The organism is Pseudobutyrivibrio sp. UC1225 (assembly GCF_900115215.1).
In the GTDB taxonomy this organism is placed as follows: domain Bacteria; phylum Bacillota; class Clostridia; order Lachnospirales; family Lachnospiraceae; genus Pseudobutyrivibrio.
The window spans coordinates 230,270-287,940 of sequence record NZ_FOVQ01000003.1 but is presented as its reverse complement, the minus strand read 5'-3'; the positions used below and the strand labels follow the sequence as shown (position 1 = coordinate 287,940).

Here is a 57,671-nt window from a genome sequence, read left to right as displayed (position 1 = left end):
TGGCAATGACAATCAGATAAGAAAGGATATAATACAGGATTACCTTTGCTGGCATATTTGAGATATAGGACAGGAAATTTTCTGGTGCCATCTGTCCAAAGCGAGCCATGCCATCAGCATAAATAGTCTGTGCTCCCATAGCCAGCATATGCTTTACTGTTCCATGCAACCATCCCAATCCGCAGATGACTGGAACAAAACATACTATCCACCATGCCCAGAATTTAACCGTCTTAACGTCCCTTAAGAGCTGGCCTGATTTTGCATAGGTGTATATCTGCCATATTCCAAGTGGAAGGAAGCCAAAACATACTGCTGCACCAAATACCGGATAATAGAGGCCGTGCACAAAGCTGGTCAAAAACCATGCCTTGAGCCATAGATTCTTTTTCTGAATCAGGCTTGGCCATGCCAAAAGCAAGGTGATAGGCGCTATAAGTGCTACTCTGTTGTAATCTGTCATCGTAAATACGATAGAGATTAGAAGTACCCACTCTGCCTTTAACTGTTTTCTCAGTAAATAAACAATGGCTGTCAGAATAAGCAGATAGAATAAATTCTGTGTAAGGTAATAGAATGATGCTAATCCATGTCCAAACACCTTAAACACCCATCCCTGAAGAAGTGGATACATTCCAGATACAGGAATATATTCTGAGAAAGGCTTCTGTCCAAGTTCGAATATCTGCGAGTATCCAATAATATTTTCAAAAGGGTGATGAAGATCTGTTGGCACGATAGAGCCCGTGCCGCTAAATCTGTTGAAGGACATGATAGATGTGCACGCCCCCAGTGTAAGCACACTGCCCAATCCATCAGGGCTATTCCATTCTTTTTTAATCTTCAATACTGCCTCTGCCACGAAAGCGGCAATAATTGCTAAAACTAAAATCAGAGCCCTTTTTGGAATGTTTATCTTATAAAGCTCTGTTCCATACATATAGTTTGAGGTGATATAAATCAAAAGAGTAAAAGGAATCAAAAGCTGTCCTATTAGGATTCCTCTCATATAAACTTTTTCACTTTTCCCAAATAGGAATACCACCATAGAGATAATAAAGGCTAATAAAGCAATCTTCTTCTCTCCTGCTGGTATTGTTCCACCGAAGAACACAAAAGCTCTGTATATGCCGCATATAGCGTATACAGCTATAAACACAAAAGCCGCGCCTGATACAACCAGATCTCTGTTTTTTATTCTGGCTACGGCAGTTATAATCAACGCTCCCAGCACAATCCAGCTTATGGTCTTATATAAAACCAGATTAGTAATAAGAGAAACTGCAAGTCCTACTGTAACAAAGCTGCCCCTGTTCCAAGTCACAGCATCCTCTTTATGTTTTCCGTATTTTCCAATTAAGAAGTAGAGTCCGTAAATAAATGCACCAAAAAAAGAGAACAAATAAAACATTGTTCTCTCAGCACTTTTATTACTGCCATCCATAGCAGTAAACTCCACTACAATATCCGTAAACTTCTGATTATCATTTCCTGTCAGGGCTGAATATACCAAAATAAGTATGGCACCTAAAAACATCATGCCGGCAAAAAATGATAATCTTTTTTTACTAGTATCCTGTAATAGATTTTGATCCATATTTTCCTCGTTTAATTTTTGTTCTCAACGCTATCGTAGTTGATTATATTCTTAATGACATACTGTGGCGAATTATTAATGCTTATAAAAATTCGTCCTACGTACTCACCTATGAGACCTAATACTAATAAGATTAAACCTCCTAAAATAAGTAAAACAGCCATTGTAGAACTCCATCCAAGGTACTCAGTAGGAGCTACGATTTTACGAATTATTACATATAAAGCGTATATAAATCCTATAAATGCAATAGCACTTCCACCATAGGATGCAATTCGAAGAGGAAGTATTGAGAAGGATGTAAAACCATTCATCCATAATCCAAGAAGCTTCTTGAAATTATAGCCTGATGCTCCTTCAGTTCTTTCTCTATGATTTACCTCTACATTGCAAATATTTCTTGTAGTTCTAAGAACAAGACCGATTACGTATGGATAAGCGCCCTTATAATTAAGCATTTCATCCACAATATATCTCTTTGCAGCAAAGTAGCTAGAGATATAAAGCTCCTTTGGCTTTCCAAGCATTACCTCAGTCATCACTTTATTAACATGACTGCCCCAGTTTCTAAAACCAGAGTGCTGCTTGTGAGCATACTCGGCATAAGCCACATCATAATCTTCATCAATCACCTTTGCTAATAGCTTGTCCACTTCATTAGCAGGTGTCTGACCATCATCATCCAAGCAAATCACAATATCGCCTGAAACAAAATGGAAGCCTGCCATCAGTGCAGCATGCTGACCGAAGTTTTTCGCATGATTTATACCTATTATATTTTCATTCTTGCTGCATAGATTTCTGATAGTACCCCAGGTATTATCTGGACTGCAATCATTAATCAGTATTATTTCGTAATCCTGATGATTCATCTCAGACATCTTAGCTTGAATTTCATCAATTACTTTACCAAGTGTCTTTTCGGATCTATAGCAGGGAATTACAAATGAATATTTCATGTTATCTACTCCGCGTTCTCTACTGACATAAACAACACTTCTGTGTCTACACCATCGATTTCAATATATTTTTTTGCCCCATCTTTTTCAGGTCTGAATCCAACTTTTTCATATGTATGAATAGCCCTGTCATTAGAAGCAAGAACTCTAAGATAAATCTTCTTTAGACCAAGTTCCTCGAAACCATATCGATTGATTAATCTGGCGGCCTCACTTCCGCGTCCGCCGTTTAAATAATCAACCTCTCCAATAAGGATTCCAAATTCTCCATCCTTTTTATCCTGATCAATCTTCTGTAAATATACTGAACCTATCTTCTTATTGTCATTTTTGTCCCATATGATGAACTGAGCAACCTTACCAGTTTCAACCATATTTTTAATCCAATTTCTTTGGTCTTCAACTGTAAGGTCCTTTCTGTAAATGAAACGTGATTTTATCAAATCACTATTTCTCCATCTAATATAATCCTCACAATCATCATATGTAATAGGCGTTAAAAAAACTCTTTCACCTTCAATTTTCATTATTACTTGCCTTCATAAAACTTTCTAACAGTCTGGATTACCTTATCTCTGTCTTCCTTAGTAAAACCATAGTAAAGTGGTAATCTGACTAAACGTTCACTTTCCTTTGTAGTGTAAACATCCTCGCCACTAAATCTTCCGTACTTCTTTCCTGCTGGTGCTGAGTGAAGTGGGATGTAGTGGAATACCATGAGGATATCATTTTCCTTAGCAAAGCTGATAAGAGCTGTACGCTCCTCCAAATCCTTACACTTAAGGTAGAACATGTGAGCATTGTGCTCGCAACCTTCTGGAATAGTAGGAAGCTCAATCTTGCCTGCATCTGCTAAATCCTTGAAAGCTTTGTAATACTCGTTCCAAGAATTCATTCTGTCATCAAAAATCTTATCCGCTTCCTCAAGCTGACCGTAAAGGTATGCAGCATTAAGCTCTGAAGGAAGGTATGAAGAACCAGCCTCTACCCATGTGTACTTATCAATCTGTCCACGGAAGAATTTTGCACGGTTAGTACCCTTCTCACGAATGATTTCAGCAGGCTCTACCATATCCTGATTCTTGATAAGGATAGCTCCACCTTCACCCATTGAGTAGTTCTTTGTCTCATGAAAGCTGAAGCAACCGAAATCACCGATTGTGCCAAGAGCTTTGCCCTTATATTTACTCATAACACCCTGAGCAGCATCCTCAACCACCCAAAGGTTATGTCTGCGCGCGATATCCATAATCTTATCCATCTCGCAAGCAACACCTGCGTAGTGAACAGGCACGATAGCTTTTGTCTTTTCTGTAATAGCAGCCTCGATTTTGTTCTCATCGATATTCATAGTATCAGGACGAATGTCTACAAATACAACCTTTGCTCCTCTGAGCACGAATGCATCTGCTGTAGATACAAAGGTGAAGGATGGCATAATAACCTCATCACCTGGCTGAATATTACATAAAAGTGCAGCCATCTCTGTAGCATGTGTGCATGAAGTTGTGAGAAGAACCTTTGGTGAACCTGTCTTCTCCTCGAACCATGCATTACATTTTTTAGTATATTCGCCATCACCGCAAATCTTGTGCTTAGCAATAGCGTCCTTAATATATTTCTCCTCTGTTCCAACTAATGGTGGTACATTAAATAGAATCATAGTTATACCTCGCTTGTTTAAACGTTTGTTAATTTAACATAGTGTATACTATACGCTTTTTAATTTTAAAATCAAATATCTGAAGGAAGGTACTTTCTAATGGCACCATCCATATCACTCATAATAAAGTAGCCATATCTGGTAGAGCTATCTGTAATCTCTCCCTCTAGGCTGTCCATGATTTCATGCTCTATTACAGCTTCTGGCATTTTTCTCATGGCTTCATCCATAATATCCTTGTCTTCCTGACTAAAGACATATCTGATGATGGCATAGCCCTTTTTAGTATGAGTAACCTCTGGCTTCTGACCAAGAGCAATATCTATTACCGCCTTTACGAAGTCCACTCCTGTGGAAAGCTCTACAAGGCTGCTGCCGATACAGTCGCCACCCATTCTGCCACCGATTTCGATAATACGAATATTTCCGTCCTTATCTATCTTTAGCTCAGAGTGTGAAGCACTGTTTTTAATCTCAAGACTATCCAGTGCATGGAACACTGTATTCTTTACCTTTTCAGCCATTTCAGGTGTAAGGTTTGCTGGCTCACTGTGTGCTGTCTCAATAAAATGAGGTGCTCCTGTTGTAAACTTTCTAGTAATGGCTAATAGTGTATGCTCACCCTTGTAACTAACGCACTCGATACTGTACTCAGTGCCTGTAGCAAATTCTTCTATTAAAGCCGCCTTTTCAAAGCCCACTTCCTTTGCAGCCTCGATAGCTGCATCAAGCTCTGCAGGATTATCCACTCTTGTGATGCCTCGGCTACCTGAACGATCCAAAGGCTTTATAATTACTGGATACTGGAAATCCACTCCCTGGTAATCCTCTTTATTCTGTACCTTTACGCATTTTGGAGAAGGATCTCCATTCGCTTCGAAGGCTGCTCGCATAGCCCATTTATTTGTGGACTTTTCCGTGCACTCAAGACTGTTTCCCGCCAAGCCCATGTGGTGTGCTACATAATTCACTGGGACTGTAGCAAGGTCGGATGCGATGGTACAAATGCCATCGATACCAATCTCCTGACACTTTTCTAAAATCTGTTCTTTTTCAACAATACTTATTGGATAAAAGTAATCTGCAAGAGTCTCGCCAACATCTCCGGCAGCCCATGCAAATACATGCGTCTCATATCCAAGGTCTTTTGCTTTATTAATCAAAGGCACTTGTAAGTACGAAGCACCTATGATTGCTAATTTCTTCAATTAATTCTACCTCTCTTCGCTGTCATCATTCAGAATCTGTCTGATAACAAACTTTGGTCTGTCCTTTGTCTGGACAAATATATTGCCCACGTAGATACCAACCATTCCTATAGTCATGATAGTAAGTCCTCCAATCAGAAAATTGGAAGCAACTATACTAGACCAGCCTGGATCCACATCTGCAATAAAATACTGAATCACAATTAAAATTATAGCAATAAACGACAGTAATGTCATTCCAAAGCCTAAGCCCACAACCAGTCGTAACATTTTATCAGACTGTGAAGTAAGAAGCTCGATGGCAAGATTAACCTTTTTCTGAAAGGTGTAGGAGCTTTCGCCCTCGAATCTTGCATTGTGCTCTACATCAATAGCTGTAGTTCTAAAGCCCAGCCATTTGATATACATTACGTAATCACGATACTGCTCTGGCATAGCACAATATTCTTTGATTACCTTTTTGTTTACTACTGAGAAGTTACATAAGGCTCCATCATAGGTACCGTCAGTAGCAAAATTGTAAACCTTATAGAAACGACTAGCCCAGAAAAGCTTTATCTTTGAATCCTGTCTGTCAGCTCTTCTAGCGAAGACAACATCATAGCCTTCCTGCGCTTTTGCATATAATCTAGGGATTTCTTCTGGTCTGTCCTGCAGATCGCAGTCCATAACGATAACCCATTCACCAGTGCAGTGATTAAGTCCTGCAAGGATGGCATTCTGCTGACCAAAGTTACGCGAAAGCTCAATTCCCTTAACGTGAGAATCCTTTGCGCATAATTCCTCGATTACTTCCCATGAATTCTCTGGACAATTATCATTTACAAGAACGATCTCGTACTCAGTTGTCATGGCAGAGAAAGTCTCTGTCAATCTTCTATGTAATTCTGGAAGTGCAGCTCTACAGCCATACACCGGTATTACTGCTGAAAATAGCATTTCATTTCCTCTTTTCTATCTCAATTTGTATACTACAGTGTCATTAAACGAATATACTTTCTCACAAGATTGCTCCTGTAAAAATCTTTCAATATCGTCATCTATTCTGACTGCTACATATTTAGATGATAACTCATCAAAATTATCTTTTATATATTCATTAAGGCAAAAGTTAATTCCCATTCCTGCTGGAAGCGCCATCATATCCTGATGATTTACTGTTCTGGAATAAATCACTGTGTTATCCCATTCATCCTCAGCAATCGGCATCAAATCTGAAAGTTCCTTCTGAGCTGTGAGATATAGTGTTTCTCTTTCGCCATCAGCATCAATGGACAGTTGCTTAAAGAAGCTTTCTCCGTCCAGCCAGAATAATAATGCTATCACTATTACAAATGAAATACAAACTGGCTTTTTATCTTCATATAAAGGAATCAGCATTAATCCTGCAATAGTAAGCGACATCAACTGTCTGGAGCCTTCCTTGGCATTATAAAGGACAAACATGGATGCAAGCACGATTAATAATGCTGCTGCAACAGAAATAAACATAGCATTCTTATTCCTTATACCCTTTACCAAGGTCCATACCATAATAGCAATATAACCAATATACCAGCAGCCTCTCATGGACTGAAGCTTTACCGCCTCAACCATGTATTTCAGTGCTTCTATTACACCTAGTATACCGCTCTTTATTAATGACTTTATGCTAAATAATGCTTCGCCGCTAATATCTCCTCCAGCCATATATGGAGCCTCCAGATATTTAGCTAAAAGAATAAAGCCTATTAAAGCAACAAACATTAAGATTATCTGGACAAGCCATTTCTGCCATTCAATCCTCTTGTCAGCCTTTATAAACATGGCCACCAAAATCAACACACCAAATATTCCATAAAAGCCTCTAAGCAAGGTAAGCCATATCATCATTATATCGCAAATGACCAGCCATACTAACTTAGAATCCTTTTCAAAAAACTTAATGAATGAAATTGCAAACAGTACTACTGACACAGAAATGAATGCTTCTGGTGTTGTTGAAAAAATATATCTGCTTCCACTTAAATATGCAATAAATGAAAGTGATGTGAAAATCTGCTGATTTAAAGTCGGCTTTAAAACTATCGCAAAAAAGCCAAATACTAAAATCCATAAACAAAGATTAAATATAACTGGAGTTCCAAAGTGCCAACCAAATACTTTGCCTACCAAATAATATGGAATCAGGTTTGCTGGTGTCCATCCACCAAAATTTCCATATACTGAGTGGCTCTCGTTATATCCAAAGAAGCCCTGTGGAGTGCCAAAATGTACCATACCTTCGATTTGCTTATAGTACATTGGCTCATCATTCCAATTTGTAGTTGCCAGTGAAAAATCCCATGGTGCAATTCCCTGACTCAAAAGCAATAACAAGCATCCTACTATAGGAGTCATTACAGCAATCAGGAAAACCCATATTTTTTTCTTATCACTCATTAATTCGCTTCACCCATTTTAACAATTACTTTATTATCGATTATAGCTATGCTTCCCTCATTAGGATATGTAGGCATAGCCTGTACCTGTGGCAGGCTGGTAATCTCTTCCATATCCTCCATAACCATTTTTTCATTTCCGATACCAAGATGGTCACGGGCGAACTGAATATTCACACCGTAGTTAAGCATCTCTTCCAAGGAATTATAATACTTTTCTAACTGAATACCATCAAGCTCTTCTTTTCTTGCAACTTCATTGATAGTCTCATCAGCTATATTATTAAAGCCTACAAACACAATCTCCATATCATCAGAAAAACCATCTGTAGCTTTAATATTTGCAAGAAGTGCTGTCATATACACCACAGCCTGCTCTTGGAAAATAGCAGCCTTGTTGTAGGCAGCATTATCGAGATATACATATCCGATAGTCACAACTGATGTGCAGAAAATCAAAAGTAAAGATGTGCACTGTGCTGCTTTGTTTACTAGTGCGTTCTCAAAGCCTTCAAATCTTTCTATGAGAATCAGCGGAATAATAAATACAAACACTTCTGCATAAATCATGAGTGTAGTAACTGCAAACATATCGCTGGTAGATAAGAGATATACCACCATCATGGCTACAGGAATAAGCGCTGCGCCCACGATTGAAGAAAGCTTCACTGCAAGCTTGGCCTGTGATTTGATTAAAAGCATCACAATCATCACTACAGCTAAAATAAATATTAGTAGTGAAAGCATTCTAAGATATCTTAGAGCGTTAATTCCTTCCATTCTGAATGTAAGGAAGTTTTTAATAGCATTAACAAATACCTTTGGGAACTTTGCGATGTTATATGGCTCAGTCCATCCCTTGTAGTCGTTTGGGGTAATATTCTTTACCTTCATAAATATCTTTGAGATTACGGCCCATATACCAAGGCCTAATCCAAGCTCTACTAAAGATGATACACCTGCTATAGCATATGCTGCTACAGATTCTGTCTTACCATCGATTACATCCAGCAACATCTTTACAAGGAATAATGTTACCACCACTCCCAAATATGCCTGATAAATACTAAGTGTAAGTGCCAGCCAAAGGGAACTGATTATAAGGCTCTTTACTGATAATTCCTTTGTAAGCACCCTTGCAGCCTGGAAAGCGAAAATCAATCCAAGGAAATATGGCCAGCTTGTAAACATGAAGGAGAATACACTTGTGACCATTGGGAACACCACCATGAGACCGCCAATAATTACTGCTACAAGCTTTGACTTCACCTCGAATATATCCATGAGAAGCATGGCTGCAATTCCAATGAATACAATGGACATAAATCCATTAAACAGAGGAAGTGAAAAAGTCTTTGTGCTTAATACCATAAGTTTATAAAGAATTCCAAGCCCCCATCTGTTTACCTCGTAAGAGGCGCCAAGATCAAAAAGACAATGGCTGTTATCATGAACTGAAAGTCTGTTGGTCAATACAAAGCCATGAGCTAATAATCCAAAGATTATTGCAGAAAAGAAAGCATACTTCTGTGCCTCTGCTAATCGACCAATGAATTCCTTAATTTTTAATTCGATGGTATTTGTTACGCTCATCTTATTATCCCTTCTTACGTCTGAAAATGATAATCATTCCAATAAATGCAACCCAGCCTAATGCTGCAACAACAAGTCCCAGCTTAAGCCCTGGTGTATAGTAGCTAAACTCTACATTATGATTTCCTGATGGAACCTTTATAAGCATCATTCCACCAGACTTTATTATCTCTGTTTCCGTTCCATCTACTGTGGCTGTCCAGCCCTCATCATATGGAACGCTGAAATATACGTATGTGTCCTGCTCGTAGCCTGTGACACATTTCATTCCATGGCCGTCCTTAGTAAATCCAAGAACTGAGCCATAAGTGTTTTCTACAACATAGTCATCAATAGATTTATCAAAATCTATGTCAGTAGCTTTTGTTTCTGTTAAATCAGCCTTTATATCAGCTGTAATATCTTCCTCTGCCAGCACTGCGCTATCCATAAGCGCAATTGCACGCTGATTTACTGGAAGGCTCTTTAATTCATCTAATGTAATGTAGGAATCTACCGCAAAGCCGATAGGGCAGGCTCCTGTCTCCATAAGATATGCCTTGCCTAAATCTGTGTCGTACTCAGCCACTACTGTTCCAGCACTTTCCTCATACATCAAGTAGTACTTTCCGCCAAGTAAAGCTGCCAAACCTGGAACATCATTCTTTGGCATTCCCGCCACATTGTGATAGTAATCAAAAAGATCCTCGAACTCTATAATGCTGTTTGCATTTGTGGAAGTCTGATTGGTGAAGCCTGCTACATGAGCCTCCATACTGATCAGATTCATAGTATTGTTAAGTCGGTACTGCTGGCTAGGTAATTCCAGCTCTTTTGCAATATCATACTTTTGCTTGTAAGCCTGATAGCCCATCCAGTCGCAGGTCTTATATATGTATGTGGTGCATAGCATAAGACCAAGAGAAAACATGCAAACATTCGTAAATACGGTTTTATAATAGTCTGCTGACTTAGCTACAATCTTATAGGTTGCAACGGCACCAATTATTGCTAGCGCTACAAACGCGTAGAATCTTATTGGCAGACGAATCCATTCATTGTCCTGCACCTTCAAAGCATTAAGAATATTTATTAATACTACATATGCCGCGATAGCGATAATATAAATCCTTGTTCCTAGCTTCGTAGCCTGAACATCAGGATCCTCAAGCATTCTTATAGATGCAAGTGCCACCATAAGGCTGAACATATACCACCATCTCATCTGTGCTGCACTGTACAGATAAAATAAATCACTGAGAAGTGGAATAAAGCTGGCTATAGTGCAGAATACAATTATTCTTGAAAGCCAGTCTCTCTTTCTAATAACATAAACTATCACAAGCACAAGTCCAAGAAGTGGCATGTACATTCCATGGCTGGAGAAATTCTGTTCAGAGATGACGCTGACAGAAGTCATAGTCTCCACTGGAAGCAGTAAGCTCTTTAGGATATACATGTAATCTGCAAGAGTGGTATGGAGCATGTCGATAATGCCTTTAAACTGTCCTGTTCTTGGATTACCTTTAACATATATGATGTTTGGAATAAACATAAAGGCAGCCATGGCCACACCCAGTATGCCACAGCCAACGCATTTAATTATGTCTGTTATAAGTGTCTTAATATCCTTGCTAGCAAATCTAAAGAGATAATAAATAACAAGGAACACTACCTCTCCTATAAAGAAGAAATAGTTGATAAAGCAATTTAAAAATATCGTAAATACGAAGAGTCTACAGTCGTTCTTTTCCTTAAAGATTTCCAAGCCAATCAGCATCAATGGGAAGAAGATGATGGCGTCATGGAAATGATAGAACAACATGTTAATTAAAGAGAAGCCTGAAAATGCATAAAGCACTGAGCCAAGTACTGCCCACTTGCTATCGTTAACAAATCTTCTCAGATACAAGCATGAGGTCACACCTGCAAAGGCGAACTTGAGCATGAATAACCAGCCTACGATGTATGGGAATACATTTGCTGGAAACAGCATGCTAAACCAAAAGAAAGGACCACCAAGCTCATAGAAGCTGTAGGCCTGGATGGTAGAGGTACCTAAATCCACATCCCAACTAAAGCCTCTAAAGCCACCGTCTAACAAGGCGTTATGTAATCCGATTGTAAATGGAATCTGCTGATCATTAAAATCATTTGTTAACACAAAAAAACCCTTGCCCTTTATTACCAGTGGTAATAAAGCAAGGCAAGCTATTATAAAACATATGATAAATGATTGGACGTAATCTCGCTTAATCCATTCTTTTGCTCTAGTCTTCATTATTTATTCCTTATATTAATCCCATGCTCTGCTTAGCAATCTGACTGTAAGAGAAGGCTTTCATTCCCTTAGTTTCTGCTATCTGCTTCATGTTATTGTATTCTTCAGGTGAATTGAGGACCGAAGTGATAACCTTTTCCAATTCCTCTTCTGTATCCTCATAAAGGAACTTCACATTTCCACCTAAATCCACATGGGTGGTTCCGTTCCAATATTTACAAATCATTGGCTTTCCAATGCCAACCACCTGCTCCCAGAATACTGAATGTCTACCTGGGAACACTACCAAATCAGCACTGCCATAATACTCCAATGTCCTGTTGGAATCAATCCAGCCTATGTACTGGCAGTTGTCACTGCACTGCTCCTTTACAGCATCCTTTAGCTCATCTACTACCGAACCAAATACAATAAGCTTAATCTTTGGATTGGCAAGCTTATTTACAGTCTTCATAAGAGTAACTGTCTGGCGCTTAGCCATATCTATCTTGCCGCCAGTGATGATAAGAATATCATCCTCGGCAATACCGTACTGCTTTCTGATTCCTGAGCGAGTCTCTGGCGCCAGCGCCTTTGGCACCTCGTCATCATCTACACCCATTACCAAAAGCTCCAGCTTTTCTGCAGGGAGACCGTAAACCTCTCTAAGGAAATCTACTCTTGCTGGCATAACACCATAAAACTTTGTAGCGTAAGGAATAAGCTTTCTAGCATAATGCTTCCATACTATTTTATGAAGAATATTCTTTGATACAAAGTTTGTAGCAGAGTTGGAGAAATCAGCATGATTGTCAGCGTATACTGTCACCTCCGGATGCTTTTTCACATAATCAACTATTACAGTGATATCCTGAAAGCTAACGCTGTGAAGAAAAAGAATATCTGGCTGCTCCTTTTCAAGGGTCTCTGCCAAGCCTACGAATCTTTTTAGCTTCTTGGTAAATTCGTCCTTTCCTTTCATAGAAAGGCGGATAACCTTTACTCCGTCAGCATTAACATATTCATTTCTGTCATCCCAGACTACATTACCCTTATCATCATTAATCCAATGGGAAGTAATATCTGTGACCTCCATTCCCATTTTTTTGTGATATTTGGTAAGAAGCTGGTCTTGATAAGACCAGCCATCTGTGAATAAACTATTTAAACTTATGTGTACGATTTTTTTATTAGTATCCATTTTACTCCTAAAAAAATGATTGTTATTAAGCTAATCATTTCTGATATACGCCATAATGTTGGCTCTACAAAGCCTACTCGAATCTTATCTGAAAAACCTTCTGCAACAGTAATGCTATACTGGTTATTCTCTGTTGACTCGAGTGTCAATTCCCTATTATTCGAATCATATGCGTGAATATATTTATAATCGAAGATTGGAACTAATATAGTGGCCTCATCTTCTGACGAATTGACTATATTAATCTCTCTCCAACGACCATTATAACCAAGATCTTCTACTGTTGCCTCTCCTGTCAAAAGTATTGCTTCGGAAGCAAGTTTTTCTGTATCAGTTCCATATTTCAAATATAATCCATCTGCGATAGCGTCATGTCCTTCTACAGTCTGGATTGTGCGATTGTAGCATGACAGTGTATACATGAAGATTCCTGTCTGTAGCAGTGCTACAAATAATACTGCTAATAGCACGCAGGTTTTAAAAATCTTATTCTTTGCCAGCGAAATCTGTTCGCTAAATATCTTTAAGGCATACACACCACAAATATTCCAGCAAACAGTCTGTATCACTAAATATCTGCTAGGATACTGTACGCTTCTCATTATATTTGAAATTGCATTATCTCCAGCAAATACTGACCACGGAAAATATGCCGTAGACATCCATGCTGCTATAGCTCCGATGCCAAATACTGTGCATGCTAATCTAAACGACTTTTTCTGCTCATCATTAACAATAAATTTCTTTTTAAAAGCTATCAGTAAAATCATCATAAATAATGATATTACATGAAGCATTCCTATTCGAAGATACTCTTTACCTTCGCTAGACCAATCTACTCTGGCTCCTTTGGCCTCTGGGAAGAGCCCCAGAATCTGACTAAGATATAATCCATTCTTTTGAATATTTACACCTACAGTCTCTACACTTGCATTGAAAACATAAGATGTATAGCTATCTATAAATGGTATTAAAAAGAATGCATTTATAGCTAATACTAAAAGTAGTGCCAGCAATAATGGCTTAATATTGTTAATAGTGTCCTTAAGGTACACTATAATAAATACAAGTACTGCCATTGCTATCATGAGCGTTGTAAGTACATGAGACTGGATAATACCAGTAACTCCAATTACTAATGGCAACACTTTTTTGATTGAGCTGGCCTCGCTATTCTCAAAATAAATCCTATATATACCATACACCACAAGTGGGATAAAAATCGTAGCTGTATACTCTCCCACTGCTGCACGCATATATACATTAGAGATATAGTATCCAGCCATCATATACATGACAGTTGAGATTAGAAACCAGTATTTATTCTTAAATAGACCTTTGAAACTATATAAGCAAATTCCTGTGCCAATGGCGTTTACTATAATCACATAGATGTTATAGCATCTATAAGTCTCCACTCCTAATATGTGGAGTAACGCAGGTATGTACAGGAAAATATTCCCATACATAATGCTTGATACGTATCCGTTTCCATACCAGCTCAGGGTCTCATATCGCACTGGGAATTGGCCATTCGCTAGTTCCCTAGATATCGATTCAATTCTTCCTAAATGAAACCATAAATCAAATCCATTGTAGATTCCACTTCGAAACGCTGGAATAGAAATAGCTAATATCACACCTGCTATTACCAGCAAATACAGGATTTTATCTATGCTTTTATTTTTTTCAGGAATTCTGGTTTCCATTCTAACTCTGATCCCTCATCTTCATCTGTAGCAGATTTGCAAATCATTCCATAAATGAACATTCCAAGTATGAAAATATATTTACAATTATATGCAGCTGCCTCAAACATAAAGTGATAATTGAATAATACAAATGCCACTATTAATACATAATCTGAAAGCTGCTTATCTTTATTCTTAATAACCTTTATAAGACAAACAAATGCCCATATTTCAAAGGCTAGTAACAGACCAAATACAATAAGTCCGTAATCTCTATCAAAATCCAGCCAGGTATTAAAGGATGTAAGTACGCCCGACTTATTCTCGTGAGCCCATCTCCAAGAAATACCAAACTGCATTGGAATCTTGTTTTCCTTTTCCCATGCTCTGTAGAGTCTAAATTGTGTGTAATAGATTAATCTAAGAGCTTCCTTGATATATGGGATTCTATTATTCTTAATAAATGATGCAAATACAGCTCCTGTAACTATAGTTGGAATAATTGCTGTAAGAGCCTTGTTAAATCTTATCTTATATAATACAAATCCAGCCACTAGTGCTATAGGAATAATCCAAAGGCCAGTATATGCCCCCTTCTCAACAATTACCTTCTTGAAAGGATCCATATAATAACCTGCTACGTAGTATTCTGTCTGCTTTGAAATGTGTCTCATATAGATTGCAATAACTATGCTGATACCACAAACAAAGGTTAATCCAATATTTCTCCATTTCCCTTTTGGACACATTGAACCCGCTAAAAATGCAAAGGCTGGTAATATCATTGCTGGAAGCATCTTTATTTCATATACGTACCAATCCGTATATACGATACCTATAAATGCAAACATTAAAAGTGAAAAGGTGCAGACTACATGTCTATATCGGTTCCATGAATAGGTTGCTCCTAAGCTTGTGTAATCTGCAGAATCGGCAACAGCATATATTCCACTTACAATACCACAAACAAACATAAATAAGTACTGTACATCCATTGCTAAATAGCAATCTGGATTCATCATAGAAATAATGAAAAACGCAAACTTAGAACCTACCGCGAAAAATACTACCTTATACTTCTTTCCATATTCTCTTATCAGTTTTAAATCTACTATTATTGAAACTATAAGGAACAAGCATAAAAAGGCGAATATCACTATGTCATATTTTCTTCCAAACTCAAGCCAACTGTTATGAGCATATTCCAAAACATATTTATCTGGATTTAGCTTCCAACCACCTTTTTTATACTTAAAAATGCTAATTATTCCACCTTTCCAAGTAAGAAGACGAACATTTCTAAATACACCACCGTCTCTTCCAAGGAACGAATTGTCATAAGCATCTGCAAATCCACCAATATTTAACGAATAAGATGCAAGAAAAAGGGCTATTAATCCTACTATTCCCCAAAGTATATTTTTATACTTTACAATTATTTCTCTATGTCCTATCAACACATAAAGAATAGCCATTGTCAAAAATACTACCACTATAATGAACACTGCTGTTCGGCCAATAAAATATAAATTAATTCCTACGCCTATTGCGCAGGCAATTATTTCAAATATAAAGAATTTTTTATTTTGTTTTCTGACTAGAAAAGCATAAAACAAACCACCAAATAATACTGTAAAACCAATATCGTAGGCATTTCTTCCCCAAAGCTTTGTGTGATCAAAGAAAGCTGTACCACCAACTATTCCGTCACCACCAAATACTTCTAGAATTCTTGAGTAATTCAAAATTCCCTGAATATACATTCCTAAGGCAAACGTAGTTAATACTGTAAACGCTTTTTTTTCCAATACATCTTTTCTATTTCCTACAGATAATCGTCCTAGACAATAAATCATAGGTAGTCCCCATGCATTTGTTGTATAATCCCAATCCTTTCCCATAATTGGTTCATTAATAAATTTATACATACCCATAATAAAGTAAGCCATGAGCAATATAAAAAAGGAGAAGTTAAAAGGATTAATCTTTCTCTCAGGATCAAAAAAATAATACAGGGCAAATAAAACCATTATAAAGAATGGCTTATGTCCTAAGAAAATATCATCATATCCGAATCTTAATGCATAGAAAAATTCCATTCCCAAGAACAACGCAAACATAAATCTCTGCGCTGTTGGTGAGTATAGATAATCCATTAATGTCTTTTTTCTAACGTCTACCATATTTTTCCCTTCCAAGTTTGTTAATTGGCTACAGCCACGTAATACATTCCAAACTGAGCAAATGACATATCCTTAGTCTGCATCCACTCTACATCTTCTGTCGAATCAATTAAGCAGATGTATACGTCTCCAGACACTGCATCATTTACTGTATAATCTGTAAAATCATAACCTTCCCATCGGATAGGCTGTAAGAATTTTGCATGGTCATCTTCGTATTCTACAGTCTCCACATATTTATCAACAGGATATTTGCTGTAGCATAATACAATTGGATGTCTCATTCCCGATACGTGAATGGTGCCATCATACTGCATAGCAAACTGAATAGCTGCCTCTGCGCCTGCAGGCCAAACTCTATCCATCATTTCGTTGTAGTCTGTAAAGTAATATCCTGCAAACAGAATGACACTAACACCGTACAATGCTGTTATCACCGCTACTGTTGCCTTTTTATATTTCTTTACCCAATCTATTACAAAAGTAATTCCTGTTCCAATAAAGAAAATTAAAGGAAGGAATAGAATGTTTAATCTCTGAAAATTTGTCTCGATGGACAAGCCCATAAATATTCCACAGGCAAACCATATCCACATAACAATTGCTTTTGCATTTCTTTTTACTACACTTACAATTAAACCAATTACAAGAAACAGGTTTGAGAAAATGTAATAGGTGCCAAAAATTCTTGTAGCATCAAAGGATACATAATCATACTGTGTCCAAAAATATTTAATAAGTGTTCCTACATTCTTAAGCGATGGCTTTACATCGCCACTTCTAAAATAGCTAAGTCTTGGTATTGAAATAAAACCAGTCTTTATTTCTCCAATAACATCTAAGTTTACTAAAACAAAAAGTAAAAGTGGAGACACAAGAACTCCAAGTATTATCGTAAAAAGTATAATTGATTTCAGAGAAATCTCTTTCTTAACAAACAAATAAATTAGTGTTCCATAAACAAGCACCGGCATAATAACCCATGGAGAGGCATAGCTGTAAATTGCAATAGCTGTAATTACTGCTGCTATTATTGTCTTCCACCAAACGTTTCTTGATGTAATAATCAAATAAAGCGCTATGGTAACAAACCCCACATAATAATTGCAATCAAGTCCCCAACGGCTCATGTTGATGTGCCATGGGCTAACAGTCAACACCAATGTAGACCAAAAGGCCACCTGTTCATTTGCTAGTTCTTTTAATAGCAAATAGAAAAACAATAAAGTGGCACATCCCAGGATTGCCTGTGGAAGTCTTACCGCTACAGAATTAAATCCTAAAATCTTGATAAAAATCATCTGGAAATAACATTGCACAGCACTCATTCCACTACCCCATGTCTCCATATAAACCGGGTTATGGTAACCATGGGAATCCATGCCATAATTCAACATGGAGTATGCTTCATAGGCTGAGAATGCTTCATCTCTGAAATAATTATTATTAGCTGGTATTTTTCCTACAAAAGCAAGCCGTAATACACATCCGATTAAAATAATAATTATAATTCTATTTTTTAAAATATTCCTCGTTACCTTGTCTATCAATTTTACTTTCTCCTACCTCACTTCTCGAAGCTTTAATAATCTTAACTTGTTAATAGAGGGTATCTTTCCGCCATCAAAACTTGGTCTCACCTGTATTGACAAAAATGAATGCGAATCAAAAAGCCAGCCTCGTGCTGCCCCAATAGGTATAAGCAATTTTCCTTCATCTATTTGACATGCTATATTATGTACTTCATTTACATCGTCGACCCAGGATATATATACCATTTTATCCATGTTGTAATACCTCTTTGTAAGAAGTTTTTGCAATTTTGGTCTATCATCCCATAAAACATTTTGATAAAAATAATTATATTGATTACTAATTCCATCAAAATCAAGATATAAATAATCAAATTCTTCACCCTTTATTTTCGAATTAAATTCAATTTTTATTCCGTCATCAGCCTCAACTATCTTGTAATCTATATTTATATCTTTAAATATAGATTCAAGACAGTCCATTGAACTCCCCCATGATCCTGCTGAAAAAATGAGATTATAATCTTCGGCAGCCAAATTACTTGCCTTGTTCTTTTCCCTTGCCTCTTCTACAGTAAATTCTCCATGGTTTGGATAAAATGCATAGGTGTTTTCGTCATAAACATATTCTCCTGAAGTAACTAACCAATGATAAAAATAATAGTTATCTACTGGATTTAGGTTTGTTCCAACAATAGTTCCGTTTTTACGAATTAAATCCACTGTCTCCTGAGCAGCTCCGTACCCCCTTATAGTAGGGTTAATTTCGAGAACTGAATCACCTTTAATATCAAAACAGTAAAAATAAAAGAAATCTGATACTCTTCCCAAATAGGACTTATCTTTGTCTAAATCAATTATTCGTTCATACGCCTGTTCCAAGGAATCGTAGTTAGTATTCTTAATGAAGCCTTCTCCAAGCCTCTTGACCTGATCATTTTTTACATATACAAATTCTTCTGGAACTGTATAATATGCTTCCAGTTTCGAAGCTGATGAAATATTTGTAAAGCCAATTCCACCAAGAACTGAAATCATGAAAATCACATACCCAAACAATATTGCGGTCTTGTAATTATCTTTCATATACCTATCTAATATCACAAGCATTATGATAAAGGCAGCCCAGATTACACCAATATTTCTTTCGTATATAGAACCAGTGCTCAATCTAATTACTGAATAGCTAAATGATATTAACAGTAACAAACTGACTGAGATTGACATAAAGCCTGCTTCCGGATTTTCAATTCTCAGCTTCCACTTATATAAATGTACCTTTCCATTTTCGAAAAATAGAATAGCTGAAACCCATACTACAAGTATTACAAATAAAAATGAGAACAAATACCATAGTGCCAATTTCACTGGTTCACTTGTGATATATGGGAAAAAGATATCTAATATTGGTTGTCCAAATCTGGCATATCCGTCGGCATATACGGTTTGGTCTGCCATGGCTTTCATGTGTTTTACAGTGCCAATCAAATATGGGACACCTAAAAGCACAGGTATACAGCACATAGCCCACCATATCCAAAAGCTTACTGTCTTAATATCCTCTTTAAGCTTTCCTGATTTAACATATCCATATATCTGCCATATTCCAAATGGTAAAAATCCTGCACATACGGCTGCTCCAAAAACCGGATAGAAAAGACCATGAATATAGCTAGTTAAAAACCACGCCTTTAACCACTTATTTTTATCCTTTATCAATTCTGGTAATGTCAGAATCAATATAGAAGGTACAATTAAAGCCACTCTGTTATAATCTATCACTGAAAAAACAAGTGTTGCTAAAAGCATCCATTCGCCCTTAACCTGTCTTTTCAATAAAAATACAATAAGCAGAGTTATAAAAAGAAAAAATACATTTGTAGTTAAGTAGTAGTATGAATATTGGCCATTTCCAAAGAAGTCCAGGAAAAAGCCATGAACTATTGAATACATTCCCGATACCGGAATATATTCTGAGAAGGCCTTCTGTCCTAACTTAACCATCTGGAAGTAGCCAATAATATTCTCGGCTGTATGGTGTAAATCGTTTGTGATAATAGCACCTGTTCCGCTGTATCTATTAAAGGATATTATGGAAACACAAGTACCATAGGCTAAAACATCACTTAGACTATTGGCTGTTTTCCAGTTCTTTATGATTTTATAGATTGCTTCTGAGATAAAGCAAACTATCAGCATACAAACTAAAACCTTTACCTTCTTAGGAACTGGAATATTTATATACTCATTGTTTTCGAATAAATATTTTGAAATAAGGTATGTAAGTAACGTAAAAGGAATGACTAATTGTGCTATAAGAATTCCTCTGACAAATGCTACTTCACTACCTAACAAAAAGAAAAATAAGGCAGAAATAGTTAAAGCTGCAATAGCAATCTGTACTTCTGAAACAGATTTCATGCCACCTTTTAAAACATATAAACGATAAAGGCCACATAAGGCATATACGGTAACAAATAAGAATGCTGTTCCTGATACTACTAACTTTTCATCCTTAGCAGCTATAACAACTGCGAATAGCAAAGCCACAATTGCTATCCAGTTATAGCTTTGATAGACAATCATTTCTATTGCTATATTCATTCCAAGCGCAAGTAATATTAATTTATCAGCTCCTACTCTACCTGATTGCTGTTCTTCATACTTTTTGTTATTGAATAGCAAATAGTAAAGACTTACGAGAATCATTCCTAAAAAGGAAAAAATATAAAATGTATCTCGCTGCGAACTGATATTACTTCCCATAAGGGCAGTATATTCATTTACTACATCAGTAAACACCTGATTTTGATTTCCCGTATAACAAATATACGCAAGCATCAAAGCTGCACTTATGATGAATCCTAATATAATTATTATTCTTCTTTTTACTCCACTCATTTTCCTCGAGTCCTATTAATCTGTTGTTTGTACTATATTTTTATAGAACCAATGCTAGTTTTCCATCACCATCAACTCTATACAGTGATAATGCATTTACTTCATTAGGATTTTCAAATATACCTAAATAGTTTTCACCTAAATTCTCTGTGATACTATAAACAGCTACATAATCATAGGTGCTTGCAAGCAGGCTCTGCAATTCTTCAGTTGATAAACCAGAACCACTTTCGTCTATAGTCTCACCGAAATGCTTATCGCTAAAGACAAAATGTCTTGGCTTTGCTATCGTTTCAAGAATTGGATGGAAAGGAGCATCCTTGTCTCCACCTACAAATAAAATAGAAGCATCCTCTTCAGTATTACTATTTATCTTATCTGCAAGTATATTAACATTCTGACGATACTCTAGTGATGCTTCTACTGATTTTCTTTCTGCAAAAGAATACAGTGTATCGTACTGGCTGTGTCTTACGCTGACTACGATTAATACAGCGATAAGAACCATCACTACTTTGTTGACTCTATCTAAAATGGCATCCCTAAAAAGGAACACTCCGTAAATCAATCCTGTTAATAATACGATTCCACAATATCTGTCAAAAGAAGCCAGATTCTCTGCTTCATATTCTGAGAAACGAGATATGTATAGTGGAAACAGCGACAGAATGTAAAATATAACTGCTACGCTAGGTATTACTGCTCCCGAAATCGCTGTAGTCTTACCAATTCTGCCAAGTCTGTAAAGTCTCTTGCTAAATAATATAAAAGCTATAGCCATAAGAGCCATTATGGCGGCATAGTTAAATCCTAAGCGCTCATAGTAAATATAGCGATAAGTAATTGCTGCTCTGAAATTATCATAAACTACAGTATAAAATGGTGTGCCTTGGCCTTTTATAGTAGCGATGGTTCCTGCTACATCAAAAGGCGCACTAAATTTCTGCTCCGTATGAGATACGCTAAGCTCTAGCTTCCAAAGAAGCTTTGCTACAAGCATTACCTCTAAAGGAATAAGCGCATTAAGCTTTTTTATCTTGTTATCTGTTTTTGTGGATGACAGATAATCTATGCAATAGAACAAGCCGATAAACATTGCCAGATATAGACCAACATCCTTTGCTAATACAAGTGTGCCGCAAAGTAAAGCCATGTAAGTATGGTAAAATCTGTCCTTATTCTTTGTGAGAGCAACTGCTGCAAAGCCACTGCCTCCCATCACTCCAAGAAATGGATCAATGTAAAGGGATGCATATGAATCCTTAAAGAAGTATAAAGGTGCTACAAGAGCTATGAGCCACACAATAGTGCCTGCAAACTTTTTAGCCAGTCCCTTCTCGACTACTCTTATAAATGGCAGCATTATTATCACTGCAAGTAATTGATAAGCGAAGTAACATTTCCACTCAGAAAAATCACCAGTGCAGACCATGTTAACTTTTTCTAAAAGATACTGAAAAAGCGACATAGCTGGTGGGTACGATGGAAATACAGCTGTAGAATTTGGCGCCGTTCCAAATCTATCGATACGAGCCATAATAACGACTGTATCAAGCCAGTGTGAAAACTCATCTGTAGTCATGGCAAGTCTGTCTTTGTTACAGTATGATAACAGCCCAGATAACACGATAAATACCACTGAGCCCGGTGTTATTAGATTAAATAAACGCTGCTTTACTAAATCTGCCTTACCATTTTTGTAAATGTAACAAAACGTATATGCGTATATAAAAAAAGCAGCGGCACAAATAACAAATGCACCTACCTGCAATATGTTAATCATGCCAAACAAAAATAGAATCAATATTATTCCCATGCATGAAATTGGCAAGACCTCCTCGAAAGCCTTGTCAAATCTAAAGCACGCGAATACCGCAAATGCGGATATTATTAAGATAAATAAAAGTATCGACAGCATCTACCTACTCCTTATCACTAAAGATTAAGGTTCTCTGAACTGTATAATTAAATAAGTAAAGGATTATCTCTACTGGTACCTTGATAATTACAGGAGCCACAGCTGGAATCAACGCCGAAAGGTTTGTTACTGCCCATCCGGAAATAGTTCCTGAAATCACTACAAGCACCAGATACTTTGCTAACTGTACGGCACTGTTGCCTTTGCCCTGGAATACTACATTCTTATTCAAGGTGAAATTGATAAGACATGAGCAGGCTCGTGCTATGTAAGTAGCCATCATAATCTTTGCACCACAGGCATGAGCAATAATAAAGATAATGTAATCTATCAATGCCGAAAACAGCGATGCAAAGGAATACTTCAGAATAATGCTGTAAATACGAATTGAATCTCTCACAGGATTAAAATGAGAAGACTCATTATTATTCTCGTAAACTGTCTCTATAGTAACCTCTGTGATATTGACCTTATTTGTCTTAATATCCAAAAGCATGTTTGTCTCGTATTCGTATTTTTCTCCTTCGCAACGAGCTGCTATCTCTAGGAAGGAGAAAGGCAATCCTCTAAGGCCTGTCTGTGTATCCGATACATTGATACCACAAGTCCACTTGTATACCTTGCGGGAAATACCATTTCCCATACGGCTTCTCCATGGCACATTTTCTGTGTCAAAAGCACGACAGCCAAGCACTACATCATTAGGATTCTGCTCCATAGCATCTGCCACTTTCACGATGTCTGCCGGACGATGCTGACCATCTGCATCTACAGTGATAACACCTGCCTTAGCAATCTCAGGATTAAGTAAACAGTAATTGATGGCACTCTTTAGAGCACGACCCTTTCCCTGATTGATAGCATGGGTAACAATGATAGCTCCCATGTCTTTAAGCTGAGTAAAGATGTGAGCGTATTTCTCTCCGCCACCATCATCTATTACAAGCACGTTTTCAAAATAATTAAAGATATCCTTGGTAAGTGGAACCAAGCTTTCAAGTGGTTGATAAGCTGGTATGATAATAAGCTGTTTTTTCATAATATTCCTTATCTTGCTAATAAAATAAAGTCTCCCTCTGTAGCAACAGTGGTCTTATAATTCTCGTTAATATATTCTTCTGTCTCGCCACCAACAAATTCGTCGTAGTATTTGTTGGATGGGTTAATCATTATATAATCAGGCTGGTTCTCAGGATTTACCTCCCAGTACTGAAGCACACGCATCTGTCCCTTTCCTGCTCTGGAATAAGGTGAGCCGGCGCCCTGCTTTGCATCGCTATTAAGGTAAGCGCTGTAGCTATATCCATGAAGAACGAACAATTTGTCCTCTGATGTGACATACTCAGTCACAAGGTCATAAGCAGCCTTGTTCATATCGTAATCTGTCTGATCTAAAGCAATACCCTTATATGCACCATCAGTAACATAGTAGCGGCTCTCAAAAATATCGTTGTAGCCTCCATCGCTCTCTGCCACCCATACCAAAGAGAAGAAAAGCGCGAAGCCTACTACAGCAGTAGCTAAAAGCTTCAGTCCTAGCACTTCCTCTGAAGCTGCAAGCATAACTACAATAAGTACTACATAAAAGCACATGTATCCTGGGACTGTGATACCCTGATTAGTGCTAATAGACCAAATAAGCTGAACCACAACAGAAATGAAGAAGATAATCTTAAGCATTCCCTTGCCTTCGTGCTCTGGCAACTTATAATGTCCTATTCTTGTATATTCAAGCTTTTCTCTCTTTTCCACAAAGAATGGTAACCACCAGAAAATAATGAGGCAACCATATACAAAACGGCTGGCACTAACGCTTTCTGGACGTGCTATAATTGAAGCCACCATGAAAAGAATCCAGTAAATCGAAAGAATTACATGAGCTGTTTCATCGTCCATTCCTCTGATAAAACCTATAATCTTGAGCACTACAACTGGCGCATAAGCTATTACAAAGAATACCAAATAGCTAAGTAACATCATTCCAAATCTGACGTACATAGGATTCTTGTAAGCAGAGTCCTCTATGTAAGCTAGCTGTGGAATGATATTCATTATTCCCGATGTAAGCTGTAAGTAAATAACAACTGCAACACCTACTACCACGCAAGTGACAATATATATAATAGTAGGCTTTCCTAATTCGTAGCCATTGTACATAAGAACAATCAAGGAAATAACCACAAATACTGGGAAGATAATCATGGTTGGATATGAAAGAATCATTACGCATGTAGCTAGTCCCATTGGAAGGAAAAACCATCTGTTTCTGGTGTCAAAGAATCTGACTGCCCAGCAAATAAATAGAACAATCCCAAAATCACACATGGATTTATAGGAAAAGTTCTTATATGAAATAAAAAGCACATAATAAGTGAGAGCTGTAAGGAAGGCACCTTTCTCGTACTCAGTCTTTTTGATAGTAGCGTATAAATAAATCGCAATTAAAAGTCTGATAATCTGGTAACAAATACGTGTATAAAGCATGAAACCAATACCTAGAGGATATAATACAGGCTCTAATGCATAATAATACAAAGCAAAAAGTGGGTAAGTAAGAATACCCCCAAGCTGATATGGCCCCCACGAATCTATAAACATTCTGTTTCCCTGGAAGATTCCCTTATAGGTAGCAAGCAAACCTGCCTCATCCATATAAAAACCTTCGGTGGCAACATAAAACGACCCTACTAATACAATTAATCCAAGGAATACATTGAATATTATTCTTTTCTTGTCTACCGCTTCTGTCATCATTATTCTCCTTGATTTTGCTAATAAAATCCAAATTTATTCTATACTATTTTCTTTGCTTATGCCACTATAAAGATGTATAATCTCTTTATTTGAAAACAGATTGAAAGGTTAATTTATGACTAAGAAAACTAAAAGCGTCTTGGCTACCACTGTTATGATAGCCTGTATGACGCTAAGCTTTAAAATACTAGGATTTGTAAAGCAATCCGTAATTGCTTACTATTTTGGTACCACTGGCGAAACAGATGCTTATAATCTGGCATATACCTTTGTAGGCACCATGACTTCCGCTCTGGTTCGTGCCATATCCATTTCAATGGTAAGCATCTACACTCACACCTTGATACAAAAAGGAAAGGATGCTGCTTCAAAGCTTATTTGTGCTTGCTTGGAATTTATGCTTCCTATAGCACCTTTTATTCTTTTGCTAGTATACATGCTTACACCTGTAATTGCTAAGATTTTAGGCCCAGCCTACACTCCTAGCGAAACTGCAGTACTAAAGCATTATTTGTATATCTGCTATCCATTATTTGTATTTTCCATCTTCACAATGGTTGGAACTGCACTTATGGATTCCAACAAAGATTTTGCAGTTAGTCGTACAGAGTCGTTTTTCACAAGTACTGTTACCATCATCTGCTGCATACTTTTATATAGCACTCAGGCTGTTACATCACTTGTAATTGCTCAGTACCTTAGCTACTTCCTTTTTATTACCTTATTGTTCATTCGCAGCAGACGCTATGTTAATTTCCAATTTGTAAGATTTAAGGATGTTCCAGAGCTAAAGGTTATTCTTACTGCTGCACTTCCTGTTTTTATTGGAAACTCTGTCTTCCAGATTAACAAGATTGTAGATGGTTCCATTTCATCAAGCCTTGGTGAAGGAAATGCTACAGCCCTTGCTTATGCAATCGTACTAGAAGATCTTGTAATCAATGTAATTGTTAATAATGTTGTAGATGTTCTTTATGTAAACTTCTCCAACTATGCTGCAGAAGGAAACACCAAAAAACTTTCTGAGACTATGACCTCTGCGGTTAACGCAATGATTTGTATAATGGCTCCAATTTCCATTATCACCTGCTTGTGTGCCACAGAAATCGTTACCATCGTGTTCAAGCGCGGACAGTTCGATGAAACTTCAGTTGCAATGACAAGTGCAGCTCTCATTGGCTATGGTGTCGGCTTCATAAGCGCAGGTGTAAGAGATATCGCTTCCCGTGGGCTTTACGCCTTTAAGGATACTAAGGGACCTATGTATACTGGCTTTTTCGCAGTTGCCTGCAACATATTCTTCAGTATTCTTTTATCAAGATATATTGGAATCATGGGCGTTACCCTTGCAAGCTCAATATTCCTGACTGTAAACTTTATTATAAATTCCTTTATTTTAAAGAAATACATACCTGATTATTCACTTTTAGTATATATTCCAGTTTTACTGAAACAGCTTCCAGGAGCCATTGTTCTTGTATTGATTATTTACTTCTTCAAGAACACCTTTAGTAGCAATATCCTAATCTTTGGGCTTTCTGCTGTTGTTGGGTTAACCATGTACTTTGTCATTTTGACATTTATGCATATCAATGAGATTACACTTATAAAAGAAAAACTAATAGCCAAGCTACAAATAAAGAAGGACCGCTAGATTTAATCTAGTGGTCCTTCTTACTATATTAATAATTCTTTTATTTCCGTGTATTTTTCTATAAGCTTTCCCCATACATCATCATTTCTATTACTATCCTCTGATGCATTAGCATGCCATAAGCCTGTGTTCTTGTTAAATATATTATCAAAATAAATCAGAGGCTCTTCAGCACAATTATACGCCTTTACTCCATTTTTCAGCTCCATAATCTTGAGCCAAAGATCATCTGTAAATAAGGCATATTCTTTTATCTTTTCTGCATCAAAAAGCTCTTCATCGAAAAACTTTCTCTTATACAACGCTCCATTACAGCCTATAGGGATGGTAGCGAAATCCGGCTCATCAGTAAGGACTTCTTTCCATGAATTATATGGTGTAAATTCTCCGTCATTAGTGGTGATTCGATGACTTCTCAAACAGATAACTGCATCAGGATACTTCTTTGATGCTTCTACTAATTTTTCAATATGATTCTCCGGATAGAATACATCATCATCAGCTGTAATAACCATCTTATCTGGATAATCTTGAAGTGCATAATAATACTTTTTATGAGGCTTTAAATCGTCATCCACAAAACCTATTTCTAATCCCCTGCTCTGTTGTTTTAAAAGCTCCACTGGAAGCTCATCTGCACCATTTGGAAACTGTTCTTTTGATAAATATAAAACAACCTTTGCAGGCTTAAATGTCTGATTTAAAAGAGTAGATATGGTCACCCATACAGTGTTTATTCTGGCTGGATAGGTTGTAAGTGAAACAATCACATCGCTACTCTTATCTATACCTATCTTGGTATTATTCTTTTGAGACAATGGATAAAAGTAATTTACTATCAGCTTATTAAGCTTAAATAAATATCTCCAGTATCCCCTGCTGTTTTTCTTTGCTTTTTTAACATTTGAGTATAGTTTATTAATCATCACAGCTTTACTCTTTATCGTAAGTACGTTCACTGATAATGTATCTTGGTCTAGCCTTTGTCTCCATGTATGTCTTTCCAACATACTCACCGATAACACCAAGGGAAATAAGCTGGATTCCGCCAAGGAAACATACAGCCACCATAAGACTTGACCAACCGCTCATAGTATGTCCAAGGAAATACTGCACAACTGAGTAGATTAATAAAATAAGACTTATGAGCGCTACAAAAATACCGAAGCCTGTAATCATACGAATAGGCTTTATACTAAGTGATGTAATACCGTCAAAGGCAAGGCTAAGCATCTTCGAAAGTGGATAGTGACTCTCTCCGGCAATTCGCTCATTACGCTCGTAATATACGCTTGTGTTCTTAAAGCCAACAAGCGGGAACATTCCTCTGAGGAAGATGTTTACCTCCTTGTAATTAGCGAATTCATCAAGAACACGACTTGATACTAAACGATAATCTGCGTGATTATAAACAACCTCTGCTCCCATGCTGTTAAGAAGCTTGTAGAAGCTTTCTGCTGTGAATCTCTTGAAGAATGTATCCGTATCACGCTTGCTACGAACCCCGTAAACTACCTCGCAGCCGTCTGCATAGGCATCTACCATTTCATTCATTGCATTAATATCATCCTGTCCATCACAATCGATAGAGATAGTGATATCACAAAGCTCCTTAGCCTCCATAAGACCTGCAAGAACAGCGTTCTGGTGACCACGGTTACGGCTCTGTGTGATGCCGATGTAATGCTCATCCTGCTTTGAAAGATTCTTAATGATTTCCCAAGTGTTGTCCTTTGAACCGTCATTTACGAACATGACTCGGGATTTATCATCTATCTTATCTAGACTTACAAGCTCTTTTATTTTATCTAAGAATAAAGGAGCTGTTATAGGAAGAACAGCTTCTTCGTTGTAACATGGAATAACTATATATAATACGGGTTTCATACACTATCTCCAGTTCATTAATATTTTGTCTATTTTTGTAGAATCTCCCCATACAGCTTTGGAATCGTATGGTCTGTCAGGGAAGGTACCATAAGCTAAGCTGATATTATATCCGTTATCAGTGATGAATTTCTCCACACGGTCTGCAAGCTTCATAGGCTTTCCTGTACAACATTCGATTATTCCAAGAACTTCATCCTGCATACTGGCCTTTGCTACCTGCTCACAGAACAAATCATAGTCTGTAAAATCAAACTGGTTCTGACCTGTTGTGAATGGGAATGTCTCATCTCCTGCCTCAGCAGCTGCTGTAAGCTTAGAGAAGATACTGCAGCCTCTATGAGTATTACCTACGATATAGTATCCGCGAAGCCACTGGAGCTTCACGTTGTTCTCTTTACATGCAAGGATTGTCGCCTGACGAAGGGCATTCTTTGCAATGCCATAAAGAGACTGTGGTGCACATGGAGTCTCAGCTTTAATACAGCCTTCCATGAAGCCAATCTCATGCATTGTCCCCATGACACACATCTTACGGATACCAGCCTTACACATCTTCTCGATAAATGCATAATGGTTTGGTAAATCCTTCATGTGATTCTCCGATGCGTGACGAAAACCATCACGCCAAGCAAGATGAATAACTACATCTGGCTTCTCAAAGTAGCCATATGGGTCATCTAAAGTAAAAAGATCCGCATCGATTCTTTTAGCTCTCTCATCCACCTCATCTGTGTGAAAATCAGTAGCTACAACCTCAGCACCTAGATCTAACATAGTCTTTACTACGCCCTGACCTATATAACCATTTGCACCTGTAACTAAATATTTCATAGTCTAAACTCAGCTCCTTATATATTAACTAATATATTTAAACTTTCTTTTTATCAATCCTGCTATTGGCTTGTCTATGCATATATATGATATAGTTCCAACTACCCAACATATTAAGGCATATATCAGCATCGTCCTAAATCTATATATATTGCATGGTATATTAAATCTATATATTGCAATAATCATAAACATATTAACTGGATGATGCCAAATAAACACATCAAAGGAAATCTTTCCCATCAAACCAATAAATGGATGATTTAAAATATTTCCTATACCATATTTGCAAAAAATGATTAGTGCGGGATAGTAAACGAAGGTCATAACATAATCTATACCCTTAACCATTAAACACTCTGTATACACTATTAAGAGTGTAAGTATAATAGGCACTAAACCGCAAATCAAAGTCTCTTTTTTGGTTATCTTGTGTTTTCTCAAAAATTCTGCAAATAATACTCCAAAAAAGAATGCATAATATCCCCTACATGAAGATGCATTTAGAAATGGTAAGTTAAGACCAAAATCTCGAATTCCCATTCCAATAAATATCATTACTATAAATAGATATTCAACCTTTAAATTCAGCCTTTTTGCTATATAAATTAAAAAATAGAAAATCACATAGCAAAGCATCAAAACACTTATATACCATGTAGGATTATTAATGACTGGATTATCTAATGACCACCCTGCTTGTATACCAAGTGATGTAATGATAAGTCCCCATAAGGATATTGATATATCACTCCATTTGTACAGGAATACTTGCTCAAACCAGTTCAAAATCACCTCATAGCAAGCAGCACTTATGAACAAAAGTGGGAAAAATCTTACTAATCTTTTTACATAAAATTTTGGGAAAGGATATCCTTCCTCAATCTTTTTAATGTAATCATACATGAAATATCCGGAAAGAATAAAAAACAACTCTACTACAAGTCCAAAATAAAACTTTCCGTTAAAAAAATTTATTTTACCCTCAAAAAAAACTCTTGTATCCTGCTGATAGTGATGGAACATTATTAATATTGTTGCTACTACCTTCAGGAAATCAAGTTCATACTCCCTAGTTTTGATTTCCTTATACCCCCTACTAATTAATAAACAAATTATCTATCCACGAATGGATACTATATTTCTGTCTTACATCCTCATTCTCTAAATATGGTTTATCTAGCCACTCATCACCTGGCAATACGAAGTCACTGTAGTCGCCAGTGTGCTCGGCTTTATCAGCCTTTGCCGCTAAATCTGTAAGTATCAAATCATTAGTTTCATTATAGAACTCATAGTCACGTAAATATATGTTGTTTGTGACTAGTTTTCTCTTTATTCCCAATGTTTCCATTGTGCGCATTGTCAATCCCTGCTGCTGTTCGTGGGCTAAATCAAGGATTGCCTTTGAATTCTTGCACATATCCCTTATTTCTTCTGGCTTGAATGGTTCAAAGCTAATGATATCCATATCTAAATCCTTTACAAGCTTTGGATCCTTCAGCTTTTTGCCTCGATATACGCTTGGGTTTAGGTAAAGCTTCAGGCACATCTTTTTGTCTGGATTGGCTTTTTTGAAGGCCTTGAAGTATCGATAGCGGAAGGGGAAGAATGCCGATACTGATACATAGTCATATTTGTATTCGGTAGACTGTTCCAGCTTGCCACCGTCAAACTCATCCGAATAAAACAGTGGAACAAGCTCATAGCCAAGCTCCGATTCCTTTGCATCTACTGAATCGAAGGTTCCTCTCCAGTCGAAGAGGCGTCCTATCTCGCCCTTGTGGCGCATATTTTCAAATGAATCCCATGCATAGTAAACAGATTTTCCTGAGGACTTTAATGCCTTGTTTTTCAGCTCATGAATAGTCTGTTCTGTAAGGACATTTCCTCGAATGACTAAGAGGTAATCGTAGCCCTCTGCTGGCATTTCTGCAAGAATCTGTTTTTTCAGCTTTCTATTAAAGCCATCGAAAACATGCTCATTATGAAACAAATCACCTATGTTTTTTAAAATAAGGAATTTTGTCTTTTCTGGCTCTTCATTATAAAAATGAGGATGTGCTCCTCTTGCCTCAAGGTCTTCTCTCATTTTTGTTTGATATGAGTAGAACTGAGGCATGATTATCAAAATATTTTTGTCTCTTAAATTATTCATAGTGTATATATTCTTCTTGAAATCACCGCATAGTCAAAATTTAATCGTGCGAAGGAGAAAGACTTTGCTTTTGCCTGCTCCAACACCTGCACATTCTCAGTGATATCCTTTAATACTTTTACAATATCTTCTTCATTTTCTACAAAGAAGTAGTTTTCAAAATTGCAATCTGTGTAATTCTCATCCTTGTAGGTATCTAAAGGATAGGTCATGTTTACACAGCCACAGCACATGGCAGTCTCGAAGGTGGTAGAACGACCTCCTGGCTGGCAATACATATCTACACCTGCAAGGAACTCTTCTATCTCTGTGCTAACCTTCCAGCCCATGAAATGGATACGATTATCACTCTCAATAAGTGAGCGTATCTCAGATGACATTTCCTTTGCAATAAATCCAAAAATGAAAAGCGTAAGCCTTGGGTCATTTACCTTTCTAAAGGCCTCAATCAACTCCTTGGTCCTACTCTTCTCATCTATAAGCTTCGCTGAGTGAGCTAAAATAATGGCATCCTGAGGAAGAGCATATTTTTTTATAAGCTCCATTCTTGCATCCTTCTGCTGCTGGGCAGTGTAGATGGTGCCTCCCGTTGCAAGGAATTCCTGCCTGTCTTTTGGAATAACAAATAAATCGTTCATCCAGTAGCGCATTTCCTCACCTGTATAAAAGAATTTATCCACCAATAATGATGCCTTTGTAATAAAATGGCCATGGATAAATTTATAAAAATTCTTACTTAAAAATGTTCTTGCAGAGCCATTGTAATCAGAATGACAATCTACAAAAAACAGACAGTCCGGATTAGACTTGCAATAGTCTGCAACAGTCATAATCTCATATCCGCAAAGACCGTGGAATAAAATAGTGTCAGGCTGAATCTCCTTTAGGAGCTTCTTCACCTTATGGCTTTTACGAATCTTTTCCGTCCACAAATCACTGAAGAATATCCTGTCCCACTTAAGCCTGATTAAACGAGCACCATTATCCATAATGGTGTCTTCCTCAGACCCCTTTACCAATTCGCCGTGTTCGTAATGGTATAAATCTGTGATAATTGTGACCTCATGACCATCTGCCCGCTGACAGTTTATCATTTGATTTTCCTGATATAGCATTCCCACCGTGAAATGGGATGCAAGAGCTATATGAAGTATTTTCATTATTAATTATTCATCTCCAGTATGGTTCTGCTTTTCAAGAGACGCCAAAATCTCATCGGCAGAAACCACTTTATCGAAACCTTCTGTACTTTCCTTCTTGAATAGGATTCTAATTGTCATAAGCACAAGCTTAACATCTAATAAAAATGTATAGTTTTCGATGTACATTAAATCCAGCTTAATCTTGTCATAAGCGGATGTATTATATTTTCCGTAAATCTGAGCGAAGCCTGTAAGACCGCCCTTTACCTTGCTACGGAATTCAAACTCAGGGATAGCTGCTGTATATTTCTCCACGTGCTCTGTTCTTTCAGGACGTGGACCTACAATGGACATATCTCCCTTTATAATGTTAAACAACTGTGGAAGCTCATCCACGCGAGTTGCACGGATTACATGTCCCACCTTTGTAATTCTGTCATCGTCATCTGTGGCTGGACGCTGCTCTGCATCCTCCACCATACTTCTGAACTTTAGGATTTCAAAAATCTTACCATCCTTGGTTACACGAGCCTGCTTATAAAAAACAGGACCATGATCCTCAAGCTTGATCGCAATTGCGATAATGAGCATAAGTGGTGATAATACCACTGCTGCAATCACACAAAGTACCACATCAAAGAATCTCTTAACCAACTCCTGCTCAGGTGTAAGACCAGTAGTGTTAATCATAACAAGTGGAGTATCAAACTGATGAATATCCTCACCACCACCGATGATTACATCTGAAATCTTTGGAGTGATGTAGGTCTCAATTTCGTTCATGTAGCAGTATTTCAACAGATCGTTACGTTGCTCAGCGCTGACATCTGAAATTACTACACCATCAAAATTCTTAAGCTCAGCGATTACATTATCAAAGCCCTCTTCGATGCTGATAACCTTTTTAATGTTATAGCTGTCCTCGCGAGTGTCCATTTTCAGCTTAAGTCCAACAGATTCCTTGTTTCCATAAACCATTAGGAGCTTGCTGGCATTGGAATATTTATTGTAAATTCCAAAGAATATGGCCACGAATATTCCTGAAATCACAAAATCTGCAAGTGTAAGACCTATCATTGGCTTTACAGAAATCATTACATTAGCCATAAGTGAAAGCTGTAAATATGTGATGAGATTTACAATACAAATAGCAATCCACTGAGAAAACACTACATCTGCAATTCTAAGAATTCCGTATTTAAATCCCTCACAAAGGTGGATAATCACAAGGTTTAATATGAAATAAACGCCCATGAATACGTACTTTCCACGGCCCCACATAGGGTGGAAATATTCCCAGTTAAAAATGTAGTTCCAATAAACATATAGGTACACTAGTGTAAGAACTACCAGCTCGATTAAGCTTTCAATTTTTCTAACAGTATTCTTATTTTTCACTATTCTTCCTCTTCCTGTGCCAAGGTGTATTTATCTCTTACTATATACTGAGGTGAATTGTTATTGTTGATAAAGTTTCTACCAACATATTCACCAAGCATTCCAAGCATCAGCATCTGAACTCCGCCAATTATCAGTATTGTAGCTATGAGCGATGTCCAACCTTCTACATCACCATGAATCAAGGTATTTATTACAATAACTACTACTAAAATGAATCCCAACAAAGTGGCAAGGAATCCTAAAACTGACGTTAATCTAAGTGGTTTAATTGAAAATGAAATAACTCCTTCAAACCACAAATTTACAAGCTTTGACAATGTGTAGGTACTTTCTCCCACCTCTCTTGCCTTATGTTCTACGTATACATTTGCCATGTTATCAGTAGCTCTAAGCATGAGTCCCCAGATATATGGGTAAGCGCCCTTATACTTAATCATCTGATCTCGCACAAAGGAATTAATAACGAAATAGCTGTTAAGCTCAATATCCTTTGGCTTACCAATCATTTTAGTAGCTACATATCCATTTAGATTGTGACCAAACTTTTTAAAAGCTGAGTCCTTTTTCTCATGATATTTTGCAAATACAATATCATAACCCTTTTCTATTTCTTCTAAAAGCTTATGGGCTTCGCATGGTGGGTTCTGACCATCATCATCAAGTACAACCATGTAATCGCCTGTGGCCGCTGTAAGCCCACACATAGTGGCACCGTCCTGCCCAAAATTTCTAGATAAATTAATTGCTACAACTCGGCTGTCTTCATCAGCTAATGACTTCAGGACATTAAAGGTGTTGTCCTTTGAACCATCATTTACCAGTACAACCTCTACATCATAATCAGTCTCAGGAAATTCCTTAAAAATATCCTTTACAACGCCTGATACTGTGTCCTGTGAATAATAACAAGGTATTACAAATGAGATTTTCTTGTCCATCCTGCTCATAAAATCACGCCTCCCATTGTAGTCTGTTAGTTCTCCTTACTTCCTCTCCTTAAAAATGTGTAAATTAATAAATAAGTATAGTAAGGTGTCATGTATTTATAGTACATATCAAGTCCCAAATCTATGAAGAAGAAGGAAACCAAAAGTGACAGGCAAATAAGCTTTTCTTCCTTGCTGTGTGTCTTTATGGTGTCAATCACAAGCTTCACTGGGAACCAGTAATATGCTACAAATCCTAAAAATCCGAAGCTAAAAAGTAGCTCCATATAGTTCATGTGAGTCTGAATATTTCTATAGAAATACTCTGTACCCTCTCGGTATTCCTCAAGCTTTGAATATGGCATTGTTACAAAGGAATAAAAGCCATGTCCAAATAATGGAGTCTCCCAGAAATGCTTTTTAAAAGCATCCATTACTGCCAGCCTCTGACCTGTACTAGTGTGCAAATCAAACTCTGTACTGCCGAAGGCTGTAAACATTTCTACGATTCTATATCCGATAATACGATAAAGCATTGGAACGGTAAGGATGGCGATGGCCATAATAGCTACAAATCCTACCATGATTCCAATGTATTTTTTTACATCTTTTGAATTCTTTGCTGTGCCAAGAAGCATGATTCCCACTACAAAAATAAATGGAAGTGCTGATGACTTTGAGCCAGTAAGTACTATTCCTACTGCTCCTAAAATTGCAAAGAATAAATATGGCTTAAGCTTCTTCAAAACTATTACTGAATACATAATAGGAATCAGCATAAGCAGGTAAAGGTTTCCTGTGTCAATATCTGTTCCTCCAGGCACCTTTCCCAGTCTATAGAATTGCCCCTGTAGAGCAAGGCCCCAAAGGTAATCATACTTAATTGTAGTGATATATGTAGCTACAATAACGATGGCTCCCACTGAGCTAAGTATTTCAATAAGCTCATCTCTATTGTGCCAAAGGATTTCGTAGCAAAGCACTGCAGGAAGAATGGTAAGTATTGTGTATTGCATGCTATATATGTTATTTCCATCAAAGAGATTGAAATGACCATATACAAAAACTAAAGCCTGAAAGATAACCAGCCACAAAACGGCTACGTTAAAAATACTTTCTTTTGTTCTCTTAAAATCTTCTTTTGTAAGAATAAGACAGTAAGCAAATCCCAAGAAATCTGCAGCAAGATTAATCACCTTAGCGTATGTGAATACAACGCCGTGGTCGCATCTCACATATATGATTAGTGCAAGCAATATTATTGAGATTAGCTTTTTATTCTTCCTAATGAAATCCATTACATTTATCTCCACTTATAGTCCAAATACATTCGGTGCTGTCTTGTACCAAATGATTCTAGCGCCCATATCTTTTAAATATGCAGCCAAAGCGCCTGCTGTATACTCTGGGCTTGTCATAAGCCAGTCTGGCCCGTCAAATATAGCTACCTCAGGAGATACTGCTTCATAAAAGCCAGTCTCTGTAGGCATGCTGTTATTTCCATGGTGTGCGCACTGGAGAATGTCTGAATCCAGTTTATCTCCGTAGGTCTTTACCAAATATTCTGCAATATATTTGCTGTGAGCGTCAGCACAAATAAATGCGCTTCGCTTGTCTGTCTCAATCTTAAATACCAGTGAGTCGTTATTAGGAATGTCCTCTCGTCCCTCTGAATTTAATACGATGTCGTCCATGGCATTGAAGAAGGTAAGCTTCAAACCATCCTGATATTCCAGTACCTCATCACGCTTAACATAATTAATATTTTCAGCGTCCTCTGTGATTTCCTGGAACTTTTCATAGGTATCTACATCATCCCACTCCTGTAAATTCAGACTGTAGAAAGTCTTTGCATCAAGTGGTGTAACATAGATTTCTTTAATCTTTATACCCTGTGGATTCTCATAGATAGCATTGAAAGTATCCATGTGATCCTTGTGGTAATGGGTGAGAATCCAGGCATCAACTGTGCCCCCGTTCTCGTTTATCACATCTCGCATCTGCTGTTCATTTCCAGCATTACCGCCATCAATCACAATCAGTGTTCCATCGTTAATATTTTTTAGTGTATATGCCAAGCCTTGGTCGCCGGATTTATCCTCGTATTCTGTGAGGATCCAAGTAGGGTCGTTTGGCATTAGCACAGCGTAGTTTGCTGTACGTCCGTACATGGTAAATCCATAATTCAGATAGCTGTAAAGTATATTTTCTACGGCAGACACCACCACGTAATCCACGTTGTTTTCTTTGGCGTATTTCACCACCTGTGATGGGTCTGGCTTTTCATTTGTGAGTTCATAGGCCTCATTTGGAAGTGAGCGGCTGTATGGCATCGAAAATCTACTATCCATCTGTCTAAGATATACTGCGACTTTCTGTGGCGCCATAATTCTAATGGTGTCACCTTCATAATCTGCAAACAAATCGCAGATAGTAACCACATCCTGAGGTACCTTATTTCGGTTCTCTGCCTTTGTGAACCAGTCCTGTGTGTAGATGCAATGACCAAGAACTCCGATTATCACACATGACAATCCAACGCATAAAAGCTTTTTAAGGCCGTTAAACCTTTTTATGGCTAATGTAAAGCCATAGGCAATCACCATCATAATTGGTACTAATCCGTAAAATCTAAGATAGTACTGATCAAAGGTAGATGGCTCCAAAAACCTCTTAAAAATCAATAACGATATCGGATTATAAATCAATATTATTGTCAAAAGAGAGTACCATAAAAAGGCAAATCTCTTTATCTTTTCTTTTTCAAGAATTAGTATCCCTAGAAGAGCAAGGACGAAAAGACTGGCATAGCCAAAGTCATTCCAGTAGTCCTTAGTGATACTAACTAAATATTCTCTTTGAACCATTTGTACCACCATTCATGTCTTCTTCTAAACGGAAAATACTGATCACTGCCACCAGTAGCATCACTCTGAAGCATCCAGATAAGTGTGTAGAAAACACCCAAATATGCTGGACCAACAAGGCTGGCTATCAAATATCTGATGCCATAGATTCTCTTGTTGTAGGCACACATAAGAACCCATGTAATAACTGCCATGATTGGAATGAATATAATTCCAAGGGAAGTAAGCGAGCTTGCCCCCATAGAAATGGCTATTATTGGTAAAATTCTTCCATTGCTTAGCGTACTGCTGTAGCTTTTAATCAAATACATAGTAAAAAAAGGAATGGCTATAACTGTAAGCACAGCCTTTCCCTGCCATATTGCCCCCAATAATCTGAAGGTTACTGAGTAATGGGAATACAATCCAAAAATATAAGCAAAAGACAGGATTAATAAGAATATCAATCTGTCATCTGTTTTCTCAAAAATAAACTGGGCTATATAGTAATAAACGCTGTAAGCTATCAATAGGAAAAGCACTGGTAAAATAGTGTGACAAACTGTAGTAACCTCAAAACCAGATACCTTTGAAAGCATGGCAATGTAGGAATCCCACGAATAGGCCAGTCTTTTTTCCAAGGTGTTAGGCATGGTGCCGTCTATGATATTTACATAGGACAGTGCATCGTATGTGATAGTATCCTTGCTGGATACCACGTAATCATAATCATCATATGACCATTCATTGACCTCATAGCCATAAGCCATATATAGCTGAAGCACTAACACTGCCATAAATGCTAAGAAATAAATTACTGTAAATCCATCAGTAAATATTTTTTTTGTTATAATTCCAAACCTTGTTGTAGCTGTCTTTATGCCAGCAGAAAAACTTTTACGCTCTAAAACCAACCACGCTATCAAAAGCACTGCAATCAATGGAAAATACGCTTTTAGTAATAATGTAAATGCACCTGTAACAGCTTCACCCATTGTAACCCAAAGCTGAAGCCATGCTATAACAGAGTACAATATATAAAATATCCCAAGGTTTCCAAAAAAACCGATAAGATACTCTTCTGTCAGGCTCACACGCGCCTTATATGTAATTAGTCGACCCACTGCCATCGGAATAACTGTGAAGAAAAGCAGAAAGGCTAATGCTCTAATTATTATCAAGTTTTTTCTCCATCATTAATTCTGCGATTTCAAAATCGATTGGATAGTCGATATCTACTGAATCCTCTCGTGACATCACGTATGTAGTGGTGTTATCGCAGTAATATGTTCTCTTTTCCTTCAGGAGCTCATAATCAAGGATGTAGATGGCTCCGTTTGGAATATAGAAAGTGGCATTGGTCTGACGGTTTGCAATGTTGGAACCTGCAGCTCCAAAGCCTGCATTGCTTACTCGACCATTTTCATCTACCACGTGATACCAGCCTGGAGGTGTCTCTGCCTCTGTAAATGAAATGAGTGTTGTAGACTGATCATCCTCGAACTTTTCAATAGCCTCATCAATATGATGCTCATCTCTACAAGGCACTGTAGGAAGGCACACCATAAATTTATCAAGCTTTTCGCCTGTCTCATTCATTACGAATTCTGCTGCATGAATATATACGTCTACAGCAGAGGCTGTATCGCTGGCTAAATAATCCGGACGCATAAATGGAACCTCTGCGCCATACTCTCTTGCCACTTTAGCAATGTCTTCGTCATCTGTTGTGACAATGACTCTATCGATATGCTTTGCCTTCTTGCAGGCCTCTATCGTATATGCGATAAGAGGCTTGCCACAAAGCTCTTTTATGTTTTTTCCAGGGACGCCCTTGCTTCCGCCTCGGGCTGGAATAAAAGCTATCATTTTAGAAATCACCCCATGTGAAGATATCATCATATTTTACGTCATGCTTAAGCTCACGTCCGATAAGAGCCTCATAGTACTTTGGAGAAATTCCTGTACCTGGGCGCTTGTAATCGAGATCCTCAAATGTGAGCACGTGACCAGCTGGCATGTCGTGCTTAGCAACGATTGAACGCTTAAACTCATCACGACGGTTCTGATCCTCAACAACCACCTTGTGATAGTTACCAAGCATGTTGTAACCCTGGCGAGCTGCATCACAGATAGCCTTAAGCTCTGCTGGGTCAGCACTAACCTTGTGATCCCAACCTTCCATGTTCTTATCCATTGTGAAGTGCTTCTCAATGATGCATACGTTCTTTGCGATGCTCATGATAGGAGCAACTGTTCCGATTGTATGATCTGAGTAACCAACTGGATAATCAAATACCATGTTGTACATATCGATGTTGTTAAGGTTAACGTTCTCATCCTTTGGTGGGTACATAGATACACAATGAAGAATAACGATCTCGTGGCAGCCACCCTCTTCAAGAGCCTGAACCGCTGCACAAACATCATCCATACCTGTAAGACCTGTAGAGATAACAACAGGAACACCCTTGCTACCAACGTGTCTAAGGAATGGAATGTTGTCTACATCAAGTGATGCAACCTTAAGATATGGTACGTGAAGCTCATCAACAAGGAAATCTGCACCAGCCATTGAGAATGGTGTAGATACAAAATCGATATCAAGCTCCTCGCAGTACTTCTGAAGCATAACATGCTGCTCCTTAGAAACTGCATAAGCCTCCATAACTGACTTTAATGTATAGTCTGTACGGTTTCTGTAATCATCTCCAAGGAAATAGTTGTCTTCATACTTCTTCTTTGAGAAGAGGTCGTCTACAGTCCATGACTGAAGCTTAACAGCGTCAGCACCGCACTCCTTTGCTGTCTTTATAAGTGTCTTGGCAAGCTCCATATCACCATTGTGATTAGCGCCAAGCTCTGCAATAATGTATGGTCTCTGATTGCCTTCTACCATTGCCTGATAATTAAATCTCATTGTTTATTCCTCCATTTGAATATCACTCCACCAGTATCCCTGGTGATTTGGATTTTCTGTTAATTTATTTATATCTAATCCTTCCAATTTTTCTAGTAATTTTTTATAGTACTTATCTTTTTTTGCAAGATTAGAATAGTGAACTATCTTAACATCATATTCCTTTTTAACATCTCTGGATACTCCAACCATATTATTATCGGAAATACGATATATGCTAGTAGCATCTTCTACATATACGCCCACACCTTTTTCTAATACTATTCTAGAAAAGAGGTACCAATCGAACACGGGGCTATCGCTTTCTTTTAACGAATCTATAAATTCCTGTGTTATAATATCTGAATTCAAATTGATAGCCGATGATGTTAAACCAACAAAGTTACATTGCGAGATATTTTTTATGTTATCAATTTGTTTAGGTATGGTATTAAAAACATCCTTGCCATTATCAAAAACTAGTTTGTTATAGAAAAAAGTAGCATTTCTGTTTTTCTTATATGCGTTTTTAAACTTTTCTACTCTGTCTATACTGAATGTATCGTCTGCATCGCCAAGAATAACTAAATCATAACCCAAATCCTTGGCACATCCCAACATTTCAATTCTTGTACCTGCAATAGATAATCTTTGTTGGCTTATATCTAGTATTCTATAGCTTATAGTCATCGAATCCAAAATCTTTTGAATTTCATCCAACTCTAAATCACTATAATTGTCATTTACCAGTAATAAATCAAAGTCTTTGTCAGTCTGAACATCTAGTGACTTCAAAAAATCTTCAAGATATTCTCTAGCCTGTTTGTAAATAACTGTAGCAAATGCTGTTCTCATTATTTATTCTCTCCAGCCATTTTACTTTTATTGCGAATCTTACGCAATATTATAACACCCTTTGCGATATCTCCATAGTCATTCTCCATACTCTGACCCTTTTCCTCAGCAATTCTTTCTATAGCTTGGTAAGGATCCATTTGTCTCATACAAAACCGTCCCCTAGTTCAGTATATCAATAAACTTTCTTGTAAACTAGTTTACATAGAAGTTTGATACAACATTATAAAAGGCTTTCCGTTAGGAAAGGCTTCCTTTTTTATCTGAAATATTCGTCAATCTCATCCATCAGCTTCTTCTTCTCGAAGTGCTCTTTGTTATAGGCATATGCATTCTCGCCCATTTCCTGCAGGTATTTCTCTGGAAGGCTCCTCATTCGGATGATATTTTTTGCCAAGGCTTCGGCATCTCCGATATCTGAGCAAAGTCCACACTCAGCCTCGTTGATTACGCGCACTGTCTCACCTTTAGCTGATGCAATAATAGGCATTGCGCAGGCCATGTAGGACTGAAGCTTTGCTGGAATAGTCTTTGCAAATAAATCATCATCTGCAAAGGAAAGGAATGCGGCATCGCCTGTTGCGAGGATATCTGGAACCTCCGTAGCATTTACTCTACCCTTGAACTCAAATAAATCCCATACACCCGCATTTGTAATGCTATCCTCAAAAGAATGTCTGGCTCTACCATCACCTACGATAGTAAAACGTACATCCTTGATTCCTTCGTTACGAATGATGGCTGCTGCCTCAGGAAGAATCTCAAGTCCCTGAGCCTGTCCAATGTTTCCTGTAAAGACTACATTGAAGCCCTTGTGAGGCTTCTTCTCCTTTGGCTCGTAAAACTCCTCTGCATACTGAGGCCAGAAGCTAACCTTATCGTGCTCTGCAGGATCTACGTATTTGCGAATCGCTTCTACAAAGCTAGGGCTGGTACCCCAGATATGTGTACAACCCTTGTAAATCTTTCTAACCATTCTCTCTATTGGCTTAATTACGATAGGGCTGTGGATTCCTGTAATCATCTCCACGTTCTCAGGCCACAAGTCCTGAACATACAAGTAGCATGGCACCTTATGCTTCTTTGCATATGCCACGCCTACCTTGCACTGATTCATAGGAGAGGTCTCCAACATGAAAACCTCATCCGCTTTAATATTTGTAAATAAATTCCAGAAGAAACCAAAGAATGGGAAGCTGAAATAATTGAGCACGAGACCAAATTTATTCTTGCCTCTAGGTATCTCAGGGATGCGGATTACATCCACTCCATTGATAGTCTCTCTTCTCTTTTTGAATAATCCATAACCAGGATATACCTTACCCTCTGGGTAATTAGGTAATCCTGTCACCACTGTTACTTTATAGCCTCTCTTCACCCACTCAAAAGCAATATCGCTTATACGAAATGGCTCTGGGTAAAAGAACTGGCATACTATCAAAATATGTTTTTTCATATATTCTCTCTATTTGTATTTACTACTAGAACGGAGCTGGCATTCCATCGCGTAAATGGAAGAGGTAATATAACAGTCCGCACATTGAGAACACTAACGCAAGATTCTGTATGTAAATCAACGCTAGTGAAAGCTTGTTTTCCTTAGCATCTGTTCCAAGTATGATGCATAAAGACATATACAGCGGAATCAGGTATCTGTATGAAATCTGAATTCTCTGGCTGTCTGTTGGTGTAAATCTAGTCATACATCCAACGAATATTGCTAAAAGGCAGATAAATAATCCCAAGCCGAAAACTACATACTGCCACTTCTTTATACGATTTCCCTTGATTAAGATGATTCCTACAATCAAAAGAATCAACATAGTCATAATGCAAGCCATTGGCACCTGCGCATTTAACATTACATGTCCCAATTCGCTACCAACAACGTGCTTAATGTTATACCAGAAATCTAATTTAATTCCATTCCATGCGAACTTAAGTGTTTCCAGCTTATGGTCCTGGAAGTACTCCCAGCTCCATACCTGTCTGCTAGGATCAACCTCTGAAACGCTATCGCTATAAGTCCAAAAAATCATCTTACGAATTCGCCAATAATACTTAACTACTACTTTTTCAAATACAACAGCCGCGCCAGCGATAATAACTGCTAAAATAGCATATTCGTACCACTTCTTACTAAGTGCTACATCTGACCACCATTTTTTAACTGGAATGGCGAAAATCCAGATTGCAAATAACGCATAAACAGTCTTATTAGGGATGAGCATTAATACACATCCACCAAGTATTATCAAATCCCATGCATGGAGTTTTACCTGTGGCTGGCTGTAATACAGGCACAAGGTAAGAAGTGCCAATGAGAATAAAATACTCATGTTATCGTATGAATATGAGCTGCAAAGATTTAATACTGCAGGGAATAATCCGAAGGTGAAAAACTGATGCTTTCCTACTGGAAGTAATTTCAATGCAATCCATCCAGCAATAATAAGGGACAAGGAATTCATAAATCGTCCCATAAACATTACTCCAGCAAAGCCAAAGCCTAATAATCTTGCGATTGTGATTCCCAATCCTGAAACTAAATATCGGGAAGCCTTTGTTGGAGCGATGTGGCATTCAACATTTTCCTGCAAATCTTCCGCATGCTTAATCCATGTTCCGTTCGCAAGGACTGCATACTGATAAGGGAATGTAACATCCAGATATGGCATCATATAATAATCTTCTGCTCTCATGTAGAAGAAGGTCTCATCAGTCCAAATCATTCCATGATACTGATCAAAACCAATGTTTTGGTCCTTCATACCCATCATGATATTAGAGCAATGATATGCACTGTAATAATGCTCCACCTCATCAACGCCTGAAATTGGAGGCATTACAAACTGCATACAGAATGTCCAGGCAAGCGCTGTAATTACAAACAGTCTCGGATAATTCCACTTCTTATCCAGTATCAATAATCTAAGGATATATATAGTGATAGCAAACATCACCAGGAAGATAATTCCATAATAGAAATTGGTTCGTTTTGAAGCTGCTGAATTAAAGCAATTTGCGAAATAGAAGTACACTCCAAAAATAAGTGTTGCTGCTGCAAGTACTACAGCAGCAATCTTTAATGCCTTTTCTTTATTCATTTCCGAAAAATAAGATTTTAATTTTTCCAAAAATATTCCCCTTTTGAGATTACTTTCCTCTTAGTCGATTTTCCATCTTGTTAAGCTCGTCCAGCTGACCCATATCCATCCATGAATTCTCGTTGATTGGATATACGCCTACCTTCTTACCATCATCCTTGATGCGGTTGATGATATCTGGGAAGCCGATGAACTCGCCGTCCTTGATGTAATCAAATACCTCTGGCTCTACCACGTAGATACCTGTATTTGTGAAGAAGCTAAACTCAGGCTTCTCCTTCATATCTGTAATATTTCCATGCTCACCAAACTCTACAACGCCGTAAGCCACCTGGAAATTTCGAAGAGAGCACACCATAGTGATTACATTGCCCTCTTTTTTGTGATGCTCATAAATCTTTGAATAATCATCCTCAATAAGGATATCGCAGTTTGTAAGGATGAATGTCTCATCAAGCTTTCCGCGAAGAAGAGCAAGGCCGCCACCTGTACCAAGTGGTGTGTCCTCATCTGCGTACTCGATGGTGTAAGGCTTCTCCACCTCACCGAAGTATGACTTAATCATATTTTTCTTATGATTAACAATCATAATCATGCGATTGATTCCGTACTCTGCAAAGCCATCGAAAATAATCTCTGCGATTGGCTTCTCACCCACTGGAATAAGTGGCTTTGGAAGAATACGTGTGTATGGATAAAGACGTGTGCCCTTTCCACCTGCCATCATAACAACAGGCACTGAAAGGTCGCTCTGTCTTGTTCTCTTTCCAGCACTCCAAAAGATGGTGTCTGTAACGATGCCATTCTCATCTACAATTGGAACGCCTTCGATATTGTGACGGCTAAGAAATTCCTTGGCTTCATCTCTGTCATCCTCTTTCATGGTGCGTGGATGATAGTTTGCGATAGTGCTGACCTCGTTATTTAAATCTCCACCTGAAAGGATAAAACGGCGCACATCACCCTCTGAAAGCGCTGCGATTAATTTCATGTTTTCATCAACGATAAAAACTGTACGTCTGGCACTTTCATCGAAGGTCTTCATAGCCTGTAAAATTGTGTCGGTCTCTTTAATAAAAACGTTTTCCATAATTAAATGTTGTAAATATCTACCTTATACTTATCTAAGTTGTGACGAAGGAACTCAATGGTCTCAGCAAGGCCCTGCTCGAAGGTGTACTGAGGCTTCCAGTCTGTAAGCTGAAGAATCTTCTCGTTAGATCCAAGAAGACGATTTACCTCAGACTTCTCTGGACGAAGTCTGTCCTCATCGCAGATTATCTTTGCGTTTGGATTAATCTGACGGATAAGCTCCTCAGCAAGCTGTCCGATAGAGATTTCCTTCTGTGTAGCGATATTTATTTCCTGACCAATAGTCTTGTCGCTTTCGTACATAGCGATGAAACCATTAGCTGTATCCTTTACATAGTTGAAATCACGTGTTGGTGTAAGACTGCCAAGCTTGATTTCTTCCTTACCTGCAAGAAGCTGTGTGATGATTGTAGGAATTACCGCACGAGCTGACTGACGTGGTCCGAATGTGTTGAATGGACGCACGATTGTAACAGGTAAATCGAATGAACGATAGAATGACTCTGCAAGTCTGTCTGCACCAATCTTTGTTGCTGAATATGGTGACTGTCCCTGATATGGGTGCTTCTCATCGATAGGCACATACTGAGCTGTTCCATAAACCTCTGATGTAGATGTGACAAGAACACGCTTTGTACCAAGGTCTCTTGCTGCCTGAAGGATATTGAGAGTTCCCTTGATGTTTGTGTCTACATAAGCATCTGGGCTGTGATAAGAAAATGGAATAGCGATAAGTGCTGCAAGGTGGAATACTGCGTCGCAGCCCTTCATAGCCTCACGAACACCGTTAGGGTCGCGGACGTCACCAGCGAATACCTCTACGTGATCCATGATGCTCTTATCAAGTGTGTCGAGCCATCCCCAGTTATTAAATGAATTATAGTAAACGAAGGCCTTTACTTCATATCCCTTCTTAACTAACTCTTCTACTAAATGTGAACCGATGAATCCATCTGAACCTGTAACTAAAACTTTACTCATGTTTCATCTCCTTAAAATATTTATACATTGACTCTGCTACAAGAGAGATATTCTCATCCTGTAAGCGAGCCTCACTCATTACATATGTATTTCCTGGTCTTGCGCAGCTCATGTAAACTGCAAGGTACTGGATAATATCCTCACGAGATGGCTGCTTGTAATTTGCAAGAGCACTCTCGTAATTTCCAAATACTTCCTCAAGGTGCATAACACCAGGGGCGCCTGTGTAAACAATGTCTCCACTCATAAATACTGGATGACGAAGAAGCATAGCCTCCTGTCCTGCAGTACCTGTAAGTGTGGCAACACATTCACTCTTATCGATGAGCTTCAGTGAATCCTCCCATGGGTCGATTAAGACTACGTTTGGATACTGATAAAACTGCTCATAAAAGCTGTTTGGACGAATGCCAAGGAATGAATAATGTTCCTTTACATAAAGTACAGTATCTGCTGGCAAAGATTTCACCAAATTATCGATGAAATACAGCTGCTTTTCGTACTTTTGTGCACATACGATTGTGGTAGCTTCCGGCTGAAGGTGAAGTGGAAAGTACACGAATTTCTTGCTGAAATCGGCCTTCTTAAAATACTTTTTAGCCTTCTGATATCTGAAGTACCATTTAATAGGGTCCATTGTAGCTTCATATGCCTTGTAATAAATATATGAGCCCTTGTCCCTTGTAAATGGATTGAAAAATCTCTGTCTTAAATAAAAGAATGGCAAGATGAAAAACTTTGCCTGCCACTTTGGCTTCTTACCTGAGAACTGCATGAACGCAGGCTTCAAATGCTTCTCTTCAAACTTTGTAAGGAAAGCCTCTGCCTCTGCTCGCTGCTCCTCTGTAACAGGAACACTTGCATAATCCTCTGGCATGTTGTAAATCTTCTCAAATGGATCATTTAAGATGTAATGATGAGTAAGATCCTTGCCGCAGGCTCTCATAAACATCAGAGAATAATAGCCTGTGTTTGTCTTCTTACCAACAAGATAAGCTGTGTAAGTAAGAAGTGTAGCGATAACCTCATCATAGAAGAAATCCACATGATATGTTGTAAATACGTGCTCCCAGAAAGCAAATAGACCTGCCGCTGTGTGAACACAATAATCGTAATCTCGATATATTAAAAATCTGTCTGTATAGATGTATTTCCACATTGGAGCTGCATCATACTTTTCTTCGTATTCCTTGAGCTTCTCTAAGGTGAATTCATCCCAGTGCTTATTCATAAACTCTGAGATTTCACAAACAACCACTTCGTCCTTATCAAACTTGTCGTAGATATACTTAGTCTCTTTGCTGTTGCAGGTAATAAATACGCCTTTGATATCCTTATCCTGCTCTTTTTTAAGCTTCTTATAAACTGCTGGCGAGAAATCATCGAAGGGACGTCTTGCCATAAAACAAATAGTGTACACTATGTTATCTCCTAATCTAGACGGCTTTTAATAAGATAAAAAGCCTCCGCATAATTATAGTAAGCTGTAGCGCCTCTGTAGGCTGCCAAGCCCTTTATAGCCTCAGCATTTCTGGGGAATGGAGGGGCTGTGATTTCACTTTCATAGTTGTTCATGATTTCGATTTTCTTATCGATGTAATCTGTTACGTCCACGAACACGTTTGGTACGAAGCCATTTTCCTGCATAGCCTGATCTGTCTCAGATAAAATCTCCATAGCAAGAACAGTCTTAAGATAAGGTGCGCGGAAGGACTTTGTGCAGGAATATGCTGCCTCAAAAATCACACGATGATCTGAGTGCACATCATGCTGGTATGGAAGAAGTAAAAGCTCTGGCTTTACCTCCTCAAATATTTCCTTAAGCATAGGAATGAATTTTCCTAAATCAATCTTGTCCACACCTGCTGGCTCAAGCTCCAGATTGTAAAAGCCATCAAAACCATAGGCTTCCTTTACCTTTTCAATCTCGGCATTGCGTTCTGCGATGCGTTCTGGCTTGTAGCCATACTCAGGCTTCATGTTTGTGATATTAAGCCAGAAAATCTGATGACCTTCTGCTTTCATTTTCAAAAGTGTTCCACCTGCGCCCAGAGTCTCATCATCTGGATGTGGTGAAATAACCATTACCTTCATTTAGAGATAATCTCCTTCTTTTAAACTGACAGCGTCGCTGTCTAATATATGAACGATTCCGTCGTATGCTTTGATAACGAAATCAGTCTGTGAATTCACCTTTAATATCTTACCAGGCTCAAGGTTCGCGTACTCATCTGTGAGCTCATACTCACATTTCCAAACCTTAACCTCCTGTTCGCCCGCCATAAAATGGGCACCTACATAAGGACGTGTAAGTCCTCGAACTAAATTGTAAATGGCTCTTGGAGACATGCGCCAGTCAATCTGACCATCCATACGTCCACGCTTACGCCATGCGTTTCCAGCATTTGGATCCTGCTTTACAGGTCGAACTCTGTCCTCTGCAAATTCCTTTGTAAATGTAAGAACCTGCTCCTTTGCAACCTCTAAAACCTTGTCATATAAATCCTGCGCGTCATCCTTCTCATCAATAAAGACCTCGCGCTGACTGATAATATCGCCTGTATCTGCTCCCTCATCCATAATAAAAAATGTGGATGCAGTCTTCTTAAGGCCAAGGACCAATGCCCAAATAAGTGGATGTCTTCCCTTGTTACATGGAAGAGCTGCTGGGTGGAAACCTACCACACCATATTTTGGAAGGGCTAATAATTCCTTTCCAATAAGTCGTGACCAACCGAAGCAATAAATTACTTCTGGATTAATCTTCTTTGCAAAACCTACTGTCTCTTCATCGTTAACGTTCTTAGTGCATATGCAAGGAATATTGTATTCCTTAGCCAATGGCTCAAGTGATTTAAAATCTGCATTTATTTTGGATTCTTCCATAGTGATGATTCCATCAACTACGTAGCCTTTTTCAAGCATAGCCTCCAATAATACATATGAACTTTCAACACAACCTATAAATAATGTACGTTTCAATTTTGTCCTCTTTAGCCGATTTTTTGCATCATATTATAATAATTAAGAATGGTTTTCTTGTCAATTTAGCCCACTAGCGCATCAGCATGTAAACTGCTACACCTGGCACCATGATTGCCACCGCTGGACCCCAGCTGTTGATAAGCAATTTTACCAGTGAATACTTAAATCTGTGAGCAAGCTTTACCATAAGTAGTAGCGAGTAAAGGGCATAGGATAATCCTGTACCGATTGCTACCATGTTTATACTTCTATCTACAAACAACACTAAAGCGCTTGAGAATACTGCGTTAAAAATACACAGTGCCACTGAATTTGCTATAAGTGATTTGTTCAGCTTCAATACCGAAAAGATATTTCCGTAAAGCATTGTTGTGGCATAGATGGCTACGCCGATAACAAGAATCTGTGTAGCTGCTGTTCCGTCAGTGTACATTGGCATGAAATAATGTACGAATACAGGCATTACATAGAAAACGAATAAGCAGGCTGCACCAGAAATAACAGATGTGATTCTGCTGAAGTACGCTGCCTTATCAAGCATTTCGTTTTCATCGTGATTTGCTCCGTAAAGGTGGCTAATCTTTATGTAAAATACCTGTGAAATAGTCTGTGGAATCAGAACCATTGTGGTAAATCCCATAAGTGGTACTGAATATACACCCAAATCATCAGTAGATAAAAATCCTAAAATAACAAACTTATCTACTGACTGAACGATTGTCCAAATGAGGCTGTTAATGAGAAGTGGTAATCCTCCCAAAATCATCAGCTTCATATATGGCCAGTCAAAGCTTAGCTTGGCACCCTTGAATGCATCGTTTCTAAACATGATGATTCCAAGTGCTGCCGATGAAAGTGTCATGGCGTAAAGTCCATAATAGCCTGCCACGTTGATAGCTGCCACACCAATGATAAGTGCAAGCACTGTACGGATAAATCCGATAATGGCTGATTTATTGTAATGTCCGTTCATTCTCACTGTGGCATTTGACATATCGTCAAAGCTCTTTAAAAGAATGAGAACAGGACAAAGAGCATAACCAAAGGCATATCTGGCTCCATCAGTATCTGAGCCAATACTGCCACGATAATGAATCAGCACCCATGCTTCAAATACAACAAAAATGGCTGTGTAAACCAGAAGCATAAAGGTCATGGCTGTATTTTTCAGCTTGCCAGCTTCAGTCATATCCTTGCGCCCCAAGGCCTGTGGATAGTCTCTGTTGTAGGCATTGAGTACACCAAACTGAGCATAATTCATATAGGTCATCGCCAGCAAACATGTCTGATAGATTCCCAGTAAATGGGAGCTTACCAGCGACTTATTGTAAACGCTGAAAATAAAAGACATTGCAGAACAGGCAACAGTAGACATGGTCACCAAAATGAAATCTGCACTTTTCAGCTTATTTAACAGTTTTGTAAACATCCTCATAAATCTTAACTACTTCTTCCATGTATGTGTCAAAGTTATTCATGGCTTTGGCACGTTTTCTGGCTCCGTCAGACTTCATGCGATAAATCTCGCTGTTATCCAGGAGCTCTTCTATATTCGAAACAAAAGCATCTTTATCAAGAGGCTTTTTGTCGTTTCCACAAATCTTACCGCAGCAATCATCAACTGTGACCATAAATCCACCCACCTTACTTGCAAGGACTGGGCGACCAAAGGCCATAGCCTCCACAGCTGCCATTCCAAAGCCCTCGAACTTGGATGGAGCTACTAAAATTTTTGTCTGATTCATGTAAATGTATGGGTTATGCTGCATTCCCACCATCTTTATATTATCTAACAAATTAAGCTTTGTAATAAGCTTCAGGCACTCGCTGCCCAAATCTCCACCACCCACAATAATCGCCTTGATATCAGGGTGTGTCTTACTTACTTCTTTAACGATTTTTATAAATTCCAAAGGGTTCTTGTCCTCTGTAAGATAACCTACGAAAAGCAGGTCTGATTTGAAGCCTTCCAGCTTCTCCTTTGACATTTCTGTGGCTGCCACATAGCCTCTTTCAAAGACTGCTACAGCATTAAAAGGAACCCCAAGAACTGCAGTCCTGCCCTCCATATTGTCCTTAAACCATGCCTTTTCTTCCACTGCTTTGTTAGGAACAATGATTTTGGCAAAGCTCTTGCAGGCACTGCCATATACAACAGCCCTAGGACCAATTCTCTCTACCCATTTTGGAAGTGAATAAAGATGGCTGATGATTGGAATCTCATCTGTAACCTTTGTACACATGAGACTCACATCATATTCATAGGCATGGATGATATCTGGATGAAGCTCATCAATGACTTCCTTGATGGCCTTCTCATCAATCTTTTCCATGCCAATGTATTCAATATTGTTATCCAATAGCTTTGTCTCTATTGAACCTGTTGCTGTGAGATACACACAGCGAATATCTTCAGGCATGGATTTCATGATGTTTATAGCAACATTCTCCATGCCAGAGTATTTGTTTGACTTAGATATGTGTAAGACTATCATAAATCCCCCTCATGATCTCATTAACCTTCTCTTTATCAAACTCTTTCATTGTCTCGATGTTCACAGCACCCATCTGCTTACGCTTGTCCTCGTTGTCTACGAGGGCTTTATTCAGTGCTGTCACTAAGGTTTTGGCATCCTTTGAATCGAAGAGATATCCACCTTCGCCATCCTGAATCAAATCAGTGTTGCCTCGGATTTTGCTGCAGACAACAGGCATGCCAACAGACATTGCCTCCATAAGGGCTACAGGAAGCCCCTCCTGATGAGATGGGAACACGTAGATATCGCTTGCTGCGAATACATCTGCCACATCTCTTCTAAAACCGAGTAATTGCACATAATCCTGCAACCCAAGATGCTTGATGCTCTCCTCTAATTCATGTTGAATCTTACCCCTACCTGCAATGAGATATTTCAGCTTGTATTTAGGCTGAACGCGCTCGTCACTGTCAGGTGTTAGAAGTGTGCCATTGTCCTTCATGATTTTCAGAGCTCTAAGAACCTCCCCATGGTTCTTTCTGTGAATAAGCTCTCCTACCGATAGAAGGACGATGGTATCGTCATCTATGCCAAGCTCCTTACGAACACGGCTTCTGCCATCCTCGCTTGCCACAAATTTGTGGGTGTCTACTCCTGCTCCAGGAATATAGGCCACCTGCTTGGCATGGAACTTTCTCGCGTTGTCATAATCTTCTTTGTTGATGGTTATCAACAGGTCTGTAAATTTTGAACAGTACTTTTCCACATTGTAGAACACCATCCAGTTCTTAAGTGGTGCTCCCTTGAAAAAGTGGAAGCCATGGGCTGCATAAATCACCTTTGTGCCATATAGCTTTCTAGCTTTTCTGCAGGCTAATCTACAGATAACACCGCCTATTGGCGACTGAGTGTGGACTATCTCGTACTGATTAGTCTCCACCTCTGTCTTAATCTGATGATAGGCTTTGCTCAGCTCTGCAATGTTAAAAATCTTTCGCAGACTGGCTGTCTCAATGACGCGACATCCTAAATCTTCAAGCTTTTTGCGGCGTTCCTTCATAGCCTCAGGGCTAAGGGCACTGTCGTCATCCTGCCAACAGCAGGCAACATCTACCGTATACCCCAGGTCCTGCAAAATCTTAATATTGTCGATATTAAATTGAGTCACCATGTACGCCGTATGGGCGTGCATTAATGCTTTTTTACTTGTGGACATTTGCGTTAGTTTCTCCCTCAGCCACACCCTCTGTGGCTTCCTTTGTAAAAATAACTCTCAAAGTCATAAGTATTAACTGAATATCTAAAAGTACACTACATTTCTCACAATAAATCATGTCAAGCTTCAGCTTGTCGTAGGAGGTGGTGTTGTACTTTCCGTAAACCTGTGCATATCCTGTAAGACCAGCCTTTACATGAGTACGGAAGGCAAACTCAGGTACTTCCTTTACGTATTCAGCAATGATTTCTGGACGCTCTGGACGAGGTCCTACCACTGACATATCCCCCTTGAAGATATTGAAGAACTGTGGAAGCTCATCAATTCTAGTAGCACGGATGAAATGTCCGATTGGTGTGATTCTGTCATCATTTACGCTGGCAAGGCGAGCCTTTCCATCCTTCTCCGCATCCATAACCATGGAACGGAACTTCATAATCTTGTATTCCTTTCCACCAATGGTGCAGCGAGTCTGTTTATAAAGTGCTGGACCGCCATCATAATTGTGAATAAGTATAGCTGTAACAAGCATAATTGGTGATGTAAGAATGATTCCAATTCCTGAAATCAAAATATCGCCTGCTCGCTTAATAGCTGCCGAAATTCCATCCATCCCAACATTCTTGCAAAGATAAAGTGGTGTATCGAAAAGATTTACCTCGTCTGAACCCTTGATAAGAATATCTGAAATCTTAGGTGTGAAATATACTCTCTTTCCTGTGGCAAAACATGCTTTGATGATATCGTTTCTAGTCTCTGCTGGAACGTCATTAATCAAAACTGCATCGTAATTCTCAAGCTCTTTTGTGATCTTTTCAATTGGCTCTCTACAGCTGATTTCACCAGTGATGCTGTACTTATCAGCACGCTGATTCATCTTCCAAACCAGATCATTTTCATATCCACCAAAGATATTTAGGATTGAAAATGGTGGAAAAATCATGCGGTAAAGCTTGGTGCTGAAGTAAGTAACAAAAAGCACTGCCACCGCATCAGCCACTGTAAGAACGATTATGTACCCAAGTGTAATCCACATCAGAGATTTGATTCTTGTCATCAAAATAATGATGAAGAATTCCAATACATTTACAAGGCCCATGGCAATAGCCTGTGACATGGTAAGGATAGAAATACGACCTGTTCCAATGCCAAAGCCCTTGAAGGTATTAATCATAAGTATGGTGATAACGCCATACAGCGCAATCATCAAATAATTTCCTTTGCCAAGGAATCTTGTATACGGATTCATAAGGTACTGTAATCTCATGTACCACATAACGCCAAAGAGCGTGGCTAGTACTGCTACTAAAACCACGCTACTTGCAAAGCGAAAGAATTTTTTTTGTGTTTCAATATTATTTTCTTTGTTCATATAATTTACTCTTTAGTTATTAGAAAAATGATTTATTCATATCAACATTTCCCTTAATACCAGGAACAGAGCCTTTTGACGAGTACTGCCAGATTGAATACTTACCGCCGTATGTACAAGATGTATTGTACTGAGCAATCCAGATATATGCTGAGCCGTTGATTCCGCCCGCATTCATTCTCTGGTTCATCCAGTTCTTACTGCAGTAAACACCTGCCTTGTATCCAGAAGACTGAACTGTAGCAATAAACGCATTTGCGATAGCAGTACGCTGTTCTGCTGACAATCCGCCGCCTCTTGCTGTATCTTCCATATCGATAAAGATTGGATATGCGCATCCGCCTGCACTGTTTGCCATGGCAACTGCCATTGATGCTTCCTGTACAGCTTCTGCCTCATTAACAGCACGTGAGAAGATATAAACACCTGTAGCAACGCCTGCTGCCTTGGCTCCCTTCATGTTCTTGTAGAAGTATGGGTCTTCGTGAAGCTGTCCATCAGTCTGTCCACGATATCCGCAACGGATAATCGCAAAGCTTACTGCTGACTTAGCCTGATTCCAATCAATATTTCCCTGATACTTAGAAACATCAATACCTGTGCCCTTCACAAGAAGAGCTCCGTCAGGTCCAAAGTTATACTTAACACCCTGGATTACCTGCTCGCCAGTAACCTTGTTTCCATTCTTATCAAAGTAGTAGCTTGCGCCACCAATTGACTGCCATCCGTAGTAAATATAGTTTGCAGCCTTGAAATAGTATGTCTTATCTGCTGCATAATCTGCTACTGTAGCTGGCTTTGTAAGAGCCTCATCAAGGAAAAGCTCATGACCTTCCTTATCCTTAAGTCTCTCTGTAGATGCTGTGCCATAACCTGAAACTGTATATGTAACAGAAAGCTTTTCTGCATCTGTTGCTGCTACCTTATCTGACCATGTTGGAACACCTGCAAGTGTATAATCACCATCTTTTGTGACTGTGAAGGTACCCTTGCCATCCTTCATTGTTACAGCTGTGCCATTTACTGTTACTGAACCAACATTTGTTGTTGCTGTAATAGTAAACACACCGTTTGAGTAGCTCATATCAAGAGTAGCTTTTTCTTCTGTTGCTGTGTTAGCTGCGATTTTACGAACTCTTGCAGCTAATGTTACAAATCTATTTGTAGTGAAAGAAACAGCTACAGGTCTTCTTGTATTAATTGCACCAGTCTGATTCTCCGGTGTTGGTGTTGGATCAGATGTTGGTGATGGTGAAGCCGATGGGCTAGGTGTAGCTGTTGGCTCCTTAGTAGGCTCCTGCGTAGGCTCCTTCGTTGGTTCCTTGGTAGGATCCGGTGTTGTTGTAGGTGATGGACTAGCTGTTGGGCTAGGTGTTGCTGTTGGACTTGGACTCACACTTGGTGTTGTAGTTGGACTTGGAGAAGGTGCATTCTTCTTGTACTTGAACTCAATAGTCTTGTCCTTGTCTGCTTTTACCTTTAACTGTTTCTCTGAAGTAAGTGTATAACCATCAAATGTCTTAGCATCAAATGTTTTTTCTGTATTCTGTGGAACTGCTACTGTTTCTTTGCCAAGCTCCTTATCATCTGCTTTATATATAACAGTGATATTGAAGTTCTTAACTTCCTGCTTAAGCTTATGAACTACAGAAGTTCTTACCTCGCTCTTCTTAGTTGCCTTGCTTGTGCCCTTAGTTGACTTAGGTGCTGCAATCTCAGAGCCCTTAATTCCCTTGGCTGAGCCACCATTTTCAACCTTGCTGGAAGCAACATACTCTACTGTATCCTGAAGGACTGCTTCAACAGGAGCTGCCTCTTTTGGCTGATTATCCTCGGCTGCCACATCCTTCTTAATCTGCTTTTTGATTTCCTTCTGAACCTTGAATTCAACCTTGTCCTTTACATTGACTGCAGTTGCAAAATCTGAAGGCTCATAAATCTCTTCGTTATCAAAATCGTACATGAGGCAAGCTACATAAT

The 57,671-nt window shown here is 38.4% G+C and carries 45 protein-coding genes (2 of these 45 running past the window's edge); 1 reads left to right on the top strand and 44 read right to left on the bottom strand.

Features of this window, described 5'->3' with window-relative positions:
- The 17 genes from BMZ41_RS06370 to BMZ41_RS06290 form a co-directional block, all read right to left on the bottom strand.
- Positions 1–1,597 carry the 5' portion of a hypothetical protein gene (locus BMZ41_RS06370; protein ID WP_090527822.1) on the bottom strand. The gene continues 1,304 nt to the left of window position 1, outside the view, so the window shows 1,597 of its 2,901 coding nt (coding positions 1–1,597); it begins with the start codon at positions 1,595–1,597; the stop codon falls past the left edge of the window.
- Positions 1,598–1,608: 11 nt separating this feature from the next.
- A complete protein-coding gene (locus BMZ41_RS06365; RefSeq protein ID WP_090527820.1) occupies positions 1,609–2,556 on the bottom strand; it encodes a glycosyltransferase family 2 protein in 948 nt (315 codons plus the stop codon).
- Positions 2,557–2,561: 5 nt separating this feature from the next.
- The gene (locus BMZ41_RS06360) at positions 2,562–3,083 is read right to left on the bottom strand and encodes a GNAT family N-acetyltransferase (RefSeq protein WP_090527818.1); all 522 of its coding nucleotides are present in this window, start codon (positions 3,081–3,083) and stop codon (positions 2,562–2,564) included.
- Positions 3,084–3,085: 2 nt separating this feature from the next.
- On the bottom strand, positions 3,086–4,219 hold the full coding sequence (gene rffA, locus BMZ41_RS06355; protein ID WP_090527816.1) for a dTDP-4-amino-4,6-dideoxygalactose transaminase: 1,134 nt from the start codon (positions 4,217–4,219) through the stop codon (positions 3,086–3,088).
- Positions 4,220–4,290: 71 nt separating this feature from the next.
- A complete protein-coding gene (locus BMZ41_RS06350; RefSeq protein ID WP_090527814.1) occupies positions 4,291–5,427 on the bottom strand; it encodes an ATP-grasp domain-containing protein in 1,137 nt (378 codons plus the stop codon).
- Between the two features lie 6 nt (positions 5,428–5,433).
- A complete protein-coding gene (locus tag BMZ41_RS06345) occupies positions 5,434–6,366 on the bottom strand; it encodes a glycosyltransferase family 2 protein (RefSeq protein ID WP_090167042.1) in 933 nt (310 codons plus the stop codon).
- Between the two features lie 15 nt (positions 6,367–6,381).
- A complete protein-coding gene (locus BMZ41_RS06340) occupies positions 6,382–7,848 on the bottom strand; it encodes a hypothetical protein (protein ID WP_090527811.1) in 1,467 nt (488 codons plus the stop codon).
- Positions 7,848–9,440 (bottom strand): glucosyltransferase domain-containing protein, encoded by a 1,593-nt coding sequence (locus BMZ41_RS06335; RefSeq protein WP_090527809.1) that lies wholly within the window; start codon positions 9,438–9,440, stop codon positions 7,848–7,850. The genes BMZ41_RS06340 and BMZ41_RS06335 overlap by 1 nt, the downstream gene beginning before the upstream one ends.
- A gap of 4 nt (positions 9,441–9,444) precedes the next feature.
- On the bottom strand, positions 9,445–11,700 hold the full coding sequence (locus BMZ41_RS06330) for a YfhO family protein (RefSeq protein ID WP_090527807.1): 2,256 nt from the start codon (positions 11,698–11,700) through the stop codon (positions 9,445–9,447).
- A 10-nt stretch (positions 11,701–11,710) separates the two neighbouring features.
- Positions 11,711–12,880, bottom strand: a complete 1,170-nt coding sequence (locus BMZ41_RS06325; protein WP_090527804.1) for a glycosyltransferase family 4 protein — start codon at positions 12,878–12,880, stop codon at positions 11,711–11,713.
- Positions 12,850–14,589 carry a hypothetical protein gene (locus tag BMZ41_RS06320; protein WP_090527801.1) on the bottom strand — a complete coding sequence of 580 codons (1,740 nt, stop codon included), beginning with the start codon at positions 14,587–14,589 and terminating at the stop codon, positions 12,850–12,852. Before BMZ41_RS06320 ends, BMZ41_RS06325 begins: the two co-directional genes overlap by 31 nt.
- Entirely contained in the window at positions 14,553–16,754 is a 2,202-nt protein-coding gene (locus BMZ41_RS06315; RefSeq protein WP_090527798.1) for a hypothetical protein, read from the bottom strand. The genes BMZ41_RS06320 and BMZ41_RS06315 overlap by 37 nt, the downstream gene beginning before the upstream one ends.
- 20 nt (positions 16,755–16,774) lie before the next feature.
- Entirely contained in the window at positions 16,775–18,304 is a 1,530-nt protein-coding gene (locus BMZ41_RS06310) for a glycosyltransferase family 39 protein (RefSeq protein WP_090527795.1), read from the bottom strand.
- A 12-nt stretch (positions 18,305–18,316) separates the two neighbouring features.
- Entirely contained in the window at positions 18,317–21,187 is a 2,871-nt protein-coding gene (locus BMZ41_RS06305) for a hypothetical protein (protein WP_090527793.1), read from the bottom strand.
- A gap of 40 nt (positions 21,188–21,227) precedes the next feature.
- Positions 21,228–23,105 carry a hypothetical protein gene (locus tag BMZ41_RS06300; protein ID WP_177184164.1) on the bottom strand — a complete coding sequence of 626 codons (1,878 nt, stop codon included), beginning with the start codon at positions 23,103–23,105 and terminating at the stop codon, positions 21,228–21,230.
- Between the two features lie 4 nt (positions 23,106–23,109).
- Positions 23,110–24,144, bottom strand: a complete 1,035-nt coding sequence (locus BMZ41_RS06295) for a bifunctional glycosyltransferase family 2/GtrA family protein (protein ID WP_090527787.1) — start codon at positions 24,142–24,144, stop codon at positions 23,110–23,112.
- 8 nt (positions 24,145–24,152) lie between these two features.
- Complete coding sequence (locus BMZ41_RS06290) at positions 24,153–25,856, bottom strand: hypothetical protein (protein ID WP_090527785.1); 1,704 nt, start codon at positions 25,854–25,856, stop codon at positions 24,153–24,155.
- A 118-nt stretch (positions 25,857–25,974) separates the two neighbouring features.
- Between BMZ41_RS06290 and murJ the strand changes: the two genes are divergently transcribed.
- Positions 25,975–27,513 carry a murein biosynthesis integral membrane protein MurJ gene (murJ, locus tag BMZ41_RS06285; protein ID WP_090527782.1) on the top strand — a complete coding sequence of 513 codons (1,539 nt, stop codon included), beginning with the start codon at positions 25,975–25,977 and terminating at the stop codon, positions 27,511–27,513.
- A gap of 23 nt (positions 27,514–27,536) precedes the next feature.
- Here the strand turns inward: murJ and BMZ41_RS06280 are convergent, their stop codons facing one another.
- From BMZ41_RS06280 to BMZ41_RS06155, 27 genes are all read right to left on the bottom strand, one after another.
- A complete protein-coding gene (locus BMZ41_RS06280) occupies positions 27,537–28,439 on the bottom strand; it encodes a glycosyltransferase (RefSeq protein WP_090527778.1) in 903 nt (300 codons plus the stop codon).
- A 7-nt stretch (positions 28,440–28,446) separates the two neighbouring features.
- The gene (locus BMZ41_RS06275) at positions 28,447–29,400 is read right to left on the bottom strand and encodes a glycosyltransferase family 2 protein (RefSeq protein WP_090527774.1); all 954 of its coding nucleotides are present in this window, start codon (positions 29,398–29,400) and stop codon (positions 28,447–28,449) included.
- 3 nt (positions 29,401–29,403) lie between these two features.
- Complete coding sequence (locus BMZ41_RS06270; RefSeq protein WP_090527771.1) at positions 29,404–30,234, bottom strand: NAD-dependent epimerase/dehydratase family protein; 831 nt, start codon at positions 30,232–30,234, stop codon at positions 29,404–29,406.
- Between the two features lie 24 nt (positions 30,235–30,258).
- A complete protein-coding gene (locus BMZ41_RS06265; RefSeq protein ID WP_255405312.1) occupies positions 30,259–31,317 on the bottom strand; it encodes an acyltransferase family protein in 1,059 nt (352 codons plus the stop codon).
- A gap of 16 nt (positions 31,318–31,333) precedes the next feature.
- On the bottom strand, positions 31,334–32,392 hold the full coding sequence (locus BMZ41_RS06260) for a WaaS/CpsH family glycosyltransferase (RefSeq protein WP_090527766.1): 1,059 nt from the start codon (positions 32,390–32,392) through the stop codon (positions 31,334–31,336).
- Positions 32,389–33,552, bottom strand: a complete 1,164-nt coding sequence (locus tag BMZ41_RS06255; RefSeq protein WP_090527762.1) for a glycosyltransferase family protein — start codon at positions 33,550–33,552, stop codon at positions 32,389–32,391. The genes BMZ41_RS06260 and BMZ41_RS06255 overlap by 4 nt, the downstream gene beginning before the upstream one ends.
- Before the next feature lie 6 nt (positions 33,553–33,558).
- Positions 33,559–34,932 (bottom strand): sugar transferase, encoded by a 1,374-nt coding sequence (locus BMZ41_RS06250; protein ID WP_090527759.1) that lies wholly within the window; start codon positions 34,930–34,932, stop codon positions 33,559–33,561.
- Complete coding sequence (locus BMZ41_RS06245) at positions 34,932–35,882, bottom strand: glycosyltransferase family 2 protein (protein ID WP_090527755.1); 951 nt, start codon at positions 35,880–35,882, stop codon at positions 34,932–34,934. The genes BMZ41_RS06250 and BMZ41_RS06245 overlap by 1 nt, the downstream gene beginning before the upstream one ends.
- A gap of 26 nt (positions 35,883–35,908) precedes the next feature.
- Positions 35,909–37,159: an O-antigen ligase family protein gene (locus BMZ41_RS06240; RefSeq protein ID WP_090527752.1), complete on the bottom strand. Its 1,251-nt coding sequence runs from the start codon at positions 37,157–37,159 to the stop codon at positions 35,909–35,911.
- Between the two features lie 15 nt (positions 37,160–37,174).
- Positions 37,175–38,728, bottom strand: a complete 1,554-nt coding sequence (locus tag BMZ41_RS06235) for a ComEC/Rec2 family competence protein (RefSeq protein WP_090527749.1) — start codon at positions 38,726–38,728, stop codon at positions 37,175–37,177.
- Positions 38,707–39,888: a DUF6077 domain-containing protein gene (locus BMZ41_RS06230; RefSeq protein ID WP_090527746.1), complete on the bottom strand. Its 1,182-nt coding sequence runs from the start codon at positions 39,886–39,888 to the stop codon at positions 38,707–38,709. The genes BMZ41_RS06235 and BMZ41_RS06230 overlap by 22 nt, the downstream gene beginning before the upstream one ends.
- Positions 39,875–40,576, bottom strand: coding sequence for an acylneuraminate cytidylyltransferase family protein (locus tag BMZ41_RS06225; RefSeq protein ID WP_090167093.1), 702 nt, complete (start codon positions 40,574–40,576; stop codon positions 39,875–39,877). Before BMZ41_RS06225 ends, BMZ41_RS06230 begins: the two co-directional genes overlap by 14 nt.
- A gap of 1 nt (position 40,577) precedes the next feature.
- Positions 40,578–41,627 (bottom strand): N-acetylneuraminate synthase family protein, encoded by a 1,050-nt coding sequence (locus BMZ41_RS06220; RefSeq protein ID WP_090167095.1) that lies wholly within the window; start codon positions 41,625–41,627, stop codon positions 40,578–40,580.
- 3 nt (positions 41,628–41,630) lie between these two features.
- The gene (locus tag BMZ41_RS06215) at positions 41,631–42,461 is read right to left on the bottom strand and encodes a glycosyltransferase (protein ID WP_090527743.1); all 831 of its coding nucleotides are present in this window, start codon (positions 42,459–42,461) and stop codon (positions 41,631–41,633) included.
- The gene (locus BMZ41_RS15580; protein ID WP_177184163.1) at positions 42,461–42,610 is read right to left on the bottom strand and encodes a hypothetical protein; all 150 of its coding nucleotides are present in this window, start codon (positions 42,608–42,610) and stop codon (positions 42,461–42,463) included. Before BMZ41_RS15580 ends, BMZ41_RS06215 begins: the two co-directional genes overlap by 1 nt.
- 110 nt (positions 42,611–42,720) lie before the next feature.
- Positions 42,721–43,917, bottom strand: a complete 1,197-nt coding sequence (locus tag BMZ41_RS06210; protein WP_090527740.1) for a glycosyltransferase family 4 protein — start codon at positions 43,915–43,917, stop codon at positions 42,721–42,723.
- Positions 43,918–43,942: 25 nt separating this feature from the next.
- Positions 43,943–45,598 carry a DUF2142 domain-containing protein gene (locus BMZ41_RS06205; protein ID WP_090167102.1) on the bottom strand — a complete coding sequence of 552 codons (1,656 nt, stop codon included), beginning with the start codon at positions 45,596–45,598 and terminating at the stop codon, positions 43,943–43,945.
- Between the two features lie 19 nt (positions 45,599–45,617).
- Entirely contained in the window at positions 45,618–46,658 is a 1,041-nt protein-coding gene (locus tag BMZ41_RS06200) for a sugar phosphate nucleotidyltransferase (RefSeq protein ID WP_090527737.1), read from the bottom strand.
- A gap of 2 nt (positions 46,659–46,660) precedes the next feature.
- Entirely contained in the window at positions 46,661–47,641 is a 981-nt protein-coding gene (locus BMZ41_RS06195) for an NAD-dependent 4,6-dehydratase LegB (protein WP_090527734.1), read from the bottom strand.
- Entirely contained in the window at positions 47,634–49,061 is a 1,428-nt protein-coding gene (locus BMZ41_RS06190) for a capsular polysaccharide export protein, LipB/KpsS family (protein WP_090167105.1), read from the bottom strand. The genes BMZ41_RS06195 and BMZ41_RS06190 overlap by 8 nt, the downstream gene beginning before the upstream one ends.
- A gap of 11 nt (positions 49,062–49,072) precedes the next feature.
- Complete coding sequence (locus BMZ41_RS06185; RefSeq protein ID WP_090527729.1) at positions 49,073–49,735, bottom strand: PIG-L deacetylase family protein; 663 nt, start codon at positions 49,733–49,735, stop codon at positions 49,073–49,075.
- Complete coding sequence (locus BMZ41_RS06180; RefSeq protein WP_207646137.1) at positions 49,736–50,623, bottom strand: formyltransferase family protein; 888 nt, start codon at positions 50,621–50,623, stop codon at positions 49,736–49,738. It lies immediately after the preceding gene.
- Positions 50,624–50,696: 73 nt separating this feature from the next.
- Entirely contained in the window at positions 50,697–52,061 is a 1,365-nt protein-coding gene (locus tag BMZ41_RS06175; protein WP_090527726.1) for a lipopolysaccharide biosynthesis protein, read from the bottom strand.
- Positions 52,033–53,121, bottom strand: coding sequence for a glycosyltransferase family 4 protein (locus BMZ41_RS06170; protein WP_090527723.1), 1,089 nt, complete (start codon positions 53,119–53,121; stop codon positions 52,033–52,035). Before BMZ41_RS06170 ends, BMZ41_RS06175 begins: the two co-directional genes overlap by 29 nt.
- A complete protein-coding gene (locus tag BMZ41_RS06165) occupies positions 53,099–54,319 on the bottom strand; it encodes a glycosyltransferase family 4 protein (protein WP_090167113.1) in 1,221 nt (406 codons plus the stop codon). Before BMZ41_RS06165 ends, BMZ41_RS06170 begins: the two co-directional genes overlap by 23 nt.
- Complete coding sequence (locus BMZ41_RS06160) at positions 54,306–55,691, bottom strand: sugar transferase (RefSeq protein ID WP_090167115.1); 1,386 nt, start codon at positions 55,689–55,691, stop codon at positions 54,306–54,308. The genes BMZ41_RS06165 and BMZ41_RS06160 overlap by 14 nt, the downstream gene beginning before the upstream one ends.
- Positions 55,692–55,710: 19 nt before the next feature.
- A protein-coding gene (locus tag BMZ41_RS06155) for a glycoside hydrolase family 25 protein (protein WP_177184162.1) crosses the window boundary here: on the bottom strand, positions 55,711–57,671 show its 3' portion. The gene runs 640 nt beyond the window's last position; only the last 1,961 of its 2,601 coding nucleotides appear in the window; the start codon falls outside the window, past its right edge — the gene reads right to left on this strand; it ends in the stop codon at positions 55,711–55,713.

Excerpts from the sequence above, each read along its gene's own strand:
- BMZ41_RS06365 (WP_090527820.1), bottom strand. The coding sequence starts at position 2,556 with ATGAAATATTCATTTGTAATTCCCTGCTATAGATCCGAAAAGACACTT.
- BMZ41_RS06360 (WP_090527818.1), bottom strand. The coding sequence starts at position 3,083 with ATGAAAATTGAAGGTGAAAGAGTTTTTTTAACGCCTATTACATATGAT.
- rffA (WP_090527816.1), bottom strand. The coding sequence starts at position 4,219 with ATGATTCTATTTAATGTACCACCATTAGTTGGAACAGAGGAGAAATAT.
- BMZ41_RS06345 (WP_090167042.1), bottom strand. The coding sequence starts at position 6,366 with ATGCTATTTTCAGCAGTAATACCGGTGTATGGCTGTAGAGCTGCACTT.
- BMZ41_RS06340 (WP_090527811.1), bottom strand. The coding sequence starts at position 7,848 with ATGAGTGATAAGAAAAAAATATGGGTTTTCCTGATTGCTGTAATGACT.
- BMZ41_RS06335 (WP_090527809.1), bottom strand. The coding sequence starts at position 9,440 with ATGAGCGTAACAAATACCATCGAATTAAAAATTAAGGAATTCATTGGT.
- BMZ41_RS06330 (WP_090527807.1), bottom strand. The coding sequence starts at position 11,700 with ATGAAGACTAGAGCAAAAGAATGGATTAAGCGAGATTACGTCCAATCA.
- BMZ41_RS06325 (WP_090527804.1), bottom strand. The coding sequence starts at position 12,880 with ATGGATACTAATAAAAAAATCGTACACATAAGTTTAAATAGTTTATTC.
- BMZ41_RS06320 (WP_090527801.1), bottom strand. The coding sequence starts at position 14,589 with ATGGAAACCAGAATTCCTGAAAAAAATAAAAGCATAGATAAAATCCTG.
- BMZ41_RS06315 (WP_090527798.1), bottom strand. The coding sequence starts at position 16,754 with ATGGTAGACGTTAGAAAAAAGACATTAATGGATTATCTATACTCACCA.
- BMZ41_RS06305 (WP_090527793.1), bottom strand. The coding sequence starts at position 21,187 with ATGAGTGGAGTAAAAAGAAGAATAATAATTATATTAGGATTCATCATA.
- BMZ41_RS06300 (WP_177184164.1), bottom strand. The coding sequence starts at position 23,105 with ATGCTGTCGATACTTTTATTTATCTTAATAATATCCGCATTTGCGGTA.
- BMZ41_RS06295 (WP_090527787.1), bottom strand. The coding sequence starts at position 24,144 with ATGAAAAAACAGCTTATTATCATACCAGCTTATCAACCACTTGAAAGC.
- BMZ41_RS06290 (WP_090527785.1), bottom strand. The coding sequence starts at position 25,856 with ATGACAGAAGCGGTAGACAAGAAAAGAATAATATTCAATGTATTCCTT.
- murJ (WP_090527782.1), top strand. The coding sequence starts at position 25,975 with ATGACTAAGAAAACTAAAAGCGTCTTGGCTACCACTGTTATGATAGCC.
- BMZ41_RS06280 (WP_090527778.1), bottom strand. The coding sequence starts at position 28,439 with ATGATTAATAAACTATACTCAAATGTTAAAAAAGCAAAGAAAAACAGC.
- BMZ41_RS06275 (WP_090527774.1), bottom strand. The coding sequence starts at position 29,400 with ATGAAACCCGTATTATATATAGTTATTCCATGTTACAACGAAGAAGCT.
- BMZ41_RS06270 (WP_090527771.1), bottom strand. The coding sequence starts at position 30,234 with ATGAAATATTTAGTTACAGGTGCAAATGGTTATATAGGTCAGGGCGTA.
- BMZ41_RS06260 (WP_090527766.1), bottom strand. The coding sequence starts at position 32,392 with ATGAATAATTTAAGAGACAAAAATATTTTGATAATCATGCCTCAGTTC.
- BMZ41_RS06255 (WP_090527762.1), bottom strand. The coding sequence starts at position 33,552 with ATGAAAATACTTCATATAGCTCTTGCATCCCATTTCACGGTGGGAATG.
- BMZ41_RS06245 (WP_090527755.1), bottom strand. The coding sequence starts at position 35,882 with ATGAGCAGGATGGACAAGAAAATCTCATTTGTAATACCTTGTTATTAT.
- BMZ41_RS06240 (WP_090527752.1), bottom strand. The coding sequence starts at position 37,159 with ATGGATTTCATTAGGAAGAATAAAAAGCTAATCTCAATAATATTGCTT.
- BMZ41_RS06235 (WP_090527749.1), bottom strand. The coding sequence starts at position 38,728 with ATGGTTCAAAGAGAATATTTAGTTAGTATCACTAAGGACTACTGGAAT.
- BMZ41_RS06225 (WP_090167093.1), bottom strand. The coding sequence starts at position 40,576 with ATGATAGCTTTTATTCCAGCCCGAGGCGGAAGCAAGGGCGTCCCTGGA.
- BMZ41_RS06220 (WP_090167095.1), bottom strand. The coding sequence starts at position 41,627 with ATGAGATTTAATTATCAGGCAATGGTAGAAGGCAATCAGAGACCATAC.
- BMZ41_RS06215 (WP_090527743.1), bottom strand. The coding sequence starts at position 42,461 with ATGAGAACAGCATTTGCTACAGTTATTTACAAACAGGCTAGAGAATAT.
- BMZ41_RS15580 (WP_177184163.1), bottom strand. The coding sequence starts at position 42,610 with ATGAGACAAATGGATCCTTACCAAGCTATAGAAAGAATTGCTGAGGAA.
- BMZ41_RS06210 (WP_090527740.1), bottom strand. The coding sequence starts at position 43,917 with ATGAAAAAACATATTTTGATAGTATGCCAGTTCTTTTACCCAGAGCCA.
- BMZ41_RS06200 (WP_090527737.1), bottom strand. The coding sequence starts at position 46,658 with ATGGAAAACGTTTTTATTAAAGAGACCGACACAATTTTACAGGCTATG.
- BMZ41_RS06195 (WP_090527734.1), bottom strand. The coding sequence starts at position 47,641 with ATGAGTAAAGTTTTAGTTACAGGTTCAGATGGATTCATCGGTTCACAT.
- BMZ41_RS06185 (WP_090527729.1), bottom strand. The coding sequence starts at position 49,735 with ATGAAGGTAATGGTTATTTCACCACATCCAGATGATGAGACTCTGGGC.
- BMZ41_RS06175 (WP_090527726.1), bottom strand. The coding sequence starts at position 52,061 with ATGAGGATGTTTACAAAACTGTTAAATAAGCTGAAAAGTGCAGATTTC.
- BMZ41_RS06170 (WP_090527723.1), bottom strand. The coding sequence starts at position 53,121 with ATGATAGTCTTACACATATCTAAGTCAAACAAATACTCTGGCATGGAG.
- BMZ41_RS06165 (WP_090167113.1), bottom strand. The coding sequence starts at position 54,319 with ATGTCCACAAGTAAAAAAGCATTAATGCACGCCCATACGGCGTACATG.
- BMZ41_RS06160 (WP_090167115.1), bottom strand. The coding sequence starts at position 55,691 with ATGAACAAAGAAAATAATATTGAAACACAAAAAAAATTCTTTCGCTTT.